Source organism: Mesorhizobium sp. M0991, assembly GCF_040318915.1.
Lineage (GTDB): Bacteria > Pseudomonadota > Alphaproteobacteria > Rhizobiales > Rhizobiaceae > Mesorhizobium.
This window is the reverse complement of sequence record NZ_JAMYNE010000008.1, coordinates 55804-111876: the sequence shown is the minus strand read 5'-3', so window position 1 is coordinate 111876 and position 56073 is coordinate 55804. Positions and strand designations below refer to the sequence as shown.

The following is a 56073-nucleotide window of genomic DNA, read 5'->3' as shown; positions in this document are numbered from 1 at the left end:
CAGGAGATGGTGCGCGAAGCGATGGAGGCGGTGACCGGCGCTGCCCATGACGCCGATCACCGCGGCACCGACGGCTGCTCGATTCCGACCTATGCCGTGCCGTTGCGCAGCTTTGCCCTTAGCTTTGCCCGCATGGCGACAGGTGCCGGCTTCGAGCCGGTGCGCGCCCGGGCGGCGAAGCGGCTGCTTTCTGCCTGCATGGCCGAGCCGTTTTTCGTCGCCGGCACGGGCAGGTCCGACGTCGCGATGATGGAGGCCGCCCCGGGTCGGATTTTCGTCAAGGGAGGCGCCGAAGGTGTTTTTTGCGCCGCCGTTCCGGAGCTTGGCCTTGGCATCGCGCTGAAATGCGACGATGGCGCCGGCCGCGCCGCTGAAGTGATGGTCGCGGCTGTGCTGGCAAAGCTTTTGCACGCCGACCACGCGCTCGCTGCGAAACTGATCGAACAGGCAAATCCGCCTATCGAAAGCCGGATCGGCGCCAAAGTCGGCGCGCTCCGGCCGACGGCCACCCTCAACTGACGTGGTTGCGCTCGACGGTCAGATGCGCATAGCCGGCATTGCCTGACGCGGCGAGGTCGCCGGTCACCGGCTCGGCCCAGCGCTGGCCGACGATCGCGCCGTTCTGGACCCCGTCGATGACATTGTCGGAAATGATTGCCGTTCCGGCACCTTCGACCACGGTGACGACGATACCGGTCCCCGCCTTGCGGATGATGTTTCCCATGGCGACCACATTGCGCATGAACGGTCCCCAGCCGATCTGCATGCCGTAGAGCGGCGCATTCTCGACGACATTACCGGAAACGGTGCTGTCTGCCTCGACGCTGATGCCGACGCCGAAGCCGGGCGCGTCGGCAGGGTAGGGACCGCTGGTCGACAGATTGCGGACGATGTTGCCGGAGCAGACGCCCATGCGGCCGCCTTCGTTGAAATTGACGATCGAAATACCGTTCGCAGCGCCATCGACGATGTTATTGCCGATGACGGCACCTTCAAAGGAGAATTCGGAATACACGGCCGTTTCGCCCGAGCGCGAGCAGGTATTGCCGGTGATCTGCAAATTGCTGGCACTGTTGGCGCGGATCGCCGAAAACGCGCAGTCCGAAACAATATTGCCGGAGATGATGACATTGCCGGCGCGGAAGGCATTGATGCCATTGCCGTTCTGGCCGGTTCCGCCGCCGCGCGCCTGGATGCGTTCGATCCGGTTGCCGCTGACGATGGTGTTGTCTTCAGCCGCCTGCCAGCGGTGCACGAGGATGCCGCCATTGGCGCAGTCGGAGACGCTATTGCCTGATATTTCCAGGCCATCGGCCTCGACCGAATAGATGCCGGCATCGGCCGCACCGGATATCTCCGAGCGCTCGATGCGGCCCGAGGCGTGTTCGAGCGCCAGACCGTTCTTGCCGCTGTCGGTAAGCTGGCAGTTGTCGACGACCAGATGGGCGATGCGGCGCAGATCGAGCAGGCCATGCGTGTAGTCGCCCATCCAGCGGTTGCTGCCGTCGAACACCAGCCCGCTGAGTTCGATATGCTCGGCCTGTTCGGCCATGATGAGATGGCCATTGCCGCCGTAGACGATCCGCGATGCGCCCGGCACGCCGGACAGGCGCACGCGGCCGGGCAGCGACAGGTTGGAAACGATATAGATCCCCGGCGGCAGGAACACCGGCATGTCGCGGTCGTGCGCGTCGCGCAGCAGCTTGGTGAAGGCCTTGCTCTGGTCGTCAAGCGCGCCGGGCCGGACGCCGAGCTCGCTTGCGTTGATCGCGCTACGCATCGCGGCTTTCTCGATGCCGGGCAGGTTTTTCGCCGCTGCCTTGCCGAGCGAAAGCCCCATGACGGCAAAGCCGGCGGTCTGCGCAAGCAGCGTTCGTCTGTTCAACATCGGCACAGATTCCTTGCGTTCAACGGTCGCGCCGCAGGATTCGTGCCAGACAGGATCGGCCGGATCGGCCCCGACGTCGGTTCGCCGGCTACGGCTTGTGGAGTCGTCGCGTCAGGCATAAGTTCGATAAATGAGCAGGGCCTTCACCCGCGAGGAAGACAGCGAAAACGCCATCGCCGGCATCGGCGAGCGGCCGATCAGCCATCACCGCAATCTGGTGACGGAACGCGGCCTGGCGCTGATCGATGCGGAGGTGGCCGCTCTGCGCGACGAACTGGGCAGAGCCGAAAAGAGGGCCGACCGCGAGCGGATCGCGCTGGTGTCGCGCGATCTTCGCTATTGGACGGCAAGGCGGGAAAGCGCCGAGCTCTCCGTGCCGGAACCGGGTAGCGACCTGGTTCGTTTCGGCATGGGTGTCACCCTGGAAAGCGACGACGGCAAGAAGGTGCACTGGAAGATCGTCGGCGAGGATGAGGCAAATCCCGCCAAGGGGACAATTTCCCATATGTCGCCGATGGCGATGGCGCTGTTCGGCAAGAAGGTCGGCGAAATTGCCGCAGTCAACGGCAAGGAATGGGAGATCGTCAAGCTTTCCGACAGTTAGTCTTCGAGCTTCACCACATGATCGCGGAAGAACGCCGCGGCACCAGCCTCGTCGATTTCGCCGGCGGCGACCATCATGACCAGTTGAATAATGTCCGCCTGCTCGGCTTCGATGCTCAAGCCATTGAAATAAAGGAACAGATCGGCCGCCGCGAAAGCAGTACGCTTATTGCCGTCGACGAATGGATGGTTTTTGGCAATACCGAAAAGGTAGCCGGACGCCAACTCACAGAGATCGGGCTCGCCATAGATTTCCCTCTGCTGCGGCCTGTAGAGCGCCGACTCCAGCATTCCTTCGTCGCGGATGCCCGCTGCGCCGCCGTGGAGGCGCAACTGCTCGGCATGAAGCGCCTCCACGAACTCCCGCGAATGATGCTCGGTCATTTTGCGAGCGCGCGGTAAGCAACCTCGTACTTTTTCATCCGCTCGCGCGCGATCTTCATCTTGCGCTCGAATTCTTCGGCAGTGTCCTCGGTGCGGCGCAGGCGAAGCTCATCGCCTTCCTGAACGATGACGATGCTGTCGCCCGCCTTCAGATTCATGCGATCGAGAATTTCCTTCGGCAGGATCACGCCTTCGGAATTGCCGATCTTGCGAATGGTCGTGTTCATGGTGACATCCTGTTGCAACGCCGATTATAACTCAGCGTGTTTTCGTTGCAACAGACATTATAACAAAGCGTCAGCCCCCTGCAGCAGCCGGTCCATCAGCCGGTCCGCCGCTTCCGGGATGACCGTGCCGGGTGGGAATATTTCAGTGGCGCCTGCCTGCCGGACTGCATCGTAATCCTGCGGCGGGATGACGCCGCCGGCGACGATCAGCATGTCGTCGCGGCCGAGCTTCTTCAGTGCAAGCTTGAGTTCGGGAATGAGCGTCAAATGGCCTGCTGCCAGCGACGACGCGCCGACGACGTGCACGTCATGCTCGACCGCCAGCCTGGCGATCTCGTCCGGCGTCTGGAACATCGGCCCGACGGTGACGTCGAAGCCGAGGTCGGCAAAGGCGGTGGCGATCACTTTCTGGCCGCGATCATGGCCGTCTTGCCCCATCTTGGCGACCAGAATGCGCGGCTTGCCGCCGGACTTCTCCTCGAACGCTACGATCTTGTCCTGCAGCCGGTCGACCACTGGATTGTCGCCGAGCGCGTTGCGGTAGACGCCGGAGATCGTCTGCACCGAGGCGACATGGCGGCCGAAAACCTTTTCCAGCGCCAGCGAAATCTCGCCGACCGTGGCGTTGGCGCGTGCGGCCCGGATGGCGAATTCCAGCAGGTTTTCGTTACTCCCGGCAGCACGGGTCAGCGCATCGAGCGCGCTCTCGACGGCGGCGACGTCACGCGTGCCTTTCAGCCGCTGCAGCTTCGACAATTGCCGTGCCCTGACTTCGGCATTGTCGATCCTTAGTACGTCGACATCGATATCCGTCCCAGGCCGGTGGGCATTGACACCGACCACGATCTGTTCGCCTGAATCGATGCGCGCCTGGGTGCGCGCGGCAGCCTCTTCGATGCGCAGCTTCGGTAGGCCCTTTTCGATCGCCGCGGCCATGCCGCCGAGGCTCTCGACCTCCTCGATATGCGCAAGCGCACGCGCCGCCAGATCATGCGTCAGCCGTTCGAGATAGGCGGAGCCGCCCCACGGATCGATGATGCGCGTCGTGCCGGATTCCTTCTGCAGGATGAGCTGTGTGTTGCGGGCGATGCGGGCCGAATGGTCGGTCGGCAGCGCCATTGCCTCGTCGAAGGAATTGGTGTGCAGCGACTGCGTATGCCCTTGAGTCGCCGCCATCGCCTCGATCATGGTGCGGATGATGTTGTTGTAGGGATCCTGCGCCGTCAGCGACCAGCCCGAAGTCTGGCAATGGGTGCGCAGTGACAGCGAGCGCTCGTCCTTCGGCGAAAAGTTCTTCAGCATCAGGCTGGCCCACAAAAGGCGCGCTGCTCTCAGCTTCGCGACTTCCATGAAGAAATTCATGCCGATCGCCCAGAAGAAGGAAAGGCGCGGCGCGAAACGGTCGATGTCGAGGCCGGCCGCGACGCCGGCGCGGGCATATTCGATACCGTCGGCAATCGTGTAGGCGAGTTCAAGGTCCGCCGTCGCTCCCGCCTCCTGCATGTGGTAGCCGGAGATCGAGATCGAATTGAACTTCGGCATGTGCTTCGACGTGTAGGAAAAAATGTCCGACACGATCCGCATCGAAGGTTTTGGCGGATAGATGTAGGTGTTGCGCACCATGAACTCTTTCAGGATGTCGTTCTGAATGGTCCCAGTGAGGTCCTTCTGCGCAACGCCCTGTTCCTCCGCCGCGACGATATAGAGCGCCATGATCGGCAGCACCGCGCCGTTCATCGTCATCGATACCGTCATCTCGTTAAGCGGGATGCCATCGAACAGCTGGCGCATGTCGAGAATGGAATCGATGGCGACGCCGGCCATGCCGACATCGCCGGCGACGCGCGGATGGTCGCTGTCGTAGCCGCGATGCGTGGCGAGATCGAAGGCGACCGACAGGCCTTTCTGGCCGGCGGCAAGGTTGCGCCGGTAGAAGGCGTTGGATTCCTCTGCCGTCGAGAAGCCGGCATATTGCCGGATCGTCCAGGGTTGCTGGACATACATCGTCGGATAGGGGCCGCGCACGAAGGGCGGCAGGCCCGGATAGGTATCGAGATGCGGCAAGCCCTTGAGATCGCCCTGGTTGTAGAGATGCTTGACGGCGATGCCTTCCGGCGTCATCCGCTGACCTTTGACCTCGACCGGCACCCGCCGCGGCGGCGACCAGCCGATCTGGCTGAAATCCGGGATCATGGTACGGCTCCGATCGACTGATCGATGCGGATCGGAAACAGCGGCTCGCACACCGCAACGCCTTCGGTGAAGGCAGGCCGCCGCTCCGCCGCCAGCGTCTCGACAGGACGCTCGGTTTTCGAGGGGTGCAGCGTCGTGCCGACGATCGCCCGTTCGCCCGCCTGGTAGGCTGCGTTGCGGCGGGCGGAAGCTGCCTGGACGCGTCTCTGGATGTGGCCTTGTTCGAGGCTGGACAGCACGCCGCCTTCCGCCTCGATCTGCTGGAACTCCTGCCAGGCCGCCGCGCAGAGCTCCGCAGTCAGCGCTTCGACGGCGCCCGAACCGCAAGCCGGATCGGCGACGTGGTCGATGTGGCCCTCATTGGCCATGATCAGTTGCGCGTTGCGGGCAACGCGGCGGGCAAAACTCGCAGGCAGGCCGTGCGCGATCGTGTGCGGCAGGATGGCGATCGAATCCGCGCCGCCGGCGGCAGCCGCAAAAGCGGCAATGGTGGTGCGCAGGATGTTGGTTTCCGGGTCGGCCGCCGTCATCATCTGGAAGGAAGTTTCGGCATGGATGCTGGCGGTGGAGGGCGGTATCGAGCAGGCCTCCTGGACACGCGCCCACAGCCTGCGCAACGCCCTGACCTTGGCCATCGACACGAACTGGTCCTGGTCGACGCTCAGCGCAAAGCCGATATGCGGCGCCGCATAGACAAGCGGCTGGCGCGCCTTCTCGAACAGCCTCAGATAGGAGACGGCCGACGCGAGCATGGTGCCAAGCTCCTGCGCCTCGGTGGCGCCGGCATTGTGGAATACCCGCCCGTCCGCTTCCAGCAGGACACCGGGCACACCCATCGAAAAGAAATGCGCCAGCGACTGCGGCATCGAAGCCTGCAAAGCCTCGATCGACATGCGCAGCCTACCGGTCCCGGCAAAGATCGCCGCCGGATCGATGCCGAAGGAGAGATTGAGCTTTGCCGGGTCGGAGCGGCGCTTGGTCAAAAACGCCACCAGCCAGTCGGCCACGGCGCGGCTCCAGGGATGGGCGTCGATGCGGATCTGGATGCGGTTGAGCGGCACGCCGTCGAGTACACCCTCCAGCGCCTCCGCCGTCCTCGGCAAGCCGTAGCCGAAGGCGTTCGGCGCACCTTCGAAGACAAGCGACAGTCCGGTAGCACCCTGCGCGACGTCTTCCAGCGCCTGCGCACTGGCGCGGCCTATGTCCGGATCGTCGATACGCTGGCTGACGATCCACGGTGATTCCGGGTTGGCGCGCACGACAGGCTCGGCGGTTACCGAACGCTCGTAGAGCGGCTCGATGCGGATGGCGTCGTCCGTATGCGAGACGAGCTTTTCCTCGAAGGACCCGCCGGCCAGCGCCTTCTCTGCCAGCGCCAGCCATCGTTGCCGGTCGACGTTCGGAAGTTCGGCATCCTGGGTCAAGGCACCGGCGCCCATCGGTTCTCCTCGTTCTAGCGGCCGCAGCGGCCGACTATGTCAGTCTACGGTCCCCGGCCCGATATCACAATGCAGCACACATGCCGTGCAACACGCCTTCCGTGATGGTGACCGTCAACCGATTGCCAAACATGGGCAGGTTCCGCAAGCTCCAAAAGCCATTTTCGACGACGCCCATTGTCGCTGTGCAATGGCCTCACTATACCTGCGGCGGGGCTCCCTTTTCTTCAAGGGATCAGGGCATTCAACCCTATAGGTTTGCGGAGACCGGACACATAGCCGACGACACCAGTATCTTCATAGGAGCCAGCCGCAAGCCGGACGACAGCTATCAGCGGCCCGAACGGCTTTTGCTGCAATATGGAAATCGTCACGGCCTGGTCACCGGCGCGACCGGCACCGGCAAGACGGTGACCCTGCAAATATTGGCCGAGGGTTTCTCCAATGCCGGCGTGCCGGTATTCTGCGCCGACATCAAGGGCGACCTGTCGGGTATCGCCATGATGGGCACAGCGCAGGATTTCCTGGTCAAGCGGGCCGAGCAGGTCAAGCTCGATCCCTATGAGTTCCAGGAATTCCCGGTCATCTTCTGGGATCTGTTCGGCGAGCAGGGCCACCCGATCCGCGCCACCATCTCGGAGATGGGGCCGCTGCTTCTGTCGCGGCTGATGAACCTTTCCGAGGCACAGGAAGGCATTATGAACATCGTCTTCCGCATCGCCGACGAGGAAGGCCTTTTGCTGCTCGACTTGAAGGACCTGCAGTCACTGCTTGCCAACATCGCCGACCGCGCCGAAGAGATCGGCGCCCGCTACGGCAATGTGACGAAACCTTCGGTCGGCGCCATCCAGCGCACGCTGCTGGTCCTGGAGCAGCAGGGCGCTGCCAATTTCTTCGGCGAGCCGGCATTGCGGATCGCCGACATCATGCGCACCACGCGCGATGGACGCGGCGCCATCAGCGTGCTCGCCGCCGACAAGCTGATGATGAATCCGCGGCTCTATGCGACGTTCCTTCTGTGGCTGATGTCGGAACTGTTCGAGGAACTGCCCGAGGTCGGCGACCCGGACAAGCCGAAGCTGGTCTTTTTCTTCGACGAGGCGCACCTTCTGTTCGACGACGCGCCGAAGGTGCTGGTCGACCGGGTCGAACAGGTGGTCCGGCTGATCCGCTCGAAGGGCGTCGGCGTTTATTTCGTCACGCAAAATCCGCTGGATATCCCTGAAACGGTGCTGGCCCAGTTGGGCAACCGCGTGCAGCACGCACTTCGTGCCTATACGCCGCGCGAACAGAAGGCCGTCAAGACAGCGGCCGAGACGTTCAGGCCCAATCCCGATTTCGACTGCGCAACCGTGATCACGCAGCTCGGCACCGGCGAGGCGCTGGTCTCGACGCTGGAAGCCAAGGGCGTGCCGTCCATGGTACAGCGGACGCTGATCCGCCCGCCATCGTCGCGCCTTGGCCCGATCACGCCCGAAGAGCGCCGCAAGCTGATCACTGAGAGCCCGGTTGCGGGACAATACGACCAGACCGTCGACCGCGAATCGGCTTTCGAGATGCTGCAGAAAAAGGCCAAGGACGCCCAGGAGGCGCAAGCGCAGCAGCAGGAGAGCGGCCGTTCGCGCTGGACCATTCCCGGCTTCGGCAACGACGATCCCCAGCCGACCGGCGGCCGCCGCGCGCCGCGGCCCTCCAACCGCCAGACGGTGGCGGAGGCGGCGATCAAATCCGTCGTGCGCTCGGTCGGCTCGTCGGTCGGACGAGCGATCGTGCGGGGTATTCTGGGGAGTTTGGCCAGGGGGCGATGAGGCAGGGCGAAGGTCAGCTTCGCGCCAGGAGCGGTCATTGCCGCGCAGATCACTCTAAATTCGCATTTGGGGCGAGACCAAAATGGCAGCTTTACATAAAAAAGGGAGAAGCAGACGCACGTCCATCATCTCACCATGACTTCCCGTACAAGAGCCCGGCGCGGTAGAAATGATTTGTTTGGTAGCAGGTCGCCTTCGACCTATCGCTGCCGCGCCGGAAGGCAGAAGCTCAGCTAGACAATCTGGTTGACCTTCCATCCGACGAGATAGAGAATGTCGAACGTCCCCTTGATCGCCTGCTGTCCGCCGACAACGACCTTGGCCGCCATTTTCAGAGTAGCCGAGATGCCGAGGCTGACCAGCTTCTCCAGTTCGGCCGAGCCCTTGAGTTCGCGCGCCAGATCGCCGGAAAGCTCGCCGCTTTCATTGACCTGGAGCGTGATCTCGATCGATTTCTTCTCGATCTCGGCGATCCCGCGAAGGCGGATGACGCTCGACCCTTGCGGGAATTTGAGGTCGTCCACATTCGAGTCCAGCTCCACGGGGAAATTGTTCGCAACCGAGCGCAGCGGGAGCTGGTAGGTCTTTTCCTTGAGCGCGAAGCCGTCGATGTCGAGTCCGGGGATGTTGACGGAAAATTGATCGGTGAACGGCTCGATCTCCGTCGCGATCATCGAGATGCCGACCGTTCGGCCCTGAGCACGATATTGTCCCATTTGACGATCTGGTTCGACGCGAACGGGGTTGGGTTGAGCAGCGTCGACTCCTCGCCCGCCACGAAGACCTCGCCCACATAGGACGCCTTCATCGGCTTCTTGGTGATCTCTTTGCCCTGCCATTCGGAGTTAAGCGATACGGTCCATTTCTTGCCCTTGGCCCAGTCATTCTCGATGACCTGCTTGCGGACGATGGCCTGCTGTGCCGGCGGCAGGAAGCCGGTCGCGGCCTTGAGCTTCTTGGTGCCGTTATCGATCTGATCGCTCTCCACTTGCTGGGGGGTGCGCGCGGGGGGTTCAGGACGAGGGGTAGGCTGGCTGGGCGGTGGCGCCGGCGGACCCGAAGGCGTCGCGCCCGCGCCCTGGCGCTGCCCCGCCACCGCCTGGACCGCCTCCGCCCCCGACCGCCGCCTTTTGCGCCTGCACCGCCACCTCGGCGATCTTCACGCTGTTGTCGGACAGGGTCTTGAGGAGGTCGGCGACCTGCGCCTGGCCAGACATGTCGCGGAAGATGTTGGCGGTGGCGAGCACGCCCAGCGCCGCGCCGAGGCCGGCCGGATCGGGCGCAGGCGACGGATTGACGATGTTGACGAGCGACTGTGGAAAGGCGGTCGGCACCACGCCCGCGTCCTGCGGGCTTGGCGTGACGGGGGTGACCGGCGCTATCTCCGGCGCCTGGATCGGGATCGGGTGCTCGTCCCATTTCCAGAAGCGGGTGTTGTCGATCTCTTCCGAGACGTTGCAATGGCCCAGCTTGCCTTCGGCGAAGACTCCGCGGGTCGGCAGGGTGATCAGCCGCTCCGACTTGGCTGTGGCGAGCGGCAATCGCTCGATCACCGAAGCCCGGTCGGCATCGCTCATCGCGGCCAGCTGGTCCGCGGCGCGCTGGCGCTGCGCGGGGTCGGTGCCGTTCAGCGCCGCGGCGATATCGACCACCAGAGTGTCGTCGATGCCCGACAGGGGCTTGACCAGCGGATAGGCGACATAGCTGCCGAACACTTCGAGCGGGATCGGCTCGACGTGATCGTCCATCGTCGTGGGGGCCCAGGGCACGGCTTCGAACTGGCGGGCTATCGCGTTCACGTCGGTGCCGAGCTGCACGGCCGAGGCGTAGTGGTCGAGGTGCCCCACGACATGGTCCTTGAGCCGCTTGATCTGGTACGATTCCTCCAGCGACAAGCTGCGGTCGGGTGACAGGACGGGACCGATCGGCGGGGGCGGTGGACCTGGGCGCTTGATATCGGAAAAGGCCTGGGACCCGGGTTCGGAATCGTCGATGAACAGGTTTACATCGTTCTTCCCGGGGGGCGTCAGGTCCACGACAAAGCCGAAGCGGTCCCATGCCCTGATCGAGAGGGCGTCAATCCGCCATGAACTGTCATCTCCCCACTTCTCGAATTGAAAACCGATCACCTGCGCCCACGGGATTCGAAGCGAAGGCCCGTCCACGGCCTGGCCGGCCAGCTTGAGGAACGTGAACTGTTCCTGGTCGGTGTCCATACGCTCGCCGCTGTTGATGTTGTGCGCGGCATAGTCCGGCCCGGCGTCGCTCGATCCCTTGTAGACGTAGTGCAGCTCGTGCAGCTTGCTGCGCGCATGGTCGTCGGCCGTGATCACGTAGACGGTGATGTTCTCGGTAGCTTGTTCGCTGGACCAGATGCCGATCTGGAACAGCTCCAGCTCGACGTTCCCCTCCCACCACGGATCGGGCGGATCGAAGTTGGGATCGATCTTCTGGACGACTTGGTGGTTGGCGATCGCATCGCGTTTCTCGATCGCGTCGAACCCGGCCTTCAGGGTCGGATCGAGCAGCGCCGGTTCGAGCAGGTGGCGATGCTTGACCAGGGCCGCCTCGTCCAGCGCCGCCAACCGCTCGGGAAGCTTGGCCAGCACGGCCGGACGCCGCCGCACCCATTCCACTGTCACCCGGTAGTGTCGGAGCACTTCGTAGTAGAGCACGGTCAGCGTGTGGCTGTGGTTGTAATTGGAGAAGGTGCGGGTCTGGATGCTCTCCTTCTCCTCCTGCCGCGCCTGGATCACCACGGTCGAATTGAGCTCGCGTTGGGCCGAGCTGGCCTGGGTGAAACTGTCATTGACCCGCTGGACGTTCTCCGCGGCCAGATCGCGGCTGCCCGAGCTGGTCGCGGTCGATCCGCCCAGACTCCAGGTATTACCCACCGCCGCGCCAAGCCCCAGCCCGCCGGTGCCCGCGCCACCGCTGGCGCCCGAGGACCCCGCCGCGCCGCCCATGAAGGAGGAGCCTTTCTGGAGTTCCTTCAGCCCGGCCTTGACCGTTTCCGTGATTGTTCGGTCGCGGTGCGTCTGGTGTAGCACTTCTTCGGTGAGGCTGGTGGTCTCGTCGCGCTTGGCGAGGCTGTCCCATGACCAGTCGAGAACCGCGAGCCGGACCGTCTCGCCCGGCGCCAGTGGCAGGCTGTAGAGAATCTCGCCGAGCGAATGGCCGAGCGCGTACCAGGAGACCTTATACTCATCGACATAAGCGGCCCGATACCCCGCCTGGGCCGGCAGTCCGAACCCGGCCGGCGCGTCGGTGAGGCGCACCACCTGGCGCAGCACGAATTGCTGGAGCGCGAGGCTGGCCGGAAACAACTCCTCGCATCCGCCTTCGCCGACCAGCGACTTGGGGCTGGCAGCGAACGAAGCGGGCGACAGCCGCCAATCTGTCAGACCCGGATTCTGGAGCGCGCGCGGGCCCATATTGGCGATGGCAGGCGGGAGCGTGTGCCACACCATGGTGATGCGGGCGACGATCGCGTCGAGAGCGAACCGCGCCTGCGCCAGCACTTCGTGGCGGCCGGACTCGCCATAGGGGTAGACCCAGACTGCGAGCTTGAGGACCGCATCGGGATCGTCCCGCCGCGCCGCGATCGCCTCGGCCAGCAGCAGCTTCACTTGGGGCCGCAGCCGGGTGAGGTCGAACGAAGCATAGCCGACATGATCGGTGGTGAGCACGCCGAGCGGCTCGGCCCAGATCGGGGCGGTTTCTTTGGGACTATCTGCCAGCGCGAGATCGAAGCGCGGCGCGAACTCGCGGATCGATGCGAGCAGCAGCCCGGGCAACCGCGCCGGATCGATAGCGGCCATGTTCGCGGCGCTGTCATCGCGCAGCACGTCCTTGAAGACCTGCTCGAACAGCTCCCGGGTCTTTTCGAGGTCGAATAGAGACGCCAGGCTGGCATCGGTTAGCGCCTGGCCGAGCGCGGAGAGGGCGGCGGCCTCGACCCGGTCCCGGACCGCGCCGGTCGCGCTCGGATCGGTAGCGTTCAGGGCCGCGCGGATCGGTTCCCGCAGCCTTTCGTCGGCTGGCGCGCGCGGCGGCAAGATACGTGGCACCGCGATCTCGGCATAGAGAGGCAGTCGCTGGACTGGATTCCCGTTCTCCGGGTCAGTGACGAAAATGGCGAGATGGGTCGGTGGTAACGGCGCAAGCGACGGCATCGGATAATCCCCCTCAGTGATTTCCGCTCGCGAGACGTACCACATCTGGCGACGTGCTCACATTGCAAAAAGACGCAGTGCAGCAAATAAATCAGCCCTGAAAATAGTTATATCGGTCGCCGTATTCTAAAACTGGGGATGGGTTCTCTACTTGGTATTCGTGCCATTCCGATGGTCGCGCCAGTAACGAGCCGCCCTAGACGCGTGGCTGGTCGTGTGTAAGGTACGTTCCTGTCGGAGTGTTTCTTGAATCGAAGGCGGTCCGCGACCGAATCTTTGAAACCGCGAACGAGACCGGCCGCTTTCCGGCAATCGCCTTTGGCCCCTATGTCGGAGCGATTGCGGCGCAGATCTGCCGTTGGCACGCTGACGGTGGACGTCGCGTTCGGTCATAGATTACCGCATAGCGCAAAAGGTTCTTGGTTAGGCAGCTATCTGACCGGAAGCCAGCCAGAGCGGCGAAAGCCCGCCGCCCCTGCGCTTTCGACCAGCTCAGAAGATCGAATTTGTGATCGATTTTATCGGGCCGAGCAGGATCGATCCTTCCGGCACGCCGGCGTCGATCGGAATGGCTTTGCGGTTTGCTGTCGCCACCATCGGCTGGCCGATATCGGCCGTCACCACGACCGGGGTCTTGTTCGGCACACGATCGTAGAGATCGATAATGTCCTGGTTCATCAGGCGAACACAGCCGGACGACACCGACTTGCCGATCGACCTCCATTCCGGCGAACCATGCAAGCGGTAGAGCGTGTCCTGGTTGCCCTGGAAGAGATAGAGCGCCCGCGCGCCTAGCGGGTTCTTGAGCCCCCCCGGCATGCCGCCATTATCGGCGCTGTACGGCTTCAACTCCGGCTGCCGCGCTATCATTTCGTCTGGCGGCGTCCATTTCGGCCATTTCTGCTTCCATTGGACCACGGCATCGCCCGACCATTCGAAGCCGGCGCGGCCGAGCCCAACGCCATAGCGGATCGCCTGGCCGCCCGGGCGCACCAGATAGAGGAAGTGATTGGTCGTGTCGACGACGATGGTGCCCGGCTGCTGGCCGGTCGGATCGTCAACGATCTGGCGCAGGAACTGCGGGTCGATCTTGTCGACCGGTATGGCCGGCAGCTCGAAGCCGCCATCCGACATCGGCCCATACATCGTCAGATAGTCGCCGAGCGCCGGCTCGACATAGGTCGGCGGCGGTGGCTCGGCCGGCTGTTGCGACAGCGTAGTGCAACTGGAGACCGCGACCGAGGCGGCGCCAAGGGCTGCGGCGTTGAGGAAACCGCGACGGCTCAGGCGCAGAGAGGACGATGGGGGTGTGAACATGATTGCCTTTTTTAAGTCTCAAATCGCAACAAAGCATAAATGCGTCCGGTTGCGCGCAGGTGCTCGAGCACTGCCCGGCGCGATAGGCGGTTCCAATTCTGGCCGCAGGGTGGACAAACAAAGGCAAAGCTGTGACTGGATCGTCACTGTTGCGCCGAGGCAACATGTCCGGCATCAAACCCCGGAGATCAGACCTTCGAGTGACGGCAGGATCAGGGCCGGTGGAAAATCCCGGTATTCCTCTGGCTGGTTCGTGCGGTTGATCCACACCGTCCGGAAGCCGAATTTGGTGGCGCCGGCGACGTCCCAGCGGTTGGAGGACTGGAAAGAGACAGCGCCTGGATAGAGGCGCCAGCCCGTGGTGACCATATCGTAGACCGACGGATCGGTCTTGAAGCGCCTGACGCTGTCGACGGAAAAGACGTCGTCCAGGACCTGGTCGAGCGCGGCGGACTTGACGGCCGCCTCCAGCATTTCAGGCGAACCGTTGGATAGGATCGCCAGCCTTGCTCCCGATGCCTTGAGCGCTTTGAGCACGGCCGGCACCTCCGGATAGCAGTCCAGCCGCCAATAGGCTTCGAGCAGCTTCGCCTTCAGCCCGGCATCCGCGGATGGAACCTTGCGCAGGGCGAAATCGAGAGCCTGCTCGGTGAGCTGCCAAAAATCGGCATAGGCTCCCATCAGCGTCCTGACCCAGGAATATTCCAGCTGCTTGGCGCGCCATATCTCGGACAGTAACTGGCCGTCCGGCCCGATCTGGTCGGCGTGACGGCGCACGGCCGCGTGCACGTCGAACAGGGTGCCATAGGCATCGAAAACGTAAGCCGCATGGTGCATGCAACAGTTTTGAGGCTGCGCAAGGCAAGGCGCAAGCGCTGATTGCAGTCCGCCAGCCCGCTGGCCTCAACAAATCTCAGCCAAGCCGGTTGACGGCGGCCGCCAAAGCATCTTCCAATGCGCCGCAACAAGCATCGAACGGAACCTGGCAATGACACTGGCGACTGCGGCGCAATCCGCGACATGGACCTTCGTCGACGGCGACTGGTACGAGGGCAACGTTGCCATCCTAGGGCCGCGCAGCCACGCCATGTGGCTCGGCACCAGCGTATTCGACGGCGCCCGCTGGTTCGAGGGCGTCGCCCCCGATCTCGATCGCCATGCAGCAAGGGTGAACGCCTCGGCGATCGCGCTCGGCCTGAAGCCGACGATGAGCACCGACAAGATCGTCGGCCTGACCTGGGATGGGCTGAAGAAGTTCGACGGCAAGACGGCGGTCTACATCAGGCCAATGTATTGGGCCGAGCATGGCGGCTATATGGGCGTGCCGGCCGACCCGGCCTCGACGCGTTTCTGCCTTTGCCTCTACGAATCGCCGATGATCTCGCCGGCGGGGTTTTCGGTGACGGTGTCGCCGTTCCGGCGCCCGACCATCGAAACCATGCCGACCAACGCCAAGGCCGGCTGCCTTTATCCCAACAACGGCCGGGCCATCCTCGAAGCCAAGATGCGCGGCTTCGACAATGCGCTCGTGCTCGATATGCTGGGCAATGTCGCCGAGACCGGCACCTCGAATATTTTCCTGGTCAAGGACGGCCATGTCCTGACGCCGGCGCCGAACGGCACCTTCCTGTCCGGCATTACCCGCGCGCGCACCATGGCCCTGCTTGGCGAATATGGGTTCACGACGACGGAAAAGACGCTGTCGATCCGCGATTTCCTGGAGGCGGACGAAATCTTCTCGACCGGAAACCACTCGAAAGTGGTGCCGGTCACCCGTATCGAGGATCGCAATCTGCAGCCCGGACCGGTGGCCAAGAAGGCGCGCGAACTCTATTGGGAATGGGCGCATTCGACTTCGCCCGGCTGACCCGCTAAAAAGCGGCCGACGCTTCGTTTCCGGAGTTGTTCCAGACCAATCCAGTCCTATGTTAGTCCGGTATCGACACCGGATTTTTTCACGAGGGAGTACGACCGATGGCTTTTGAATTGCCCGCTTTGCCCTATGACTACGAGGCCTTGCAGCCTTACATGTCCAAGGAAACGCTGGAATATCACCACGACAAGCACCACAAGGCCTATGTCGACAACGGCAACAAGCTGGCCGCCGAAGCGGGCATGGGCGATTTGTCGGTCGAAGAGGCAGTCAAACAGTCCTTCGGCAAGAATGCGGGCCTCTTCAACAATGCCGCCCAGCACTACAATCACATCCATTTCTGGAAATGGATGAAGAAGGGCGGCGGCGGCAACAAGCTGCCGGGCGCCTTGCAAAAGGCGATCGACAGCGATCTTGGCGGCTACGACAAGTTCAAGGCCGACTTCATCGCCGCCGGCACCACCCAGTTCGGTTCGGGCTGGGCCTGGGTCTCGGTCAAGGACGGCAAGCTGGCGATCTCGAAGACGCCGAATGGCGAGAACCCGCTCGTCCATGGCGCGACGCCGATCCTCGGCGTCGATGTCTGGGAACATTCCTACTACATTGATTATCGCAACGCCCGGCCGAAATATCTCGAAGCCTTCGTCGACAGTCTCATCAACTGGGACTATGTGCTCGAACTCTACGAAAAGGCCTGATCCGTTCCAGAAAGCCCCGGCAGAACCGGGGCTTTTCTTTTTCAGCATCAGAACGACAGCTGCAAAAATTTCACGCAAGCGTGAGGCGAAGCGTCGGAATTTTTTAGCCATCCTTGCCGTTTGTCATCGGGGTGGGACCGCATCCTGAATTGCCTTCAACATGGAGCCAAGTGAATGAGAAAGCTTATCCTCGCCATCTCGATGCTCGCCTTCGCCGGTTCGGCGGCATTTGCCGACCCGGTCGCTGACCGGCAGGCCCTGATGAAGGAACGTGGCAAGATCGCCGCCGGCTTGTCGAAAGTGGTCAAGGGCGAGACGCCCTACGACGCAGCTTCGGTGCTGACGGCGTTGCAGGCACTGCAGGCCAATGCCGAGAAATTCCATGCCGGCGTCGACACGCTTTTCCCGGCCGGCAGCAACACCGGCGACACCACGGCGTCCCCAAAAATCTGGCAGGACATGGCCGGTTTCAAGACGGCTGAAGGCAAGTACCTCGCCGACGTCAAGGCGGCGGTCGCCGCAGCACCGGCGGATGCCGAGGCGTTGAAGGCACAGTTCAACACCATCGGCGGCGACTGCGGCACCTGCCATAAGGGCTACAGGGTGAAAAAAGGCTAATCCCGGCCGATGCCCTTGCTGAAGGAGCTCGTCGGCGCCGCCCTCGTTCTGGGCGGCGTCGCCGCGATTGCCGGCTGGTTCCTGTCGGCTCCGGTCAGGCTCGATGCCGCAACGCTGGCTGAGCTTGGTCCTGGCGACGCCACCAGGGGCAAGCGCATCTTCTACGCCGGCGGCTGCACATCATGTCATGCCAAGCCCGCCTCGCAAGGTGACGCCCGCCTTCAGCTGGTCGGCGGCCTTGAACTCAAGACGCCATTCGGCACCTTCGTTCCGCCGAACATCTCGCAAGATACCAGGGATGGCATCGGCGCCTGGTCGGTCGAGGACTTTGCCAACGCCATGCTGAAGGGCGTGTCACCGTCGGGCGAGCATCTCTATCCGGCATTTCCCTATACTTCCTACGCGCGCATGAAGCCGGCCGACATTGCCGATCTCTATGCATTCCTGAAGACGTTACCCGCGGTCGCCGGCAAGGCGCCCGCCAATTCGCTGGGATTTCCGTTCAATGTCCGACGCGGTCTTGGCTTGTGGAAGCTGCTCTATCTGAGCGACCAGCCGGTCGTTTCCTTTCCCGACGGCACATCGGATCCGGTGTTGACAGGCCGCTACCTAGTCGAAGGCCCCGGCCATTGCGGCGAATGCCACACGCCGCGGGACCTTACCGGCGGCACCAGGAAGAGCCAATGGCTGGCAGGTGCCGCCGCCGCCGAAGGCAGCGGCATCGTGCCGAACGTCACGTCGGGCGAGGGCGGCATCGCCGACTGGTCCGAAGCCGACATCGCCAACTATCTCGAAACCGGCTTCACGCCGGACTTCGATACGGTCGGCGGCGCAATGGTCGATGTGCAACGGAACATGGCCGTGCTGACCCCGGAGGACCGCTCGGCGATCGCCGCCTATCTGAAAGCCGTGCCGCCGCATCCCAACGGCTATCCGGCTCGCAAGAAGCCGTCGAGCTGATCCGGGAACCCTGGGAGTCACGAGGCGCATTGCAAACGTCTGCGTATTAGTTGACTTGAATACTCAAGTATCATAGGCGCTTCGGCTGGTTTTCTGGTGGTCCGAAGCTTCTCATGCCCTCTATCGACCTTGTGCCCGAAATCGCCCGTGGCGAGAGTCGCACGGCGCTTCTGTTTGCCGACGGGCGAGCGCTCTCTTATGCGGAACTCAACAGCCGTACGCTGCGCTTCGCCACGCAGCTGGGACAAGGAGAAAAGCTGCTCGTTGCCATCTCGGCCGAAGCCTCGGAGCATGTGGTTGTCGCTTATCTCGGGGCCCTGCGGGCGGGCCACGCGGTGGCCATGATGCCGCCTTGCGACGAGAGGCTGTGGAATGATTTTCTAGCGGCCTTCCAGCCGGATTTCACTTTCCGGCCAGCCGATGGCCGCTGGCGTCTCATCAAAGAGACTCGTCCCAGGAGGGACGCGCAGCCGTTGCACCCCGATCTCGCGCTGCTGCTTATGACATCCGGTAGCTCGGGCGCTGCCAAGGCGGTACGGCTTTCCTACGGCAATCTCGAAGCCAATGCGCGCTCGATCGCAGCCTATCTCGAACTATCGTCCGCCGACCGGGCCGCTTTGGTCCTGCCACTCCATTATTCCTATGGGCTGTCGGTCCTCAATTCCCATCTGATTGCCGGCGGCAGCGTGCTCTTTCCTGGCGTGTCGGTCATGAACGGCGATTTCCTCGGGGTGATCGGCGACGCCGGCTGCACAAATTTTTCCGGCGTACCGTACTCCTACGAACTCCTGGAGAGGGCGCGCTTCCGCGCCGCCGAGCTCAAGGCGCTACGCATGATGACAGTGGCGGGCGGACAACTCAGATCCGACCTTGTCCGCCTCTACCGAGACCACATGCACGCCAAGAGCGGCCGCTTCTTCGTCATGTATGGCCAGACCGAGGCGACGGCGCGCATTGCTTTCGTCCCGCCGGAAAGCCTTTCCGACAGCGAGGAGCGGATCGGCATAGCCATCCCCGGAGGCAGCCTTGGCCTTGTCGATGCCGAAGGAAAGCCGATTAGCCAATCGGGCACTCCTGGGGAACTTGTCTATCGCGGCCCAAACGTGATGATGGGGTATGGCGATCGGCGCTGTGACCTCGCACGCGGCGCCGAGCTCGAGGCACTGAATACTGGCGATATTGCCATGCGGGACGAACAGGGTTTCTTCCGCATCGTCGGGCGCAAGAGCCGCTTCGCCAAGGTTGCAGGCCTCAGGATCGGCTTCGACATCATGGAGCAGGCGCTGGGGCGGGCGGGTATTGCTGCCGCGGTCCTCGGTGACGATGATGGGCTGCAGGCCTATGTGATCGACGTAGACACGACCGGAAGGGCGCAGTGCATCCTCGCCGAGGCCAGTCGTCTCCCGGCCAACCTGGTTTGCGTTGCTGCGCGCGAGAACTTTCCCAGGCTTGCTTCGGGCAAGATTGACTATGCATGCCTTGAGCAGGAGAGGCTGAAAAGGCGGACGGAGGTCCGCTCAGAGACGGGCAGCGTGCTTGGTGCTTATAGCCGCGTATTCTATCCACTGACCGTTGGCTGCAACGACAGTTTCGTCACGCTCGGCGGGGATTCCCTCCGCTTCCTGCAGTTGATCATGGAACTCGAACGCCTTGATGTTCACTTGCCGGACGGCTGGGAACACCTGAGCATCGCCGAACTTGGCAACCGCAGTGGGAGATGGCCCTTCAAGCGCAAAGAGGCACGCGGATTGCCGACCGAGTTGGTGCTAAGGGTGATGGCAATCCTGCTGGTGGTGGTACATCACGAGACGCTCTGGCCTATTCCCGGCGGCTCCGGCGTTATGATGCTGCTCGCCGGCTTCAGCCTGGCCCGCTTCCAGTCAACCCATTTCCTAACCGGTCGATTCCGACACGCGCTAAGGCCTGCGATCGACGTCCTGATCCCCTATTTCCTCATTGTCGCGGCCTATGCAGTCGCCTGGCAGGCGGTTCCTTGGGCCTCGATGACGCTTACAGGTAATTTCGGCTATGCCGAGCCGGAGCGCCACGAGATGATTCCCTATCTTTACTGGTTCATCGAGGCCTATGCGCAGACCCTTCTCGTCTTCTCCCTCATCTTCGCCGTGCCGGCCGCGCGCAGGTTGGCGCAGGTGCGACCCTTCGCCTTCTCGCTCGGCCTGCTGGGGCTTGCCGTCGCTGCGCGTTTTTCCATCCCCCCGTTCGTCGACATCGGCAACCGCCAGATCTTTACGATCTACTGGGTCTTCCACCTCGCCGTCTTCGGTTGGTGTGCCGGTTTTGCCGACAATCCGGCAAGAAGGCTCATTTTGACGGCGTTCGCCGCGGCAGTGCTGGGCTATCTCGCTCTCTGGGAGACAGTTTGGCTCGGCACAACGGTCAAGTATCTAACCATTTTCGCGGCGCTTCTGGCTGTTCTTTACGTGCCGCGTGTTCGCTTGCCGGGCGGGGTGGGCCGTGTGGTGACGCTGATTGCTGTCTCTGCCTTTCCTATCTATCTGTCGCACCGCTTCGTGCTGGCGCCCGTGGCAAGCACGCTACCCGCTCCGTTCTTTCATCTGCTGGCGATTACGGGCGGCATTGGCATCGGTATCGTCGCCGGCAAGGCCTGGGCAAGTCTTCGTAACCTGCTCAGCAGATCTGCGATGGGACGCCAGCCGGAATTGCACTCGGTCTAGCGGTCGCCGAGGAAGTCGAAGCCGGTTTCGAAGAAGTGATTGTAATCGCAGGTCATTTCCTCGCCGGGCGCAATGTCGCGCAAGGCATAGGTCTCCTCCGGCTGCGAGACGTCGCAATTCGGGTCGTCGGCATGGTTCATGTAGCGCGCATCGTCGGCCTCGAAGACGATGTAGTTCGGGTCGCGCCGGTCCGGGTAGGCGTAGCGGTCGAGATAGGTTTTCACCGGCCCGGTTTCCCGTTCGTAGGCCGCCACCTCGATGCGGCGGTCGTATTTCGGGTCGAGCTTCCAGACCAGCGTGCCGCGGAGAATATGGTTCTTGGCAAAGACGCCGATGCCCTGGATGGGCGATTTGTCGAGATAGACATCGACGAGCAACATAGCAGATCCCTGGGTGATTGAGTGTTGGCGGCGGCTTTGAACAGGCCGCGCACTGGGTAGCGCGCGGCCTTTGCAATTGCGAGCGGAAAATCAGGCGTCGGGCCGGGCTGCAGCGGCAAGCTCGGCCTTGCCTGTCACCTTGAGCGCGAAGGCGTAGGTGAAGGCGATTTCCTCCAGCCTGGAAAACCGGCCGGAGGCGCCGGCATGGCCCGAATCCATGTTGATCTTGAACAGCACCGGATTCTCACCTGTCTTGCGGTCGCGCAACCGTGCCACCCATTTGGCCGGCTCCCAGTAGGTGACGCGCGGGTCGGTCAGGCCAGCCAGCGCCAGGATCGGCGGATAGTCGAGTGCGGCGACATTGTCGTAGGGCGAATAGGCGGCGATGGTCCGGTAATCCTCCGCCGAGGCGATCGGATTGCCCCATTCCGGCCATTCCGGCGGCGTCAGCGGCAGGCTGGCGTCGAGCATGGTGGTGAGCACGTCGACGAAGGGAACCTCGGCGACGATGCCGCCGAAGCATTGCGGCGCCATGTTGGCGACCGCGCCCATCAGCATGCCGCCGGCCGAACCGCCTTGCGCGACGATGCGATCATGCGCGGTGTAGCGTTCAACGACGAGGTGCTGGGCGACCGCGATGAAATCGGTGAACGTGTTCATCTTGTTCGCCCGCTTGCCGTCGTCGTACCAGCCATAGCCCTTGTCCTTGCCGCCGCGAACATGGGCTATCGCGTAGACAAAGCCGCGGTCGACCAGCGAAAACAGATTGGTGTTGAACGCGGCCGGCACGGTGATGCCATACGAGCCGTAGCCGTAAAGCAGGCAAGGTGCCGACCCGTCGAGCGGTGTGTCGCGGTGGTGGAGGAGCGAGATCGGCACCAGTTCGCCGTCGGCGGCAGGCGCCATCAGCCGGCGCGTGACATAGTGCTCGGGGTCGTGGCCGGACGGCACTTCCTGGGTCTTGAGCAGCACCCGCTCGCGGGTGCGCATGTTGTAATCGAAGACCTGCGCCGGGGTCGTCATCGACGAATAGGAAAAGCGCATGATCTCGGTGTCGTATTCGTAGGAGCCGGACAGGCCGAGCGAGAAGGCTTCTTCGTCGAAGGAGATCAGGTGCTCCTCGCCGCTCTTGCGGTCGCGTACGACGATGCGTGGCAGGCCTTCCTTGCGCTCGAGCCGGACCATGTGGTCCTTGAAGCCGATCACCGAAAGGATCAGCCGGCCCGCTTCGTGCGGCACCAGTTCCTGCCAGTTGGCGCGCACCGGATCATGGGCCGGCGCCGTCATGATCTTGAAGTCCTTGGCGCCGTCGGCATTGGTGAGGATGAAGAAGATGTCGCCGCCTTCCTCGAGCTCGTACTGCAGGCCGGTCTGGCGCGCCGCAACCAGCTTCGGCTCTGCGAACGGGTCGTTGGCGTTCATGATGCGGTATTCCGACGTCTCATGGTCGTTGATGCCGATCATGATCCACTCGTTGGAGCGTGTGCCGCCGACATCCATGAAGAAGCCCGGATCGGTTTCCTCGTAGATCAGCCGGTCGTTTTCAGGACTGTCGCCAAGCGCATGGAACAGCACTTTGGAAGGACGGTGGTTGGGGTCGAGGCGGGTGTAGAAAAAGCCGTCATTGCCGGCATCCCACACACCGCCGCCGCCGGTGTCCGGGACCCTGTCCGCCAGATCGTTGCCGCCGGCGAGATCGCGGACGCGCAGCGTGTAGAATTCGGAACCCTTGTCGTCGAAGGCCCAGAGCAGCTTGCTGTGGTCGTCCGAATGATCGACGCCGCCCAGGCGGAAATAGGGCTTGCCCTCGGCCTCGGCATCGCCGTCGAGCAAGATCTGCTTGTCGCCGCCGTCGCGCGCCGTGCGGAAATAACGCGGCTGCTGGCCGCCAAGCTTGAAGGAGGAGCCGTAGGCGTAGGGCCCATCCGTCATCGGCACGGAAGAATCGTCTTCCTTGATGCGTCCCTTCATTTCCGCGAAAAGCTGCTTCTGCATTTGGACCGTATCGGCCATCAGCGCCGCCTGGTAAGCATTCTCGGCTTCGAGGTGGGCGCGGATTTGGCCGTCGAGCAGGGACGGATCCCTGAACATCTCTTGCCAATTGGTGGCCCTCAGCCAGGCATAATCGTCCGTCCGCGTCATGCCGTGATGCGTGTCGAAGATCGGCCGCTTCTCCGGCTGCGGTGGGGTGGCGGTCGGAAACACTGGGGTTTTGGTCATTACGTCTCGCTATGGAAGTTACTTGAATGGCGAATGAACACGCCGATCAGCGCGGGTTCAAGGGCTACGATCTATTGTCGTGGTGCCTTCAGAAGATGGGCGGAGGAGAGGACAATGAATATTTTTTCTCGGACTGCCGCAGCCCTCGCCGTCGCTGCGATGACCCTGGCCAATGCCGGTCAATCACATGCAACTGCCTTTGCGGCTTGGCAAGTGGCCAATGTGCCGTTCGGCGACACGCTCAACGTGCGCAAATATCCTTCAGGAACCTCGCAGAAGCAGGCCGCCTATCCCAACGGGACGGTGCTGCAGATGACCGGCAAATGCACCGGTGGGATAAACCTGCTCGATCTCGCCCACCATTCGTACTGGCAGCAGAAACAGAAGATCCGCCATCACTGGTGCCAAGTCTGGCACGATCCGGCACAGAACGGCCAGTTCGTCACCGGCTGGGTCTACGGGAAATACATCACCCCGTTTCAGTGACGCAGCACGCCGCTCCGGCCGAAGGCTCACGAGCAACAGTAACGCTTCTCAACCTATGATTTTACTGAATCCGCCGATTGGCCAGGCTGTAATGCTGCCGGCAGGATCAAGCATTGAGCTCTATTTACCTGCTGCCGTCTGTGTAATGGCTGCTTGCCGCGGCGTCAGTCGATGCTGGTCTGACCAGAAAAAACGGCAAAGTTACACTCTGCACGAAAGAGTGAAGCTGAATATGAAAGATTTGACTTGCATCGCTGAATAGACCGCAAGAAGCGAATTGACTTACTTGGCGCCCAGGCCCATTAAGATACCGCGACGCGAATCGCGGAGGCTTTTTCCTGCACAAGTTCGCGCGATGCCCAGCCTATCAGAACGGGCGCAAACAGAAACAATTCTCGTTGGGGCCTGAACGCCATGGATATTACCGAAACACCTTCCAGAAACAGTGACGCGCTGATCGAGCTCACCGCCGACGTGGTGGCCGCCTATGTCAGCAATAATCCCGTGCCGGTCGGCGAATTGCCGAACCTCATCGCCGATGTCCATGCCGCTCTCGGGCGCGTCGGCGGGGCCGCCGAGCAGCCGCCTGCTGACAAGCAGAAGCCGGCGGTAAATCCGAAGCGTTCGGTGCATGACGACTACATTATCTGTCTCGAAGACGGCAAGAAGTTCAAGTCGCTCAAGCGTCACTTGATGACCCACTATGATCTGACGCCGGACCAGTATCGCGAAAAGTGGAACCTGGACCCGAGCTATCCGATGGTTGCGCCCAATTATGCGGCCGCCCGTTCGCAGCTCGCCAAGAAGATGGGTCTCGGCCGCAAGCGCAAGGGACGCTGACAAGCGGCTCTTCCGGTTTGACACTCAAACGGCGCCCGCGGGCGCCGTTTTGTATTATGGGGTCAAGGTCGAACCCGCCACGCTGCCGGCAACTGCCGTCCGGTCAGGCGGTCTGCTTCAGCGCTGCCTCGGCGTCACGCTTGATGCGCTTGACCATCGAGCGAAGACCATTGGCGCGCTGCGGCGACAGGTGCTCGTCAAGTCCGAGCGCCTTTAGCGTTGCCTCTGCGTCAGTCCTCTGGATTTCGCTGGCCGGCCGTCTCGAAAACAGCGCCAGCATGATGGCGACCAGGCCGCGCACGATATGGGCGTCGGAATCCCCCTTGAAGGTGATAACGGGATCGCCGCCTTCGCCCTGTTCGGTGGTCAACCAGACCTGGCTGACGCAGCCGGGCACCTTGTTGGCCGGTATGCGTTGCTCGTCGGGAAACGGCGGCAGCGCTTCACCCAGTTCAATCACATAGCGATAGCGGTCTTCCCACTCGTCGAGCAGGGAAAAGTCGTCGCGGATGGTCTGGATCGTCGTCGTCATTCCCCGGATATAGTCATCCGGCGCTGCCACGTCACGGAAAAAGAGGAGAAACGCCGCAGGTGCCGGGCGCGGGGAGCTTTACGGTTTGGCGATGAATTCGGCCGAAACAGTCTCAGTTCTTTGCCGGCAAGTGCACTTTCAGCGGCAAATCGACTTTCGCCGGCAAGACGATTTCCTCGGGCACGCTGCCGGTGGTCGTCACCGTATCGGGTTCAGCGGCCTTGTCGTCCAGCATGGCGGCCGCGATCTTGGCGGTCTCCTTTGCCCGGGCGGTGATGGTGTGCATTGCCGATTTGCCGGTCTCGCAAACGTCCGGCTTGCGCTCGCAGATGCCGGCGATGTCGCCGACGGCTTCGCGCGCGGCAAACAGCGCCTGGAGCGGCCCGACGCTTTCGCGGCCCGCATCATCGGAGCCGACACCCAGCGGCAGCGCCAAAAGCACCAGCGAAAACCAGAAAGCAGCTCTTATCAGAAAGCCCATCTGTCTGTCCTTTATGACGGTCATGCATTCGAACCGCACGACCCTTGTACCGCGATATTGGCACAGACGCGCAAAGGACGGCTTGTCTCGAAAGCAACAGTTTTCCTCAAATTTTAGGCAGATTCGAAACGAAGCGTTTTGAAGTTCATTAGCCTCGAAAGGCTCAGATTTTATTCAGCAAATGATAACCATCCAACCGCTTGTTTTTCCTCGTTATTTTTTGCATTGGTGACAGTTTGATGCCATCGGCCGCAACGTCAGGCGCGGGCGGTCCGGATAACGCTCCGTTTACTATGGCGGCAATTGCCCCGGTTTTTCCCCGCCGGTATCCCGATATTTGCAGCCTGCCGGGGGACGATCGGCCCAGCCTTATCCATTCCTTAAACGCTGGATGCGAGTTTCGGATCGACAAAAGCCGCCTGCAAAGCAGGGCCGTTCACGACCGGGTGCGTTGAGTTGAGTGCGATCAAGGCCAGATACGCCGAGTTGCCAGGCGCGATAGCCGCCGGTTGCGAACGGATGGTTCATCCGTCCGTCCTCGGTCAGAGCGATCGTCGCCACCACAGCCGGTTCATTGGCGTCATGCTGGCGGCTCCTTTCTTCAGCGCGGGTGCAGCGGTGACGCTGGTCACGTCGGGCATGGGGGCGGCCGTTACTGTTGCTGCGATCTTTGCGGCGTTCGGCCTTTGCTGGTTCGCCGCCCTGCTGGTGGCTGCATCGGGCAAGATGACCCTGGCCGGCCAACTCGCCGTGGTCGTCGGCAGCGTTGCGCTCGGTGCCCTTATCGCTGCTGCCGGCGGTCTGGCATCGCCGGTTGCCGTGCTCGCGGTGGCGCTGCCGTTTGAAGCCTGGTGGATCGGCCAGTCGCGCCGGGCCGTGATCTGGGGTGCCATATCGGCCCTTGTCGCAGTCCTGCTGCAGCCTTTCGCCGGTTCCGTCTTGCCGCTCGGCCAGACCGAAATCGCCGTATGGCACTGGCTGGTACCACTGGCCTGGGCGCTGACGCTCATTCCGCGTATCGCTCCGCTTCGTGGCGCTGCCAACGCACAGCTCGATCCGGCCGGCAGCGACCGGCTCGAAGACCTGATCGATGCCGTCGTGCTGCGAATCGCGGCGCATGGCGAGGTTCTGGACGCCTCGGCCAAGGCACGCACTATGCTGAGGCTGCCGCCGGAGCTGCTTTTCGGCACCGGACTTTTCGATCGCGTCCATCTGTCTGATCGCGTCCCGTACCTCAGTGCGCTGGCCGATATGCGCGATGGCGCCCTGTCGCGCCGGCTCGACCTTCGCGTCCGGCTGCCGCAGAACAGCGGCGTGACAGCCGACAATTACCAGCCATTCTCGCTCGAGATGATGCGCGCGCCGGGGCAGGAGACTGTCTTCACGCTCGTTCTGCGCGAAAACGATGAAGTGGCCGGACTGCGCCAGGAGCTTGCCGCAGCCAATGAGGCGGCTGCCTCCGCCGAGGTGGCGAAAGGACGCTTCCTTGCCGTCGTCAGCCACGAGCTGCGCACCCCGCTCAATGCCATTATCGGTTTTTCCGACATGCTGCTGCACGAGATGTTCGGCAGCTTCAAGGATCCTCGCCAGAAGGAATATGTCGGCTTGGTCAGGGATTCGGGCCAGCACCTGCTTGCCGTCGTCACCTCGATACTCGACGTATCGCGGATCGAATCGGGCGCCTACGCGACCGAACCGGAACCGTTCCGCTTCCGCGAAGCAGTCGAGATGTGCCAGTCGATGATGCGCCTGCAAGCCGAGGCAAAGACCATCGATCTGCAGGCCCAGATTGCGCCGGACGCAGGCGAAATAAATGCCGACCGGCGCGCAGTGCAGCAGATCCTGATCAATCTCGTCTCCAACGCGATCAAGTTCACGCCCGAAGGCGGCAATGTCGTCATCGGCGCCAAGCGGATCGGCTCGCGGCTGCATTTCTGGGTCCGGGACACCGGCATCGGCATCGCCGAGGAAGATTTCGCCAATCTCGGCAAGCCGTTCATGCAGATCCAGAACGACTATACCCGCCGTTTCGAAGGCACAGGGCTCGGGCTTTCGCTGGTGAAGGGGCTGGTGGCGCTGCACGAGGGCACCATGTCGATCGAAAGCATGCCGGGCGAGGGCACCACGGTGACGATCAGCCTTCCCGTGAGCGGCCCGACGGGCCGCTCGACGGAGAAGACTGGCGTGGTGCCGATGTCGGCAGCCAAAGCCAGAGCGGACGGTGGCAAAGGGGAGAGCAATGGGTCGCTCCGCAAAACAGCCTAAGGCGGTCAAACGCCGCGGCAATGCCTTCGAGCACGGAGCGATGGCGCTGGGCAGCCTGATCTCGCGCAATCCTGTTGTGGTCGGCGGCTCCACCGCATTCCTGGTGACGCTGTTCTACGTCTCGGCGAACGCTCTTTGGTACCAGCCCTTTCCCCATGCCGGCGCGTTTTTCGTCACCAGGAGCATCGAGCGCTTTCCCCGGGCGGAGAGCGACGAGCCCGAAACAACCATCAATATCGTGCGTCCGGCCGCTGCGCCGATCAAGAGCGACCCGGTCGTCGAACAGGTCCAGGGCATCTTGAAGGATCTCGATTTCTATTCCGGCACCGTCGACGGCATTCCCGGACCGAATACGCGCAAGGCCATCCAGGCCTATCAGCAGAAGGTCGGATTGAATGCCTCCGGCGAGATCGACGGCGTCCTGCTGGATCAACTGGGCGCCACGCCAAAGACCGCGGCCGTGGTTCCGCGTCCGGTGCCGCGGCCGGTCGAAACGGCCGCTGCTCCGGCCGCCATTCCGGTATCCGCACCGGCAAATGCGGCAGCGCAAACGCCTGATCCCCGCATCGTCAAGATCCAGGCCGGACTGAAAGCGTTCGGCAATGACGACATGCAATTGGATGGCGTCGTAGGCGCGCGCACCAAGGCCGCGATCAAGGAATTCCAGGCGCTGTTCGGCCTGCCCGAGACCGGCGAGCCCGACGAGATCGTCTACGTCAAGATGCGCGAGATCGGCCTGACCAACTGAGGGTCTGACGGCCGCTTGGCGGTCGGCTCGGCAAAGACCGTTTACGGTCTTCCGGCCGATGCTGTAAGGACCGCCGCATGTCCAGGAATTTTTTATGCGCGTAACCACCGATCTGTGGGTGTCGGCGCTGTTGCGCCGGGTTTTCAGTGCCGGCGGCTTTGCCGCCGTGGTCAAGCGCGGCGCGACGGAAGCCGGCGCGGTTTTCGTGCTGGCGCGTGGCAGGCTGGGGGAGATGGCGCTGTTCGGGCCGGCGCCGCAGACGAGCTACGATTCGGCCAGGCCGGACGACCGCTTTTTCAGCCTGCTCGGCGAAGGCGACGATGCCGCCATCTTCGACGCGCGGCTGGAGCGCGAGAATAGATTCGATCCGGATATCTGGGTGGTCGAAATCGAGGCGGGCGCCATTCCCGTTGAGGAGCTTATCTCGGTCAAGACGTCGTAACGGCAAGCCTTCAGACGCGACGCGCCTTTGGGGTGGCGGTTATATCGGCGCTGTTCGGCTTGCGCAGGTCGGCATTTGCGGCGACGCGCCCAGGCTTGCGAACTATTTTCGACACGGTGTCGGCCTTCCAGCCGCGGAGCCTGTCCAACGCCGCGTCGCGGTGCAGCAGGCGGTAGCGGTCGAGGAAGATGCGGATCGCCTGCGGGTGCGGAAACTCGGTCGGATAGATGGCCGCCGTGATCAGGAACGCCTTGTCTTCACTAAGGTCGAGCGCGCGCAAGGCGGCCAGCAGCGGCGTGTAGTTGTGACTCGCAGTGAGCGTTCGCGCCGTTGAGAAATCGACTTCGAGCGCATCGGCGAGCGCTGTCTGGAAGAACGCCGCATTGCCGGTCAGCGCGGTCTCGCGCAGCTTGACGTAGGTTTGCGGCTCGACGAACGAACCGATGGCGGTGCCGCTCTCGGCGCGCATCATGGATCGCAGCCGGCGGCGTACAGTTTCGGCGGCGGCATCGGAAGCCTCCTGCCTGCTGGCATCGGCCGCAACCACTTCGGCATTTTCAGACGCGGCGTTGGCAGTCGCCTCGGGCTGTTGCGACCGTACCAGCGTCGGCCTTTCGAGCACTTTGATGAGATCCGCGATCGTTTGATTGAGATCCTTGCGGCGGGCAATGGCACGGGCATGCGGCAGGCCGTGACGCCCGATCAGCGCGATCAGGTCGACGTCGCTGAGGGCGCGCGAGCGGATGAGCAGCGGAGCGGCGATGTCGACCCGCTCCTGGCAAAGCCGCCGCACCAGCGCGGCGGGTGCATATTCGCATTCGGAAAGGGCTGCCGCGACGTAGCGGCGCGATTCAACCGAGACATTGTCGAAAAGCGGCAGCGTCAGGTCTTCGAGCTGCGCGATCTCCCGGCGCGAAGGGCGGGTGAGCGAACAGAATGCCGACACGGCGGCGCGGAACAGCCTTTCGGCCTTTCCCGATTCAGCTCCTGCTGCGATTTGCCTGAAATCCGAAGCTGACACGAAGGATACGCCCGACACTCGACACGATCTGGAGGGCGCTCTGCCGGGCTGTACCGGTTTCGCGTTTCCCAAGAACAAAGATCAATTTAGCGGCGATCCGTTAGCGCTCCGTTAACCTACTGCCTTCTTAATCGACTGTGGAGGCGTTGCGTTGTGCTCCGGGGCAACCGAGAGGAATACGCGAACCATGGGCATGGTACTGTCTTTCGTGCCGCGAACGGCGGCAACCAATCGAGCACAACAAACCGCGCCGGCGGCAGTGATCATCTTTCCCGGGGTGCGCTACGAGCAGCGGCCGCTGACGGGCGAAACGCGGCCGGCCGGCCCCGACAAGCCGGGACCTTCGGGGACATTGCCGGTACCGCATCACTGAGCATCGGAACCGGCTTAAAAATCCTGCAGCTCGCAGGAACTCTGTTCGAGAAACCGCGAGACGATCGGCTTCCAGCTGTCGTCGGGCACGAACGAACGGATGACGAACACGCCTTCCTCTATCGGCGCCTCGACGAAGATGGCCCCTTGCAGTTCCTCGGGAAGATCCTTGCGGACCTCGATCATCTGGGCCGGCGTCAGCACAACGGTGTCGAGCACGCCTGCGGTCGCGCTGTGGTCGTTGAACGAGTAGATGTTGTGGCCGCCGCGGTCATAGACCGATATTGACCAGAACGGCACCTTTCCCGGCGCCTTGACCCGCACCATCCCCTCGGCAAGGTCGAAGCGGCAAGCCGCCGCATAAAACAGCGGATCGACCGATTTCACCACCGGCGCGCCGCCGGCTTCCGCGTCGAGCCTGGTCATCTTGTAGAGATCCGAAGCCATGGCCAATCGCGACCAGGCGTCGCGTTCGGAAAACTCGGGGACGAGCAGCAGCACGATGATGTGCACGATGCCGGCGCCGAGCAGGCCGAGCAGCACGGCATGCAGCAGGCTACGCATTGCAGCCGACCTTTTGGATCTGCGGCAGCGTGACGTCCGAGAGACCGGTGCTGCTGGCGATCGGCGTGTCGTAGAACGTAAGCACCAAGTACATCTTGCCGGCGCCGCTGGTCAGCAGCCAGTTGCCGGGCGCAGGGCGGCTGCCGACGGAAATGACCACCGAATTGTCGGCCTGGCGCAGCACTTGATAGGACTGCAGCGCAGCCGGCCTCGGCTTGCCGGTCTCGACCACGCCAAGCGACTGGTCGGCGGCATAAAGCGTCCAGAACCGGGCGGTGGGAAAGCCGCCCGCAATCTTGTAGGCACATTGCCGCTTGAGCTGTTCGCCGCCGGAATCGCGCTCGGCTATGAAGGACAGTCCTTCCGCCTGTCCGAGCGCCAGCACGCCTTCGCGAGCCACGCGGGCCTTCGAATAGGGATCCGCCGTCGGCGTGCCGATATCGGGGAAGGCGGTCCATTGGCCGATCCTGATCGCGCCGACGCCGTCCTGCAGCTTCAGTGCATACCAGACGCTGCCGCCACCGCCGACGACGGCGATGGCAAGCGAAAGCAGTGTCAGGAAGGCGTTCTTGAGCATGAGGAGGCAGGGAACCGAAGGCCGGGGACTGAAAGATTGCCGCCCGGGGATATCTCGGCGCAGGGCCTTGTGGCAAGCGGCCCCGCGGAATTGGCCGTCACAGCGCCGACAGGGTCTCCGGTGCAGCGGGCGCATCGAGCACGGGTGCCGCCTGGAACAGCTTGGTCAATTCCTTCAGGGTCTGGGTGGTCCGGCTGGACAGCACCGGCGGACGCTCGGCGGCGGCATCGGCTGCTGCCTGATCGGCGTTCTTCTTTTCCGCTTCCTCGGCCTTGGCGGCAATTTCGGCATCAAAGAAGGGGTGATCGAGGCCGGGGATCGGTCTGAGGTCGATATTCTGGTGCGCATAGAGCATCAGGCGCTGCCACACCATGGCCGGCAGCGTGCCGCCGGTCATCTTGTTGGTCGCGGTGAAGTCGTCATTGCCGAGCCAGACGGCGGCCGTGTAGTTGCCGGTAAAGCCGACAAACCAGGCATCGCGGTAGGACTGGGTCGTGCCGGTCTTGCCGGCGACGACGATGTTTGGAAGGGCTGCGCGCCGGGCAGTGCCGATCACCGGCACCGCCGCCAGCATGGTGTTCATGTATTTGAGCGCCTGCTCCGACAGCACCCGGTGCGGCGGCGGCGCATCCTTGGCGAAGTCGTAGACCACCTCGCCGGTACGGGTGAAGAGTTGGCTGACGCCGTGCCGGGTTCCGGCAAAGCCGTTCTGGGCGAACACGCTGTAGCCCGTCGCCTGGTCCATTACGGTCATGCCCGACGTGCCGAGCACCATGGTCTTGTGCGATTCCAGCGGCGACTCGACGCCCATCGCCTCGGCCATCGCCTTGATCGGCTTGATGCCGAGATAATCCTTGGCCAGCCGCACCGGCACCGTGTTGATCGATTTGGCCATCGCCGTGATCAGCGTCACCTTGCCGGCCGACCCGCCATTGTAATTGTGGGGCGACCAGCTGCCCCAGGAGATCGGTCCGCCGGAAACCACCGAATCCGGCGTGAAGCCATGCTCCATCGCCGTCGCATAGACATAGGGCTTGAACGAGGAGCCGGTCTGGCGAAGTGCCTTGGTGGCGCGGTTGAACTGGCTGGCGCCGTAGTCGCGGCCGCCGACGATCGCCCTGACCGCGCCATTGGTCTCGATGACGACGATGGCGCCCTCGGTGACGTTGTATTCCTTGCCGAACTGGCGGAGGTGGAACTCCATCGATTCTTCGGCCGCCTTCTGGATGTTGGCGTCGAAGGTGGTGTGGGCGACGAGCGAGTGCGGGCCGCCTTTGGCGGCGATCTTCTTGACCTCGTCGAAGGCCCAGTCGAGGTAATAGTCGGGGCTCTTCTGCTCGCCGCGGTCGACGATTTCGGCCGGGTGCAATCTTGCCTGCAGCACCTGGCCTTCGGTCATGAAGCCGGAATCGACCAGGTTGGACAGCACCACATTGGCCCGCGCCCGGGCGGCGGGCAGGTTTATGTGCGGCGCATATTTGGTCGGCGCCTTGAACAGGCCGGCCAGCATCGCCGCCTCGGCGAGGTTCAGGTCCTTGACGCTCTTGCCGAAATAGAAATCGGCTGCCGCCTCGATGCCGAAGGTGCCGCCGCCCATATAGGCGCGGTCGAGGTAAAGCTGCAGGATTTCCTTCTTCGACAGATTGGCTTCGAGCCACAGCGACAGGAAGGCTTCCTTGATCTTGCGCTCGAACGTCCGTTCATTGGTCAGGAACAGGTTCTTGGCCAGCTGCTGGGTGATGCTCGAGCCACCCTGGACGACGGAATTGGCCCGCACATTCTCGAATATGGCGCGCGACAGGCCGAGCACATCGATGCCGTAATGGTCGAAGAAACGGCGGTCCTCGGTGGCCAGCACCGCCTTGATGACATGGTCGGGCATCTCGTCGACCGGCACCGAATCGCGCTGGATGATGCCGCGTTGGCCGATCTCGTTGCCGTAGCGGTCGAGGAAGGTGACGGCGAAGTCGCCTTGCGTGCGCCAGTCGCCGGCGGTTATCTGGAAGGCCGGCAAGGCCAGCGCCAAAAGCACGACGATGCCGCCGGCACCGAGCGTAAAGCCTTCACTCAACAGTTCGATCAGGCCGCGGCGCCAGCCGCCGACGCGGAAACGCCGCGAGAAGATGGTCGCCGTCTCCCAGAACTGGCGTGCCCTGAAGCCGATTTCGTAGACCGAGGAATCGATCCACGCATCCACCGCCAGCAGCCTTGCGGCGATCGGACCTCTTCTCTTGCGTGGTTGCAAAGGACTGGCCATTCCAGGATCCGGCTGCGGCGATGCCGCCAACTGAGAAACCGCATGCCGGCAATTTCACGGCGGCGCGCCGCTATGACTATTCGTCCATTTTGGCGCTGCCTACAAGGGCGATGAAGATAAGGGCGATGAAGATACAGCGGGAGGTTTGTCGAGGGGAAGACGGCTCCCGCGAGGCGTCAGCGAAGGATGCTGACCGCCCTGCGCGAGTAGGTGGTGTCGTTAATCTGGGCGAGCATGAAGGCCGCTACGTCGGCCCGCGCCAGTGTCGGCAGCAGCGACGCCGCCCGGATGCCATTGCCATGGCGGAATTCACCCGTTGCCGCTCCATTGCTCAGCTTGGGCGGCCGCACGATGGTCCAGTCGAGACTGGATTGAACGATCAGGCTTTCCTTCATCTCATGGTCCTTCACCTCATTGCGCAGCACCAATGGCACGATGATGTTGCCGAACAGGGGGCCTTGTTGCCACCGGCCGTCGCGAACCCCCAGGAATGAAAGATAGATCAGCCGTTCTGGGCCGGCCTGCTGCATGGCCGCGACGATGAAGCCGATGCCCGCAACCACGGCCGGGTCGCGTCTCAGCGGCACGCCGCCCCCGAGGCAGCTGAAGACCGCATCATGTCCGACAACGGTGCGTTCGACCGCCTGTCGATCGGCGACATTTCCGACAATCACCCTCAGATTTTCGTGGCTGATGGCAAGCTTGCCGGGCGTGCGGACGAAGGCGGTCACCGCATGGTCCTTTGCCAACGCCGCTGAGACGAGCTCACGACCTGTCGCGCCGGAAGCACCAAAGATCAGCAGCTTCATTGTCCGCTCCCTGCAAACCGTTAGCCTGGCTTGCGCCCGGCGACGAAGGCGACCGGCGCTCCGGTTGGACCGGACAGCAGCCGGCTATCGGCATAGCCGCTCTGATCGACCAGCTCCTGGGCTGCGCCTTTTTCGAAGACCGTGCCGCCCCACATTGTGGTGCGGAAGCGGGCGAGGGCGTCCCCCAGTGCGTCGGGTCCGGGATTGATCATTGCCAGCAGCAGCCAGCCGCCGGGCCGCAATGCGGCGTGGCTGCGCCTGACGATGAGCCTGACATCCGGCTCGGGGATGAAGGCGCTTGGCACGAAGACCAGATCGAACGCGTTCATGTCCGCGATATCCTGCCCGAGGCCGGTGCGCAGTTCGATGCGATGTTCGAGCGCGGCCGCCCGGACGTTGGCGGCGGCCTGTGCGATGGCTTCGGGCAGGGGATCGATGCCAACCGCCTTCAGGCCGGGCCATTGCCGAAGCATCGACACCGACAATGCGCCGACGCCGACGCCGATATCCAGGAACGCTGCGCCCGGTGCAGCGAGCCTCTCCGGCAAATCGGCAAGTTGTGGCGCGATCATCCGCTTCAGCAGCGCCGGGAAGCCAGACGAAACATCGCCGAAGGCCTGCCGCAAACCGGCTTCCAGGCCCTCCGCGCTTTCGGAGGAGCCCGACAGCAGCTTGCCACCTGAAAGCAGGTCGACCCGGATGCTGGCCAGCACCGGCGCAAGTTCGATGACGCCAGCACTTGCCACGACATCGGCGGCGCCGAGTTCGGCGAGCACGGCTTCTGTGCGCCGGGCGGCACTGCCATCGAGTGGCGTGCCGGAAATACGCGCCTCCATCGCCAAACCGAGCGCCACCAGCGCATTGGCCGACGTCGCGAGCCGCGCCACCATCGTTCGCAAACCTTCGATGTCCATCGATCGCTTCCCTGAATTGGATCTGGCCTATTCTCGCGCGGACGACATATTCGGGGACATTTGCAATTTCCGGACATCTTTGTGCAAAACTGCACAGGTGCGCGGCTGGGAATTGATCTAGAATGGGTTCGTGATCAGAACCGGCGAACCGGACTGGAATGATTTGCGCTATTTTCTCGCTGCCGCCCGCGCGGGAACGTTGTCGGGAGCGGCGCGCGCACTCGGCGTGCGTCACACGACGATCAGCCGGCGCCTCGCTGCTCTTGAAGGAGCGCTCGGGGTTTCGCTTGTCGTGCGAACGCGGCAGGGCATCGAGATCACGCCGCTTGGCCGGACATTGCTGCCGCTCGGCGATGATCTTGAACGTATCATGGAAGCACTGACGACCCTCGTGCGTTCGGGCAAGAATAGCGTTCGGCTTGCACTGCCGTCCGGGTTCAGCCCTCTTTTTGCAGAGCGTATAGCTGCATTCCACAAGGGCCATCCGGATATCAATCTTGAACTGACGAGCGGCAGCAGGCCTGTGGACCTGCAGCACGGCGAGGCCGATCTCGCGGTCAGGATCGGCACCGTGGCCGACGACGATTTGATTGCGCAGAAGCTTTGCGTTGCGGGCTGGTCAATTTATGCGTCCCAGCGCTATCTCGATCGCCATCCAATGCCCATCGATCCTCGCAATCTGGCTGGACACGAGATCATTGGATTTCACGCAAGCCTCGCCGGCGTACCCGGCGCCAAGTGGATAGAGGCGCACGGCGCCGGCGCGACAATAGTCTTTCGTGTCGCCGAAATGACCGAAATGCTGGCAGCGGCTCTGAGTGGCGCCGGTCTGGCGGTAATGCCCTGCATGTTGGCCGAAGCCGAACCGCGGATGGTGCGCCTTGCCCCCGACATTCTCGGCAACCATCCGGTGTCGCTCGTCTATCGCCGCGAAATCGGGGCGGAGGCGCCGGTGCGCGCCGTCATCCGCTTCGTTGCTACGGTCATCAAGGACCATGCCGTGCTGATCAGCGGCGAGACGCGGTAGGGGTCTGGTTCCGCGCTTGCGCGAGGTGCCGAGGATTGGCAGTCGTCACATGGGACGCTTGTCCGCGATCTTTTTCGGGTCGCGGCCTATCGTGCCGGCGTCGGCTTTCCTGTGCTTGTCGGCAAGCCTGCGAATGCGATCGAAGCGGCTTTCCTCGGCCACTTTGGTCTTCGCCGCCGCATTTGGCTTCGGGACGAATGCGATCATGGATCGATCTCCTTGCCGATGGTGCGCGCCGGGGAAGATACCCCGGCGGCTGTCTTTCAGGCTTGTTTCCGGCAGCGGCTGGTCAATAGCCCATGGCGCCGGTCGAAGCAGCGGCTTCCTTGGCCGAAACGTCGGTGATCATGGCTTCAGCAGTGATCAGGAGCGCGGCAATGGAGCCCGCGTCCTGCAGCGCCGTCCGCACCACCTTAGCGGGGTCGACGATGCCGGCCTTGATCATGTCGACATAGACCTCGTTCTGGGCATCGAAGCCCTGATTGTGGTCCTTGCTGCCGGCGAGCTTGCCGACGACGATCGAACCTTCGACGCCGGAATTCTCGGCAATCTGCCGGATCGGCGCTTCGAGCGCCCTCGACACGATCGAAATGCCCGCCGTCACATCGGCATTGGCTCCGGTCAGCCCGTTCAGCACAGCCTTGGCGCGCAGCAACGCGACGCCGCCGCCGGGAACGATGCCTTCTTCCACGGCGGCGCGCGTGGCATTCAGCGCATCGTCGATGCGGTCCTTCTTTTCCTTGACCTCGGATTCGGTGGCGCCGCCGACGCGAATGACGGCAACGCCGCCCGCCAGCTTGGCGAGACGTTCCTGCAGCTTCTCCTTGTCATAGTCGGAAGTGGTTTCCTCGATTTGCCCCTTGATCTGCTGGACGCGCGCCTGAATGGTGGTCTTCTCGCCGGCGCCGTCGATGATCGTGGTGGTGTCCTTCTCGATCAGCACGCGCTTGGCGCGGCCGAGCATGTCTATGGTGATGTTCTCCAGCTTGATGCCGAGATCCTCGGAAATCATCTGTCCGGCGGTGAGCACGGCGATGTCTTCCAGCATCGCCTTGCGGCGGTCACCGAAGCCAGGAGCCTTGACGGCCGCGACCTTGAGGCCGCCGCGCAGCTTGTTGACGACCAGCGTCGCCAGCGCTTCGCCCTCGACGTCCTCGGAGATGATCAACAGCGGCCTTCCGCTTTGCACCACGGCTTCGAGGATGGGCAGCAGCGCCTGCAGATTGCCGAGCTTCTTTTCGTGGATGAGCACGTAGGGGTCTTCCAGCTCGGCGCGCATTTTTTCGGCATTGGTGACGAAATAGGGCGAGAGATAGCCTCGGTCGAACTGCATGCCTTCGACGACGTCGAGTTCGGTTTCGGCGGTCTTGGCTTCCTCAACGGTGATGACGCCGTCATTGCCGACCTTGTCCATCGCCTTGGCGATCATGGCACCGACGCTGGTGTCGCCATTGGCGGCAATGGTGCCGACCTGCGCGATCTCGCCTGAGGACTTGACCTTCTTGGCGCGGGCCTGGATTTCCTTGACGACGGCGCTGACGGCAAGGTCGATGCCGCGCTTGAGGTCCATCGGGTTCATGCCGGCGGCGACGAATTTGGCGCCCTCGCGCAGGATGGAAGCGGCAAGCACTGTGGCGGTGGTGGTGCCGTCGCCGGCGAGGTCGTTGGTCTTCGAGGCCACTTCGCGCACCATCTGTGCGCCCATGTTCTCGAACTTGTCGGAAAGTTCGATTTCCTTGGCCACCGTCACCCCGTCCTTGGTGATGCGCGGCGCGCCATAGGCCTTGTCGATGATGACGTTGCGGCCTTTGGGGCCGAGTGTCACCTTGACGGCGTTGTTGAGGATTTCGACACCGCGCAGCATGCGGTCACGCGCGTCGGTGGAGAATTTGATTTCCTTGGCAGACATGATTTTTTTCCAGTTCGGTTGGTCGTGGCAAGACGCTTGCAGCGCGCCTGAATCAAAGCTTGGAGCATCCTTTGCGCGCCCGGCAGGGCGCGCGGCATTCCAATCAGGCGGCCTTCTTGGCAGCCACGGTCTTGTCGATGCCCATCTCGCTCTTGTCGATGATGCCCATGATGTCGGCCTCCTTCATGATCAGAAGGTCCTCGCCGTCTATCTTGACCTCGGTGCCGGACCATTTGCCGAACAGGATGAGGTCGCCGGCCTTGACGTCGAGCGCCATCAGCACGCCGCTTTCGTCCCGCGCGCCCGGCCCGACGGCGATCACTTCGCCTTCCTGCGGTTTCTCCTTGGCATTGTCGGGGATGATGATGCCGCCCTTGGATTTGGTGTCGCTTTCGGCGCGCCGAATGACGACGCGATCGTGGAGTGGCCGGAATTTCATGGGGACTCTTTCTGGGGCCGGCTTAGGCGGCCGCCCCTCTCTATAGGCGCTCTGGCACTCGATTGATAGGAGTGCCAAAAAATATTCATACGGCATGTCAAATATTGAATGTATTATTTTGCTAGGCCATCCCCCGGTGTTCGGGGCCTTGCCGAATATTAATGAAATTGAATTTCTGTCCTTGAACACCTATTTTACGGTGAAGCTCACATTCACGACTTTCGCTGCAAGGGAGATTTTACCGATGGCCGAAGGCAATCAGAACATCATGGAAAAAGCTCAGGCTCGCTTCATGGAAAATCAAAAGAAAACAGCGGAGCGGAACAAAGCAACTGCCGAATATCTCTCGGAGGCGAAGGCCAGGATGATCAAGACGGCGAAGCTGAGGGAATTGCGACTGGCCAAGGAAGAGGCGGATCGCGCGGCGGCAGCTCTGAATCCGGTCGCCCCAAAGAAGAAGCGGGCGGCGCGGACAGTCAAGCAGGCCGTATCCGCATCGACGGAGGCCAAATCATGAGCCTGACATTTCCCAATCCCAGCCGCAGCTACGACGAGGCAAGCAAACGCATCCGCTTCGTCGGCCATGACGGCATGTTCCAGATTTCGTTCTCTGTCGCAACCGATGCCATCTCCAAAGTGCAGCCGGGAACGGCGGCCTCGGAAGCTACCTATCTGGCGGCCTTCGACACGGCTTCCAGCTCAATCCACGATGTCGCCAGGAATGCCTATGCCCGCACCCGCAGGAGCATATATGTGCTGACTGCGGCCGATTTTCGCTAGATCCGTAGCGATCCGTTCACAAGACGCTTTCTTGGGGCTTCCGGTCCGCCTTCGCCCGCCGCGATGTCACGACTGTTCAGCCGATCGACCATCGCGCCCGCATCGCGCGTGTTCATGCCGACCATGGGTTGCTGCTTGAGCTCGACCCGCTGGCCGGTGAAGACGTCGAAGACGGTCCAGCTGTGAGGACGTTCCATACGCAGCGCGTAGCGGTTTGCCATCTTGGCGTCCTTTAGTTTCCGCCCGATCGATGAATGTCGCTCGGTCAGGCTTGGGCGACGAAGAATACTGCCGCCAGGACAAGCACCGTCCACAAAACGACGGACAGCTTCAGGGCCAGGCTACCGTGCGCCGAGAGCAGCTCCCGAGTGCGGTTGACCAAATTCTTGATGGTCATCGACATGGTCGGCGCCGCGATCGCGACCGGCCGCGCCCTGGCTCCAAGCTTTCCGAAAACAGGCAGCAGCGATGGCTCGCGCACGAAAACGACCTCGAATGTTTGGAAACCAGACATCTTCATAGCATCGTTCTTCGAACTCCCTGCATGCCAAATGAATTCGCCAGTTGGCATTGCCCTCAAGGGCGTTCGTGACGCGAAACGTCGCGGGTTGCAGGAGCAGGGCTTATTTCCGAGATCATGAAGGTTCATAATCCGCATGAGACGCGCTGATTCGCGCTTTGCCGGGATGCCGTCATGCAACGCAGCTACGCAGCCGGGAGGTCGACGCGACGGGCGAGGGGCAAGACAATGACCGCGCCGGCCGTCGAATTGCAGAGGGCCATATTCGAGGCAGTGAACGGCGATCCCGACCTGTCGGCGGCACTGGGCGATGCAAGATTGTTCGACCATGCGCCGGAAAATGTTGCGTTCCCCCACATGACCTTCGGTCGCACCAGCGTCTACGACTGGGCGACGGGGATGGAGAACGACGCCGAACAGTTGCTGACGTTGCATGTCTGGTCGAAATCCGAGGCCAGCAACGAAACCAACGACATCATGGACCTGGTCAGCACCCGCCTACGAGATGCGGCGCTCTCGCTTGGCGAGCATCGCCGCGTCCATCTCAAGCTCGAATTCGCCGAAGCCCGCTACGACGAGGACCTTTCGGCCCATCACGGGCTGCTGCGCTTCCGCGCCGAGATCAAGGACGAGGGCTGACCACCGGGCACTTTCCGCAAAATCGGGCAATTTTGTTCTTGCTTTGTGCCGGCAGCTATGCTACTAATTTGGATATGGTGCTGATTGGCCCCAGCGACCCGCCCCGAGGCGGGTTTTTTGTTTTCAGGTTCGGTTCGCCTGAACTGCCATCGGTTGCCTTGGGCCGGATGCTTCGTCCTCCCAAATGATCCTGCCCGCCAGATGATGCCGGTTGTCGGCGAAGGATTGGAGGGCTAGGTTAAACATTGGCGATTTCGCGGGCCGGGCGGCGAAATGGCAATCCGGTAATCTCGCGCTTCAGGGGTGTGGCGGGCATGCATTCAAGCGTTCACCGTTCATATCACGTTCAGCACCGGCGCGTTAGAACGCTGGCCATGAAAACCCTTCGCTCCCACTTCCGGACCGCGGCACTGGCGCTCTCAGTCGCCGGTCTGCTTGCGTCGCAAGCGATGGCGATCCCCGCTGTCGCGCCCGAGCAGCCCCAGCCGGTCGTCCTCGCCGCGTCCGACTGCTACGCGATCGGCCAGCAGGTGGCAGAGCAGAATGGCGGCACCTTGGCCAAGGCCTCGCAGTCGACACGCGGCGGCCAGCCGGTCTGCGTCATCGTCGTGCTCGTTCCGGGCAAGGACGGGCAGCGTCCCCGTCGCTCGGAGATCGTCGTTCCGCTGAACTGAACCGTGCCGTTTCCCAGTCTGCCGGAATCGGCCTATATCTGAACAGCTTCAACAGGCCTTCCGCATGCGCGTACTCGTCGTCGAAGATGACAAGGATCTCAACCGGCAGATCGGCGACGCGCTGGTCGATGCCGGCTATGTCGTCGACCGCGCTTTCGACGGCGAGGAAGGGCACTTTCTCGGCGACACCGAGCCCTACGATGCCGTAGTGCTCGACATCGGCCTGCCGCAGATGGACGGCATCAGCGTGGTCGAGCGCTGGCGGCGCGGCGGCCGCAAGATGCCGGTACTGATCCTGACGGCACGCGACCGCTGGAGCGACAAGGTTGCCGGCATCGACGCCGGCGCCGACGACTACGTCACCAAACCTTTCCACATCGAGGAAATCCTGGCCAGAGTACGGGCCTTGATCCGGCGTGCCGCCGGGCATGCCTCGTCCGAGCTGACCTGCGGGCCGCTGCGTCTCGACACCAAGGCCTCCAAGGCCGACGTCGACGGCGTGCCGCTGAAGCTGACCTCGCACGAATTCCGCTTGCTTGCCTACCTCATGCACCATATGGGCGAGGTGGTGTCCCGGACCGAACTGGTCGAGCATCTCTACGACCAGGATTTCGACCGCGATTCCAACACGATCGAGGTCTTTGTCGGACGGCTTCGCAAGAAGATGGGCATCGACATGATCGAAACCGTTCGCGGCATGGGCTACCGCATGCGTAAGCCGGAGGCGTAACGCGGAACCGCTGCCTACAAAACCCGCCGTCTCGAACACGCCGTCGCTGCGGTCATGGCCGCGTTCGGTGGCGTTTCGCGTCATCGCCTTTTCCACGGTCTGGGCGATCCTCACTCTGGTCGTCATCTTCACCTTGATCACCACGCTCTATCGCCAGGCCAGCGAGCGCGGTTTCGACAGCCTGCTTTCGGCGCATCTGTTCAACCTGATCGGCTCGGTCGGCGTTTCCGAAAGCGGCCAGTTGACGGGCGCCCCCGACCTTGGCGATTTGCGGTTCTCGGAGCCGAATTCCGGCTGGTACTGGTCGGTCGAGCCTGCCTCGGAAGGCGTGCACGGCGATCTCCATTCGTCGTCGATGACCAAGGTGATCCCGTCGCCAAGCGTTGCCGAGGTGCCCTTCAATGCCAGCTTCCAGCGTAGCTATTCAGCGGACGGCATCGAAGGCGAACAACTCGAGGTGTTCGAGAGCGAGTTCGTCCTCGATGCGAAAAACCGCGCCGCGCGCTTCCGCGTCATGGGCAACCAGACCGAGCTCGAGCAGGAAATCGCCACCTTCCAGCGGCGCCTTTTGACCTATCTGTCGCTGTTCGGCGTCGGCATGATCGCCATCAATGCGATTGCCATCCTGCTCGGCCTGCAGCCATTGCGCCGGGTCAGGAATGCGCTTGCCATGGTGCGCGAAGGAACCGCGCAACGCCTCGACGGCCGTTTCCCGGCCGAGATCGAACCGCTCGCCAACGAGACCAATGCGCTGATCGAGAACAACAGGCGTATCGTCGAGCGGTCGCGCACGCAGGTCGGCAACCTGGCGCACTCGCTGAAGACGCCGCTTGCCGTGCTGCTCAACGAGGGGCGGGCGCTGGGTGGCGCCAAAGGCCAGCTGATCGCCGAGCAGGCCGCTTCCATGCAGAAGCAGGTGGATCACTATCTGCAACGTGCCCGCGTCGCTGCGCAGCGCGACAGCGTCGTCTACCGTACGCCGGTGACACCGCTGGTCCAGCGCATGGTGCGGGTGCTGCAGAAGCTCAACCCGCAGACGACGCTTTCGCTCTCACTGCCGGCCACCGACATCGTTTTTGCCGGCGAACGCGAGGATCTGGAGGAGCTGCTCGGCAATCTGCTCGACAATGCGATGAAATGGGCAAGGAGCGCGGTCGCCGTTTCCGTCAAGCCCGTTGCCGGCGAGGAAGGTGCGGCCAGTCTGTTCGAGATTAGCATCGAGGATGACGGCCCCGGCATTCCCGACGACAAGGCGCGCGAGGTATTGCAGCGCGGACGGCGTCTCGACGAGACAAAACCGGGCAGCGGGCTCGGACTTGCCATTGTCGCCGACCTTATCAACGAGTATGGAGGCGTTCTGGCGCTGGAACGATCCGTCATGGGTGGATTGAAGGCGATGGTTCGGTTGCGGAGCCTTCAGTAATGCTTCTCCAGGTGGCCGGCTGCGGCCAAATTTCCGACAAACATCGACATTATGGCCGCGTCAGCCTGCTGACAGCGCGGCGGTCCAGCTCAAGAAAGCCGGTATTGGCATGAAGATTCGCGTCGCGCTCGTTTCCGCCCTGCTCGCCGTTTCCGGCTGTACGACGCTCGGCAAGGGCCAGGCCGTTACGGTGACGCCGGCCGCCACGCCTCCCAGCGGCGCCAAGGTGGCGACGACGATCATCTCCGCCATGGGCGGCGGCCTCGTCGGCGGCTCTATCGGCGCCGGCCTGAGCGAGACCGAGAAGCGCAGCGCGCTCGAGGCGGAATACAAGGCGCTTGAATACACGGCGAGCGGCCAGAAAGTGGCTTGGAAGAGCGACAGTTCGGCCCATCGCGGCGAAGTGGTCGCCGCCCAGCCCTATCGCGTCGGCTCACAGGACTGCCGGCAATACACCCATACGGTGTTTACCGGCACCGCCGGCGCCACCGCGCGCGGGACGGCCTGCCGCAATGCCGACGGCAGCTGGACGCCGCTGACGTAGCTGGCCCGGCCGTCGATCCGCCGATTCCGGTCCGGCACTAAAGCGCGTCGCGTTCGACCGGCCTCATGCGACGCGCTTTAGGTTCTTGTTTTGATGCATGGTCGTTATCGCAAAACCGCTGCACACTTTTGCGCGACATGCATTATCGATCGGAGCGGCCCCGCCAAAGCGTCGCAGCACGCTTGTGTTGGCAGGGCAAGGGTCTCGTTCTATTGGAAGAGCCATGCTGTTCTGGGTCATAGCCGCAATCCTGACGCTGGGCGCAAGCCTGGCGGTGCTGCTGCCGTTGGCCGGCGGCTCGAAGAACGCGTCCGCTGCTAGCGATCACGACCTTGAAGTCTATCGCGACCAGCTGGCCGAGCTTGACCGCGATATGGCGCGTGGCCTGATCCAGCCAATGGAGGCCGAAGAGGCGCGCGCCGAAATCGCCCGCCGCATCCTTCGCCTGAGCGATGCCGGCCAGGCCGACGAGACGGCGACGCAGCCGTCGCGGTCGACAAGGCTGGTGGCGACGGCTGCCGTGCTGGTTGTTCCGCTGGTCAGCTGGGGCCTCTATGGCCAGCTCGGGTCACCCGACCTGCCGTCGCAGCCACTCAGCGAACGCCTGGCCAAGAACCCCGCCGACAGCTCGGTCGACGAGCTGATAGCCCGCGCCGAAGCGCACCTGGCGGCCAACCCATCCGATGGCCGTGGCTGGGACGTGCTGGCGCCGGTCTATCAGCGCATGCAGCGATACGCCGATGCGGTGACCGCTTATCGCAACGCCATCCGCCTCGACGGCGACAGCGCTGCCCGTCAGGCGGGTCTTGGCGAGGCGATCGCCAATGCGGCCGGCGGCATTGTCTCGGCCGAAGCGCAGGCGGCTTTCGAGGCGGCGTTGAAGCTTGATCCGGCCAATCCGAAGGCCTCGTTCTATCTCGCCATGGGCATGGCACAGGAAGGCCGCATAGCTGAAGCCACGGCGGCCTGGCAAAAGATGCTTGCCGCCTTGCAGCAGGGCTCGCCGTGGCGCGGCGCCGTCGAGCAGGCGCTGGCCGAATCCGCCGCCCGCAGCGTCGCTTCGGAAACGCCTGCGAAAGGGCCGAGCGCCGAGGATATCGATGCTGCTTCCTCGATGTCGCCGCAGGACCGGCAAGCCATGATCAGCACCATGGTTGCCGGCCTCGACGAAAAGCTTCGGCAAAATCCGCGCGACGAGGAAGGGTGGATGCAGCTCGTTCGTTCCTATGCCGTGCTGGGCAAGACAGATCAGGCGCGTGACGCGCTCAATCGCGGTATCGCCGTCTTTGGCGCGGACAGTGACCAGGCCAGGAAATTCACCGCCTTTGCTGCCTCGCTCGGCGTGACGGCGACGGAGTAGACGATGACGCGCAAGCAGAAACGACTGTCGGTGATCGCCGCAGGGCTGGCGTTTCTCGGTGTTGCAACCGGGCTGACGTTCTATGCGCTTGGCCAGAAGGCCTCCTATTTCTACATGCCGGCCGATCTGGCCACCGCCAGCCTTCAGCCGGGCCAGCGCATCAGGCTCGGCGGACTCGTCGAAAAAGGCACAGTAGAGCGTAGCCAAGGCGCCACCGTCGCCTTTTCGGTGACCGACAACCAGGAGGACGTCAAGGTTACCTATACCGGCATTCTTCCCGACCTTTTCCGGGAAGGGCAGGGCGTGATCACCGAAGGCTCGTTCGGCCCTGACGGGGTCTTTGTCGCCGACAGCGTGCTGGCCAAGCATGACGAGACCTATATGCCCAAGGAAGTGGCCGACGGCCTCAAGGCCAAGGGCGTATGGAAGGAGAGCAAGAGTGAGTAGAAAGGTTCCGCAAAAGTGTTCCACGGTTTTGCGGCAAGAACCTGCGGCAAAACCTAGCGAGCGCGGCTACAATGGTTGAAACCGGACATTTCGCCCTGGTCCTGGCGTTTGCGCTGGCCCTGGTGCAGACGATGGTGCCGCTGTTTGGTGCGCGCACCGGCAACCATAAGATGATGGCCGTCGGCGCACCGGCCGCGCTGACCGGCTTTGCCTTGACGGCGCTGTCTTTCGTGGCGCTGGCAACCGCCTATGCAGGCTCCGATTTTTCGGTTGAGAGCGTCTGGGAGAACTCGCATTCGCTGCAGCCGCTGATCTACAAGATCACAGGAACCTGGGGCAATCATGAAGGCTCGATGCTGCTCTGGGTGCTGATCCTGACCTTCTTCGGCGCGCTCGTCGCCGTCTTCGGCGGCAATCTTCCGGCGACGCTCCGGGCCAATGTGCTTGCCGTGCAGGGAGCGATCGGCGCCACTTTCTTCCTGTTCATCCTGACGACGTCGAACCCGTTCGTCAGGCTCAATCCGGCGCCTATCGAGGGACGCGACCTCAACCCGATCCTGCAGGACCTCGGCCTCGCCATCCATCCGCCGCTGCTCTATCTCGGCTATGTCGGTTTCTCGATCTGCTTTTCCTTCTCGGTCGCTGCCCTCATCGAGGGCCGCATCGACGCTTCGTGGGCGCGCTGGGTAAGGCCGTGGACATTGGTTGCCTGGATGTTCCTCACCGGCGGCATCGCCATGGGCTCCTACTGGGCCTACTACGAGCTCGGCTGGGGCGGCTTCTGGTTCTGGGACCCGGTCGAGAACGCATCCTTCATGCCGTGGCTGGCGGGCACGGCGCTGCTGCATTCGGCGATCGTCATGGAAAAGCGTTCGGCGCTGAAGATCTGGACGCTGCTTCTGGCGATCCTGACGTTCTCGCTGTCGCTGCTCGGCACCTTCCTGGTGCGTTCCGGCGTGCTGACCTCGGTGCACGCATTCGCCACCGATCCGACGCGTGGCGTTTTCATCCTCTGCATCCTGACGCTGTTCATCGGCGGCTCGCTGGCGCTGTTTGCCTTGCGCGCCTCCCGGCTGACGGCCGGCGGCCTGTTTCACCCGATCTCGCGCGAAGGCGCGCTGGTCCTCAACAATCTGTTCCTGACCACCGCCACTGCCACCGTGCTGGTCGGCACGCTCTACCCGCTCGTCGTTGAAGCCCTGTCTGCCGACAAGATCTCGGTCGGCGCGCCGTTCTTCAACCTGACATTCGGCCCGCTGATGGTGCCGCTGCTGGTCGTCGTGCCGTTCGGGCCGCTGCTCGCCTGGAAGCGCGGCGACATTTTCGCGGTCGCCCAGCGCCTGATGGCGGCTTTCGCGGCGGCGCTGCTCGTCGTGCTGGTGACGGCCCTGTTCATCGATGGCGCTTCGGTGTTGGCGGCACTCGGTGTCGGCCTTGCCTTCTGGCTGATCTGCGGCGCGCTCACCGATCTCGCCGTCAAATCCGGCTTCGGCACTGTCGCGCCCGCCACCATGCTCAGGCGCTTCGCCGGCCTGCCGCGCTCGGTCTTCGGCACAGCACTTGCGCATCTCGGCCTCGGCCTGACGACGCTCGGCATTGTCGGCACGCTTTGCTTCGGCACCGAAAAAATCCTGTCGATGCAGGCCGGCGAGACCGTCGAACTGTCCGGCCACAAGCTGCGCTTCGAGGGGCTCTACCCGGCCCAGGGGCCTAACTACAGCGAGGATCGCGGCCGCTTCGCCCTGCTTGGCGCCGACGGCAGCGTCGACGGCGAGATCACCTCGGCCAAGCGCTCATATCCGGTGCGCCAGATGACCACGACCGAATCCGGCATCAGGACGATCGGCTTCAGCCAGCTCTATCTCTCGCTTGGCGACGAGGGCAGCGATGGCTCCGTCGTCGTTCGTCTGTGGTGGAAGCCGCTGGTTACGCTGATCTGGGGCGGCGGACTGGTGATGATGGCGGGGGCGGCGATGTCGCTGCTCGACCGCCGCCTGCGCGTCGGCGCGCCGTCACGCCGCAAGCCGGCGGCCGCCGTGCCATCGGCGAGCCCGCCATGAGCCAAAGGGTCACGCTGGCCTCGCTGGTCCTGCTGCTGGCACTGGTGTTCGCCGGCGCCGCGCAGGCGGTCAAGCCCGACGAGGTGCTCGCCGACCCGGCGCTCGAGGCACGGGCGCGCGCTTTGTCGGAAGGCCTGCGCTGTATGGTCTGCCAGAACCAGTCGATCGACGAGTCCGATGCCGACCTCGCCCGTGACCTGCGCATCCTTGTGCGCCAGCGCCTCGTCGCCGGCGACACCGACCGGCAGGTGATGGACTATGTCGTTTCGCGCTACGGCGAATTTGTGCTGCTGAAGCCACGCTTCAATCTGCGCAATGTCTTGCTCTGGGGGACGCCAGTTCTTCTACTGCTCGTTGGCGGGACATTCATCCTGCTGGCCGCCCGCTCGCGCCGCTCGACCGCGACCGCTGCATTAACTGCCGAGGAACAGGCGGCGCTGGACAAGATGCTCCGCCGCGATTGATCGATACATTACGAAAGTTTCATGTACCGGAAATGGCGCCGTAATGTGCGGCTCTCTATTTCCTTTGTCGAGGATGCCAATCAAGGGGCGTCCCTTGAAAAGAGGATACGAGAACCATGAATGTTGCCCCCAATTCATATCTTCGCACGCGCAAACGCCTGCTGGCCGCGGCCGCATCCCTGGCCATTGCCGGCGCGATCGGCTTCGGTGCTGTTGCCACCGGGACAGCCCCGGTTCTGGCCGACGCCGTGCGTGTCGAGGCACCGCAGGTCCCGAGCTTCGCCGATGTGGTCGAGCGTGTTTCGCCGGCGGTCGTCAGCGTGCGCGTCAAGGCCAAGATCCAGTCGACGGCCGATGACGGTTCCGGCCAGATGGACGACGAGGACGGCCTAGGCAATCTTCCCGACAATCCGCAGCTGCGCCGGTTCTTCCGCGAATTCCGCGGCTTTGGCGATCAGGGCGGCGATCAGGGTCCGAACGGAATGCGCCGTTTTGGACACCGTGACCGCAACAACGACCAGCCGCGGCCGGTGGCGCAAGGGTCGGGCTTCTTCATCTCCGATGACGGCTATCTCGTCACCAACAACCATGTCGTCGAGGAGGGCACCGCCTTCACTGTGGTGACCAATGACGGCAAGGAACTCGACGCCAAGCTGATCGGCACCGATCCGCGCACCGATCTTGCCGTGCTCAAGGTCGATGACGGCAGCAAGTTCACCTATGTCGACTTCGCCGATGATTCCAAGGTTCGCGTCGGCGACTGGGTGGTGGCTGTCGGCAATCCGTTCGGCCTCGGCGGCACGGTTACCGCAGGCATCGTTTCGGCCCGCGGCCGCGATATCGGCGCCGGTCCCTATGACGACTTCATCCAGATCGATGCCTCGGTGAACCGCGGCAATTCGGGCGGCCCGACCTTCAACCTCAACGGCCAGGTCGTCGGCATCAACACCGCGATCTTCTCGCCGTCGGGCGGCAGCGTCGGCATTGCCTTCGACATTCCCGCTTCGACCGCCAAGCAGGTCGTACAGGATCTGATGAAGAACGGCACCGTGCAACGCGGCTGGCTCGGCGTCGAAATCCAGCCGGTCACCTCCGAAATCGCCGAATCGCTTGGCCTTGGATCCGGCAAGGGCGCGCTCGTTGCCAGCGCGCAGGACAACGGTCCCGGCAAGAAGGCCGGCATTACCGCCGGTGACGTGATCACCCAGGTGGACGGCAAGGACGTTGCTTCGCCGAAGGAGCTCGCCCGTCTGATCGGCGCTTACCCGCCCGGCAAATCGGTCGACGTCACGGTGTGGCGCAACGGCAAGAGCGAGGCGGTCAAGGTCGATCTCGGCAAGCTGCCGTCGAGCGACAACCAGGCCTCGGCCGACCAGCAGCCTGCCCCCGCGCCGAAGACCGACACGCTCGCCGATCTCGGCCTGACCGTCACCAAGTCCGACAATGGCAAGGGCCTTGTGGTGACCGATGTCGACCCCGACAGCGATGCCGCCGATCGCGGCATCCAGCCCGGCGACGTCATCACCTCCGTCAATTCGACGGAAGTGAGCGGCACCGGCGACGTCGACAAGGCGATGGCCGACGCGGTGAAGTCCGGCCGCAAGGCGGTGCTGATGCAGATCACCCGCGACGACAGCAACCGCTTCGTCGCACTGCCTGTCGCCAAGGGCTGACGACCGCTTCGACTTTTCCGGTGCGGCGGTTTTCAATACCCCCGAGCCGCCGCACGGGAAAGCACGGGGCCTGAATACGTTAGTCAGTCATCGTGTTCCGCCCCAGCGGCAGCGGGCTTCCCATCGCCCGCTGCCGCTCGAACATGCCGCTCAAAGCGTGAAGCGGCTTTAGGCTACGGCATGCTAAAACAAAGACTTAGCGGGTATCCCTGAATCACTTTGTTCGCGATACGTCATGGAGAAGGCCACGATGCATATGCCGGCCACTCAATCTTCCAGCGAAATCGCGTATAACGGTTCTATGAAGATTCTCGTCATAGAAGACGATCGCGAGGCAGCCGACTACCTGCAGAAGGCGTTCGCCGAGGCCGGCCATACCGCCCATGTCGCCGGCGACGGCGAAACCGGCTTCGCGCTCGCCGATTCCGGCGACTATGACGTCATGGTCGTCGACCGCATGATGCCGCGCCGCGACGGCCTGTCCGTCATTGCCGGGCTCAGGTCCCGGGGCAATACGACGCCCGTGCTGATCCTGTCGGCGCTCGGCGAAGTCGACGACCGGGTCACCGGTCTGCGCGCCGGCGGCGACGACTATCTGACCAAACCCTACGCCTTTTCCGAACTGCTCGCCCGCGTCGAGGTGCTGAACCGCCGCGCCAGCGCCAGGGAGGCCGAAACCGTCTACCGGGTCGGCGATCTCGAACTCGACCGGCTGTCGCACTCGGTGCGGCGCGCCGGGCGTGAGATAACGCTGCAGCCGCGTGAGTTCCGCCTGCTCGAATATTTGATGCGCCATGCCGGCCAGGTGGTGACGCGCACCATGCTGCTCGAGAACGTCTGGGACTACCATTTCGATCCGCAGACCAACGTCATCGACGTTCATATCTCGCGGCTGCGAGGCAAGATCGAGAAGGGCTTCGACAAGCCGATCCTGCACACGGTTCGCGGCGCCGGCTATATGCTGAAAAGCGGCTAGAACCCCATGGCTCTTTCCGTGCCGGCCATCATGAGGACGACGGCAGCGCGGCTTTCAGCGCTTTATCTTCTGCTTTTTGCGCTGTGTGCGGTGTTGCTGGTCTTGTACATGACCTCGCTCTCGGCGCGCATGCTGACTGCCCAGACGCAGGAGACGATCAACGACGAGGTGCTCGGCCTGGCCCGAGCCTATCAGCGCGGCGGCCTGCCGGTGCTCGTCCGCGTCGTCGAGCAGCGCTCCCGCCAGCCCGGCGCCAATCTCTATCTGATCGCCGATGCCAACGGCCAGATCCTGACCGGCAACGTGCAGAGCCTCCAGCCGGGCGTGATCGAGGCCGAGGGCTGGACCACCGAACCGTTCTCCTACCGCCGCTTCGGCGAGGGCGAGCTCGAGCGGCAGCGCAACCCGGTCTCCGACCCGAACGAGCCCGCCCAGAGCGAAGTACAGGCCGAAGGCGAGAAGGGCCATAACGCCATTGCCCTGGTGCTGCGCCTGCCCAACCAGATGATCATGCTGGTCGGCCGCGACCTCGGCGAGCCGGAGCGCTTCCGCGCCGTCATTCGCCGCGCTCTGATGCTGGCGCTCGGCATGATGGGCGTCGGCGGGCTGCTGATCTGGTTCTTCGTCGGGCGCGCGGCGCTGAAGCGCATCGACAGCGTGTCGGAGGCGAGCCGCCGCATCATGGGTGGCGATCTTTCCGGCCGGCTGCCGGTCACCGGCGCCGGCGACGAGTTCGACCGGCTATCGGAAAACCTCAATTCCATGCTGGCCCGGATCGCCACGCTGAACGAGGGCCTGAAGCAGGTCTCCGACAACATCGCCCACGACCTGAAAACGCCGCTGACCAGGCTGCGCAATCGCGCCGAGGCGACGCTTTCCGGCAAGCACAATACCAGCGACTACGGGCAGGCGCTGGAAGGAACGATCGCCGAATCCGATCAGCTGATAAAGACCTTCAACGCCATCCTGATGATCTCGCGGCTGGAGGCCGGCTATTCCTCCGAAAGCACCACCAGGGTCGATCTGGCCGCTGCCGTGCACGACGTTGTCGAACTCTACGAGCCGGTGGCGGAGGAGGCGGGCGTGACGCTCGAAACTTCGGTGCAAGGTTCCTTCGTCGTCAACGGCAATCGCGAGCTGATCGGCCAGGCGTTGTCCAACATCGTCGACAACGCGATCAAATATTCGACCGACTCGACCTCCAGGCCTACGGTTCGCGTGACGCTGGAGCGTGTCGGTAGCGAGATCAGGCTTGCCGTGTCCGACAACGGCCAGGGTATTCCCGACGATGTCGACCGCGCCAGGGTGACCGAGCGTTTCGTGCGGCTGGAAAAGAGCCGCTCGCAGCCGGGTTCCGGCCTTGGCTTGAGCCTCACCAAGGCGATCATGACATTCCACAATGGACGGCTTGAGCTTCTGCCCGGCAATCCCGGATTGTCGGTCGTCATGAGTTTTCCCGGGCGGGAGGATCGCTGATGGTAGCGAGGATGGCAGTGCGACGCCTCGAAACGGACTGGTTGTTGAAGCCGGCGATAAAGCTCGTTCCGCTGGATGCAAGCCGCGCCAGGCAGGAATTGTCGGAGATCGCCGACGCCGCGCGGCAAAAAGAACTGCCGCGACTGGCGAAATTTCTCGCCGGCAAGGGGGTCGTCCAGGATTTCCTCGCCGCCGTGTTCGACCTATCGCCGTTCCTGCGCGATACCGCGCGCCGCCGGCCGCGGATACTCGATGCGCTTTTCGACGGGACCATCGAGGCGCGGCTGTCATCGATCGGCGCCGCGGTCGACAAGGCAGCACGCGTAGAGGCCGTCTCCGAAAGCAGCCTGATGATGGAGCTGCGCCAATGCAAGGCGGAGGCGCATTTCCTGATCGCCTTGGCCGATCTCGCCGGCGAGGCCGAGACCTCGCTGACGGTGAGGCGACTGAGCGACCTTGCCGACGCCTGCACGCGTGCGGCCGTCGATTTCCTGCTCCGCGACGCGCATGAGCAAGGCAAGCTCCGATTGCCGGATGCCAAAAATCCGGCGCGACGCTCGGGCTGGATCCTGCTCGGCATGGGCAAGCTCGGCGCGCATGAGCTGAACTTTTCCTCCGACATCGACCTCGTCGTCTTCTTCGACCCCGATGCGCCAGCTCTCGTCGATCCGCTCGATGCAACCGAGCTGTTTTCGCGCCTGACCCGCCGGCTGGTCCGCATTCTCCAGGACCGCACCGAGCACGGTTACGTCTTCCGCACCGATCTCAGGCTTCGTCCCGACCCCGGCTCGACGCCGCTGGCGATCCCGGTCGAGGCGGCGCTGCGCTACTATGAGGCGCGCGGCCAGAACTGGGAGCGCGCCGCCATGATCAAGGCGCGCCCGGTGGCCGGCGATGTTGCCGCCGGCGCCGTGTTCCTAAAGGAACTGCAGCCCTATATCTGGCGCAAATACATGGACTATGCGGCGATTGCCGACGTCCATTCGATCAAGCGGCAGATCCACGCCCACAAGGGCCATGGCGAGGTCGCGGTCAAAGGCCACAACGTCAAGCTCGGTCGCGGCGGCATCCGCGAGATCGAGTTCTTCGTCCAGACCCAGCAGCTCATCGCCGGCGGCCGCTTTCCCGAACTGCGCGGCCGCGAGACCGTGCCGATGCTCGGCGAGCTCGCCGCGCGCGGCTGGATCACCGCCGACGCGCGCGATGCGCTCACCAGGCAATACTGGTTCCTGCGCCGCGTCGAACACGCCATCCAGATGGTTGCCGACCAGCAGACGCATATCCTGCCGGAGGACGAAGAGGGGCTGGAGCGCGTCGCCCGCATGCTAGGCTTTGCCGATGCGGTAGGCTTTGCCGAAACGTTCCGCGCGGCGCTGCACCAGGTCGAGCGCCACTATGCAGCGCTGTTCGAGACCGCGCCGGAGCTTTCGGCCGGCATCGGCAATCTGGTCTTTACCGGCGACGTCGACGATCCCGATACCCTGCAGACCTTGCAGCGGCTCGGCTTCCAGCGGCCGAGCGACATCTGCCGGGTTATCCGCGGCTGGCACTTCGGCCGCTACCGCGTCACCCGGTCGGCGGAGGCGCGCGAGCGGCTGACGGAACTGACGCCGGCGCTGCTGCAAGCCTTCGGCCAGACGCGGCGGGCGGACGAGGCGGTGATCCGCTTCGACGAATTCCTTGCCGGCCTGCCTGCCGGCATCCAGCTGTTTTCGCTGCTGCAGTCGAATCCGGCTTTGCTGAAGCTGATGGCGACTATCATGGGCGCGGCACCGCGGCTGGCCGCCATCATCACGCGCCGGCCGCATGTCTTCGATGGGCTGCTCGATCCGGCGCTGCTGAGCGAACTGCCAAACCGCGCCTATCTGTCGGCGCGCCTTGCCGCCTTCCTCGAAGGCGACAGAGCCTATGAAGACGTGCTCGACCGGCTGCGCATCTTTGCTTCGGAGCAAAAATTCCTGATCGGCGTCAGGCTGCTTGCCGGGTCGATCGACCCGCCGCGCGCCGGCCGCGCTTTTTCCGATCTCGCCGATCTGACCATCGAGGCGGCATTGCAGGCGGTGATGGCGGAATTCGCTTTGCGTCATGGCTATATTGCCGGCGGCCGGGTCGCGCTGCTCGGCATGGGCAAGCTCGGCAGCCGCGAACTGACGGCGGGCTCCGACGTCGACCTCATCCTGCTCTACGATCACGACGCCGATGCGGAGGAGTCCGACGGCGACAAGCCGCTTGCCCCGTCGCATTACTACAGCCGGCTGACGCAGCGGCTGATCGCCGCCGTTTCCGCGCCGACCGCCGAGGGCGTGCTCTACGAGCTCGACCTTCGCCTGCGGCCGTCCGGCAACAAGGGGCCGGTGGCCACGCATGTCGACGCCTTCAAGAAGTATCAGCGCCAGGACGCCTGGACATGGGAGCACATGGCGCTGGCGCGCGCCCGCACGATCGGCGGCGATGCCGAGCTCTGCCGCGAGGTCGAGGGAGAGGTTGCCGCAGTGCTCGCTCTGCCGCGCGATCCAGCCAAGGTGATGGCCGAGGCATCCGAGATGCGCGCCATGGTCGACAAGGAGAAGCCGCCGCGCGATCCCTGGGACATCAAGCTGATCCCGGGCGGCCTCATCGATCTCGAATTCATTGCCCAGGTTGCTCTGATCACGGGAAAGATCGAGGCAGGCCGCAGGGCCACCGGCACGGCTGAGGTCCTGTCGCGCCTGGCGCCGGATTTCGCCAGCGCCCAGGTCAGGCAGGAATTGGTGGATGCCTATTCGCTCTATCTGGCGCTGACCCAGATGATACGGCTTTGCCTCACCGGCGCGTTCGAACGCGACGACGTTCCGCCAGGGCTTTCGGATCTGCTTCTGGCGGTCACCGACCTGCCGGATTTCGGGGTCCTTGAAGCGCATCTCAACGAGACGTCGCAGAAGGCCAGAAAGGATTTCGACCTTCTGCTTCGTGCCAAACAACCGTGACGGCAACCAGCCGTACGGGCGAGAGCATCGGACCCCAAATTGCGACCTGTTTTTGGGAGGTTCCGATGTTCAATCAAAGAGGTAGAGCGGGGGATTGAAGGTCCGCCGCTCTAGCATCGGGGTGACGATGCAACAGGAGAAGACCATGAGAAAGACAACCAGACTTGCACTCGTATTCG

General features: G+C 63.3%; 56 protein-coding genes (2 of these 56 cut by a window edge). 31 read left to right on the top strand and 25 right to left on the bottom strand.

The window, feature by feature from the left end:
- Positions 1–519, top strand: partial view of an asparaginase gene (locus NKH70_RS14480; RefSeq protein ID WP_352914479.1) — the 3' portion only. 486 nt of this gene lie to the left of the window's left edge; 519 of the gene's 1005 nt are visible here — the last part of the coding sequence; its start codon lies off the left edge, out of view; the stop codon is at positions 517–519.
- Here NKH70_RS14480 and NKH70_RS14475 read toward each other — a convergent pair.
- Entirely contained in the window at positions 512–1888 is a 1377-nt protein-coding gene (locus tag NKH70_RS14475; RefSeq protein WP_352914482.1) for a TIGR03808 family TAT-translocated repetitive protein, read from the bottom strand. The two genes, NKH70_RS14480 and NKH70_RS14475, sit on opposite strands and share 8 nt — an antisense overlap.
- A gap of 130 nt (positions 1889–2018) precedes the next feature.
- Here NKH70_RS14475 and NKH70_RS14470 point away from each other — a divergent pair, with 130 nt between their 5' ends.
- Positions 2019–2492, top strand: a complete 474-nt coding sequence (locus NKH70_RS14470; protein ID WP_352468520.1) for a GreA/GreB family elongation factor — start codon at positions 2019–2021, stop codon at positions 2490–2492.
- On the opposite strand, the gene NKH70_RS14465 is transcribed toward NKH70_RS14470, so the two are convergent.
- From NKH70_RS14465 to NKH70_RS14450, 4 genes are read right to left on the bottom strand one after another with little or no spacing between them, the layout of a single operon-like run.
- Positions 2489–2875: a type II toxin-antitoxin system death-on-curing family toxin gene (locus NKH70_RS14465; RefSeq protein WP_352914485.1), complete on the bottom strand. Its 387-nt coding sequence runs from the start codon at positions 2873–2875 to the stop codon at positions 2489–2491. The two genes, NKH70_RS14470 and NKH70_RS14465, sit on opposite strands and share 4 nt — an antisense overlap.
- A complete protein-coding gene (locus NKH70_RS14460; protein WP_352501761.1) occupies positions 2872–3102 on the bottom strand; it encodes an AbrB/MazE/SpoVT family DNA-binding domain-containing protein in 231 nt (76 codons plus the stop codon). The genes NKH70_RS14465 and NKH70_RS14460 overlap by 4 nt, the downstream gene beginning before the upstream one ends.
- A gap of 57 nt (positions 3103–3159) precedes the next feature.
- Positions 3160–5295: a methylmalonyl-CoA mutase gene (gene scpA, locus NKH70_RS14455; RefSeq protein ID WP_352914488.1), complete on the bottom strand. Its 2136-nt coding sequence runs from the start codon at positions 5293–5295 to the stop codon at positions 3160–3162.
- Entirely contained in the window at positions 5292–6734 is a 1443-nt protein-coding gene (locus NKH70_RS14450; protein ID WP_352914491.1) for a methylmalonyl-CoA mutase subunit beta, read from the bottom strand. Before NKH70_RS14450 ends, scpA begins: the two co-directional genes overlap by 4 nt.
- Before the next feature lie 275 nt (positions 6735–7009).
- Between NKH70_RS14450 and NKH70_RS14445 the strand changes: the two genes are divergently transcribed.
- Positions 7010–8542, top strand: coding sequence for a helicase HerA-like C-terminal domain-containing protein (locus NKH70_RS14445; RefSeq protein ID WP_352977618.1), 1533 nt, complete (start codon positions 7010–7012; stop codon positions 8540–8542).
- A gap of 233 nt (positions 8543–8775) precedes the next feature.
- Here the strand turns inward: NKH70_RS14445 and NKH70_RS14440 are convergent, their stop codons facing one another.
- From NKH70_RS14440 to NKH70_RS14420, 5 genes are all read right to left on the bottom strand, one after another.
- Positions 8776–9258 carry a hypothetical protein gene (locus tag NKH70_RS14440; RefSeq protein WP_352914496.1) on the bottom strand — a complete coding sequence of 161 codons (483 nt, stop codon included), beginning with the start codon at positions 9256–9258 and terminating at the stop codon, positions 8776–8778.
- Positions 9213–9530, bottom strand: a complete 318-nt coding sequence (locus NKH70_RS14435; RefSeq protein WP_353025490.1) for a hypothetical protein — start codon at positions 9528–9530, stop codon at positions 9213–9215. The genes NKH70_RS14440 and NKH70_RS14435 overlap by 46 nt, the downstream gene beginning before the upstream one ends.
- Positions 9531–9555: 25 nt before the next feature.
- Positions 9556–12717 carry a hypothetical protein gene (locus NKH70_RS14430; RefSeq protein WP_353025489.1) on the bottom strand — a complete coding sequence of 1054 codons (3162 nt, stop codon included), beginning with the start codon at positions 12715–12717 and terminating at the stop codon, positions 9556–9558.
- 492 nt (positions 12718–13209) lie between these two features.
- Entirely contained in the window at positions 13210–14034 is an 825-nt protein-coding gene (locus NKH70_RS14425) for a L,D-transpeptidase (RefSeq protein ID WP_352721255.1), read from the bottom strand.
- A gap of 174 nt (positions 14035–14208) precedes the next feature.
- Complete coding sequence (locus NKH70_RS14420) at positions 14209–14871, bottom strand: haloacid dehalogenase type II (RefSeq protein WP_292658470.1); 663 nt, start codon at positions 14869–14871, stop codon at positions 14209–14211.
- Between the two features lie 151 nt (positions 14872–15022).
- On the opposite strand from NKH70_RS14420, the gene NKH70_RS14415 reads away from it, so the two are divergent.
- The 5 genes from NKH70_RS14415 to NKH70_RS14395 all read left to right on the top strand — a co-directional run bounded on the left by NKH70_RS14415 (position 15023) and on the right by NKH70_RS14395 (position 20879).
- On the top strand, positions 15023–15901 hold the full coding sequence (locus NKH70_RS14415) for a branched-chain amino acid aminotransferase (RefSeq protein ID WP_292658468.1): 879 nt from the start codon (positions 15023–15025) through the stop codon (positions 15899–15901).
- A 107-nt stretch (positions 15902–16008) separates the two neighbouring features.
- Positions 16009–16605: a superoxide dismutase gene (locus NKH70_RS14410; RefSeq protein ID WP_292658465.1), complete on the top strand. Its 597-nt coding sequence runs from the start codon at positions 16009–16011 to the stop codon at positions 16603–16605.
- Positions 16606–16779: 174 nt separating this feature from the next.
- The gene (locus NKH70_RS14405; RefSeq protein WP_352914504.1) at positions 16780–17223 is read left to right on the top strand and encodes a c-type cytochrome; all 444 of its coding nucleotides are present in this window, start codon (positions 16780–16782) and stop codon (positions 17221–17223) included.
- 9 nt (positions 17224–17232) lie between these two features.
- Positions 17233–18183: a cytochrome c gene (locus tag NKH70_RS14400; RefSeq protein WP_352721260.1), complete on the top strand. Its 951-nt coding sequence runs from the start codon at positions 17233–17235 to the stop codon at positions 18181–18183.
- A gap of 113 nt (positions 18184–18296) precedes the next feature.
- Positions 18297–20879 carry an AMP-binding protein gene (locus tag NKH70_RS14395; protein WP_352914506.1) on the top strand — a complete coding sequence of 861 codons (2583 nt, stop codon included), beginning with the start codon at positions 18297–18299 and terminating at the stop codon, positions 20877–20879.
- On the opposite strand, the gene NKH70_RS14390 is transcribed toward NKH70_RS14395, so the two are convergent.
- Together NKH70_RS14390 and NKH70_RS14385 are read right to left on the bottom strand one after the other, a co-directional pair.
- Complete coding sequence (locus NKH70_RS14390) at positions 20876–21259, bottom strand: SET domain-containing protein (protein WP_352914508.1); 384 nt, start codon at positions 21257–21259, stop codon at positions 20876–20878. The genes NKH70_RS14395 and NKH70_RS14390 overlap by 4 nt on opposite strands.
- A gap of 90 nt (positions 21260–21349) precedes the next feature.
- The gene (locus tag NKH70_RS14385; RefSeq protein WP_352914510.1) at positions 21350–23479 is read right to left on the bottom strand and encodes a S9 family peptidase; all 2130 of its coding nucleotides are present in this window, start codon (positions 23477–23479) and stop codon (positions 21350–21352) included.
- Between the two features lie 114 nt (positions 23480–23593).
- Here NKH70_RS14385 and NKH70_RS14380 point away from each other — a divergent pair, with 114 nt between their 5' ends.
- On the top strand, positions 23594–23965 hold the full coding sequence (locus NKH70_RS14380; RefSeq protein ID WP_352914513.1) for an SH3 domain-containing protein: 372 nt from the start codon (positions 23594–23596) through the stop codon (positions 23963–23965).
- Positions 23966–24379: 414 nt separating this feature from the next.
- Complete coding sequence (locus NKH70_RS14375; RefSeq protein ID WP_023677844.1) at positions 24380–24805, top strand: Ros/MucR family transcriptional regulator; 426 nt, start codon at positions 24380–24382, stop codon at positions 24803–24805.
- Between the two features lie 103 nt (positions 24806–24908).
- On the opposite strand, the gene NKH70_RS14370 is transcribed toward NKH70_RS14375, so the two are convergent.
- Both NKH70_RS14370 and NKH70_RS14365 read right to left on the bottom strand, forming a co-directional pair.
- A complete protein-coding gene (locus tag NKH70_RS14370) occupies positions 24909–25337 on the bottom strand; it encodes a SufE family protein (protein ID WP_352468926.1) in 429 nt (142 codons plus the stop codon).
- 112 nt (positions 25338–25449) lie between these two features.
- On the bottom strand, positions 25450–25818 hold the full coding sequence (locus NKH70_RS14365) for a DUF5330 domain-containing protein (RefSeq protein WP_352914651.1): 369 nt from the start codon (positions 25816–25818) through the stop codon (positions 25450–25452).
- A gap of 519 nt (positions 25819–26337) precedes the next feature.
- On the opposite strand from NKH70_RS14365, the gene NKH70_RS14360 reads away from it, so the two are divergent.
- The 3 genes from NKH70_RS14360 (at position 26338) to NKH70_RS14350 (ending at position 29273) form a co-directional block, all read left to right on the top strand.
- Positions 26338–28083 (top strand): ATP-binding protein, encoded by a 1746-nt coding sequence (locus tag NKH70_RS14360; RefSeq protein WP_352914653.1) that lies wholly within the window; start codon positions 26338–26340, stop codon positions 28081–28083.
- Positions 28058–28831 (top strand): peptidoglycan-binding domain-containing protein, encoded by a 774-nt coding sequence (locus tag NKH70_RS14355; protein WP_352717386.1) that lies wholly within the window; start codon positions 28058–28060, stop codon positions 28829–28831. The genes NKH70_RS14360 and NKH70_RS14355 overlap by 26 nt, the downstream gene beginning before the upstream one ends.
- A 94-nt stretch (positions 28832–28925) precedes the next feature.
- Complete coding sequence (locus NKH70_RS14350; RefSeq protein WP_352914516.1) at positions 28926–29273, top strand: DUF1491 family protein; 348 nt, start codon at positions 28926–28928, stop codon at positions 29271–29273.
- Positions 29274–29283: 10 nt separating this feature from the next.
- Here NKH70_RS14350 and NKH70_RS14345 read toward each other — a convergent pair whose 3' ends face one another.
- Positions 29284–30294, bottom strand: a complete 1011-nt coding sequence (locus NKH70_RS14345; RefSeq protein ID WP_352914519.1) for a DUF2336 domain-containing protein — start codon at positions 30292–30294, stop codon at positions 29284–29286.
- Positions 30295–30481: 187 nt separating this feature from the next.
- On the opposite strand from NKH70_RS14345, the gene NKH70_RS14340 reads away from it, so the two are divergent.
- Entirely contained in the window at positions 30482–30667 is a 186-nt protein-coding gene (locus NKH70_RS14340; RefSeq protein WP_292658434.1) for a hypothetical protein, read from the top strand.
- 14 nt (positions 30668–30681) lie between these two features.
- On the opposite strand, the gene NKH70_RS14335 is transcribed toward NKH70_RS14340, so the two are convergent.
- From NKH70_RS14335 to NKH70_RS14315, 5 genes are all read right to left on the bottom strand, one after another.
- Positions 30682–31230, bottom strand: coding sequence for a DUF1254 domain-containing protein (locus tag NKH70_RS14335; protein ID WP_292658433.1), 549 nt, complete (start codon positions 31228–31230; stop codon positions 30682–30684).
- A complete protein-coding gene (locus tag NKH70_RS14330) occupies positions 31223–31807 on the bottom strand; it encodes a DUF1214 domain-containing protein (RefSeq protein WP_352449049.1) in 585 nt (194 codons plus the stop codon). Before NKH70_RS14330 ends, NKH70_RS14335 begins: the two co-directional genes overlap by 8 nt.
- 97 nt (positions 31808–31904) lie before the next feature.
- The gene (locus NKH70_RS14325) at positions 31905–34064 is read right to left on the bottom strand and encodes a transglycosylase domain-containing protein (RefSeq protein ID WP_352914523.1); all 2160 of its coding nucleotides are present in this window, start codon (positions 34062–34064) and stop codon (positions 31905–31907) included.
- A 176-nt stretch (positions 34065–34240) separates the two neighbouring features.
- Positions 34241–34873 carry an NAD(P)-dependent oxidoreductase gene (locus NKH70_RS14320; protein WP_352914526.1) on the bottom strand — a complete coding sequence of 211 codons (633 nt, stop codon included), beginning with the start codon at positions 34871–34873 and terminating at the stop codon, positions 34241–34243.
- Positions 34874–34893: 20 nt separating this feature from the next.
- Positions 34894–35787, bottom strand: a complete 894-nt coding sequence (locus tag NKH70_RS14315; protein ID WP_352914529.1) for a class I SAM-dependent methyltransferase — start codon at positions 35785–35787, stop codon at positions 34894–34896.
- Between the two features lie 130 nt (positions 35788–35917).
- On the opposite strand from NKH70_RS14315, the gene NKH70_RS14310 reads away from it, so the two are divergent.
- Complete coding sequence (locus NKH70_RS14310; RefSeq protein WP_352914532.1) at positions 35918–36814, top strand: LysR family transcriptional regulator; 897 nt, start codon at positions 35918–35920, stop codon at positions 36812–36814.
- Positions 36815–36859: 45 nt separating this feature from the next.
- Here NKH70_RS14310 and NKH70_RS14305 read toward each other — a convergent pair whose 3' ends face one another.
- From NKH70_RS14305 to NKH70_RS14295, 3 genes are all read right to left on the bottom strand, one after another.
- Positions 36860–37021, bottom strand: a complete 162-nt coding sequence (locus tag NKH70_RS14305; RefSeq protein ID WP_352525670.1) for a hypothetical protein — start codon at positions 37019–37021, stop codon at positions 36860–36862.
- An 82-nt stretch (positions 37022–37103) separates the two neighbouring features.
- Positions 37104–38723 (bottom strand): chaperonin GroEL, encoded by a 1620-nt coding sequence (gene groL / locus NKH70_RS14300; RefSeq protein WP_352914535.1) that lies wholly within the window; start codon positions 38721–38723, stop codon positions 37104–37106.
- Positions 38724–38826: 103 nt separating this feature from the next.
- Complete coding sequence (locus tag NKH70_RS14295; protein ID WP_352914538.1) at positions 38827–39162, bottom strand: co-chaperone GroES; 336 nt, start codon at positions 39160–39162, stop codon at positions 38827–38829.
- 244 nt (positions 39163–39406) lie between these two features.
- Between NKH70_RS14295 and NKH70_RS14290 the strand changes: the two genes are divergently transcribed.
- A complete protein-coding gene (locus NKH70_RS14290; RefSeq protein ID WP_352468936.1) occupies positions 39407–39679 on the top strand; it encodes a hypothetical protein in 273 nt (90 codons plus the stop codon).
- Positions 39676–39942, top strand: coding sequence for a DUF1488 family protein (locus NKH70_RS14285; RefSeq protein WP_023718394.1), 267 nt, complete (start codon positions 39676–39678; stop codon positions 39940–39942). Before NKH70_RS14290 ends, NKH70_RS14285 begins: the two co-directional genes overlap by 4 nt.
- Here the strand turns inward: NKH70_RS14285 and NKH70_RS14280 are convergent.
- On the bottom strand, positions 39939–40163 hold the full coding sequence (locus tag NKH70_RS14280) for a hypothetical protein (protein ID WP_352914540.1): 225 nt from the start codon (positions 40161–40163) through the stop codon (positions 39939–39941). The two genes, NKH70_RS14285 and NKH70_RS14280, sit on opposite strands and share 4 nt — an antisense overlap.
- A gap of 44 nt (positions 40164–40207) precedes the next feature.
- Positions 40208–40456: a hypothetical protein gene (locus NKH70_RS14275; RefSeq protein WP_352914543.1), complete on the bottom strand. Its 249-nt coding sequence runs from the start codon at positions 40454–40456 to the stop codon at positions 40208–40210.
- Between the two features lie 234 nt (positions 40457–40690).
- Between NKH70_RS14275 and NKH70_RS14270 the strand changes: the two genes are divergently transcribed.
- From NKH70_RS14270 to NKH70_RS14205, 14 genes are all read left to right on the top strand, one after another.
- Positions 40691–41101, top strand: coding sequence for a DUF3168 domain-containing protein (locus tag NKH70_RS14270; protein WP_352914546.1), 411 nt, complete (start codon positions 40691–40693; stop codon positions 41099–41101).
- A 374-nt stretch (positions 41102–41475) separates the two neighbouring features.
- Positions 41476–41775, top strand: coding sequence for a hypothetical protein (locus NKH70_RS14265; protein ID WP_352914549.1), 300 nt, complete (start codon positions 41476–41478; stop codon positions 41773–41775).
- 64 nt (positions 41776–41839) lie between these two features.
- Positions 41840–42505 carry a response regulator transcription factor gene (locus NKH70_RS14260; RefSeq protein WP_023718390.1) on the top strand — a complete coding sequence of 222 codons (666 nt, stop codon included), beginning with the start codon at positions 41840–41842 and terminating at the stop codon, positions 42503–42505.
- A gap of 10 nt (positions 42506–42515) precedes the next feature.
- The gene (locus NKH70_RS14255) at positions 42516–43928 is read left to right on the top strand and encodes an ATP-binding protein (RefSeq protein ID WP_352914655.1); all 1413 of its coding nucleotides are present in this window, start codon (positions 42516–42518) and stop codon (positions 43926–43928) included.
- Positions 43929–44037: 109 nt separating this feature from the next.
- A complete protein-coding gene (locus NKH70_RS14250) occupies positions 44038–44472 on the top strand; it encodes an RT0821/Lpp0805 family surface protein (protein ID WP_352914552.1) in 435 nt (144 codons plus the stop codon).
- A 223-nt stretch (positions 44473–44695) separates the two neighbouring features.
- Positions 44696–45832 (top strand): c-type cytochrome biogenesis protein CcmI, encoded by a 1137-nt coding sequence (gene ccmI, locus NKH70_RS14245; protein WP_352914555.1) that lies wholly within the window; start codon positions 44696–44698, stop codon positions 45830–45832.
- Between the two features lie 3 nt (positions 45833–45835).
- Positions 45836–46279, top strand: coding sequence for a cytochrome c maturation protein CcmE (gene ccmE / locus NKH70_RS14240; protein WP_352914558.1), 444 nt, complete (start codon positions 45836–45838; stop codon positions 46277–46279).
- 71 nt (positions 46280–46350) lie between these two features.
- Positions 46351–48339, top strand: coding sequence for a heme lyase CcmF/NrfE family subunit (locus tag NKH70_RS14235; RefSeq protein ID WP_352914561.1), 1989 nt, complete (start codon positions 46351–46353; stop codon positions 48337–48339).
- Positions 48336–48803 carry a cytochrome c-type biogenesis protein gene (locus NKH70_RS14230; RefSeq protein WP_352914563.1) on the top strand — a complete coding sequence of 156 codons (468 nt, stop codon included), beginning with the start codon at positions 48336–48338 and terminating at the stop codon, positions 48801–48803. The genes NKH70_RS14235 and NKH70_RS14230 overlap by 4 nt, the downstream gene beginning before the upstream one ends.
- A gap of 116 nt (positions 48804–48919) precedes the next feature.
- Complete coding sequence (locus tag NKH70_RS14225; RefSeq protein WP_352914566.1) at positions 48920–50476, top strand: Do family serine endopeptidase; 1557 nt, start codon at positions 48920–48922, stop codon at positions 50474–50476.
- Between the two features lie 301 nt (positions 50477–50777).
- Complete coding sequence (locus NKH70_RS14220; protein ID WP_254819962.1) at positions 50778–51452, top strand: response regulator transcription factor; 675 nt, start codon at positions 50778–50780, stop codon at positions 51450–51452.
- A gap of 6 nt (positions 51453–51458) precedes the next feature.
- The gene (locus NKH70_RS14215; protein WP_352914569.1) at positions 51459–52928 is read left to right on the top strand and encodes an ATP-binding protein; all 1470 of its coding nucleotides are present in this window, start codon (positions 51459–51461) and stop codon (positions 52926–52928) included.
- A complete protein-coding gene (locus tag NKH70_RS14210) occupies positions 52928–55894 on the top strand; it encodes a bifunctional [glutamine synthetase] adenylyltransferase/[glutamine synthetase]-adenylyl-L-tyrosine phosphorylase (RefSeq protein ID WP_353016341.1) in 2967 nt (988 codons plus the stop codon). The genes NKH70_RS14215 and NKH70_RS14210 overlap by 1 nt, the downstream gene beginning before the upstream one ends.
- A 145-nt stretch (positions 55895–56039) precedes the next feature.
- Positions 56040–56073: the beginning of an EF-hand domain-containing protein gene (locus tag NKH70_RS14205; protein ID WP_352914571.1), read on the top strand. 446 nt of this gene lie beyond the right edge of the window; 34 of the gene's 480 nt are visible here — the first part of the coding sequence; the start codon lies at positions 56040–56042; its stop codon lies beyond the right edge, outside the window.

Excerpts from the sequence above, each read along its gene's own strand:
- NKH70_RS14475 (WP_352914482.1), bottom strand. The coding sequence starts at position 1,888 with ATGTTGAACAGACGAACGCTGCTTGCGCAGACCGCCGGCTTTGCCGTC.
- NKH70_RS14470 (WP_352468520.1), top strand. The coding sequence starts at position 2,019 with ATGAGCAGGGCCTTCACCCGCGAGGAAGACAGCGAAAACGCCATCGCC.
- NKH70_RS14465 (WP_352914485.1), bottom strand. The coding sequence starts at position 2,875 with ATGACCGAGCATCATTCGCGGGAGTTCGTGGAGGCGCTTCATGCCGAG.
- NKH70_RS14460 (WP_352501761.1), bottom strand. The coding sequence starts at position 3,102 with ATGAACACGACCATTCGCAAGATCGGCAATTCCGAAGGCGTGATCCTG.
- scpA (WP_352914488.1), bottom strand. The coding sequence starts at position 5,295 with ATGATCCCGGATTTCAGCCAGATCGGCTGGTCGCCGCCGCGGCGGGTG.
- NKH70_RS14450 (WP_352914491.1), bottom strand. The coding sequence starts at position 6,734 with ATGGGCGCCGGTGCCTTGACCCAGGATGCCGAACTTCCGAACGTCGAC.
- NKH70_RS14440 (WP_352914496.1), bottom strand. The coding sequence starts at position 9,258 with ATGGGACAATATCGTGCTCAGGGCCGAACGGTCGGCATCTCGATGATC.
- NKH70_RS14430 (WP_353025489.1), bottom strand. The coding sequence starts at position 12,717 with ATGCCGTCGCTTGCGCCGTTACCACCGACCCATCTCGCCATTTTCGTC.
- NKH70_RS14425 (WP_352721255.1), bottom strand. The coding sequence starts at position 14,034 with ATGTTCACACCCCCATCGTCCTCTCTGCGCCTGAGCCGTCGCGGTTTC.
- NKH70_RS14420 (WP_292658470.1), bottom strand. The coding sequence starts at position 14,871 with ATGCACCATGCGGCTTACGTTTTCGATGCCTATGGCACCCTGTTCGAC.
- NKH70_RS14415 (WP_292658468.1), top strand. The coding sequence starts at position 15,023 with ATGACACTGGCGACTGCGGCGCAATCCGCGACATGGACCTTCGTCGAC.
- NKH70_RS14410 (WP_292658465.1), top strand. The coding sequence starts at position 16,009 with ATGGCTTTTGAATTGCCCGCTTTGCCCTATGACTACGAGGCCTTGCAG.
- NKH70_RS14405 (WP_352914504.1), top strand. The coding sequence starts at position 16,780 with ATGAGAAAGCTTATCCTCGCCATCTCGATGCTCGCCTTCGCCGGTTCG.
- NKH70_RS14400 (WP_352721260.1), top strand. The coding sequence starts at position 17,233 with ATGCCCTTGCTGAAGGAGCTCGTCGGCGCCGCCCTCGTTCTGGGCGGC.
- NKH70_RS14395 (WP_352914506.1), top strand. The coding sequence starts at position 18,297 with ATGCCCTCTATCGACCTTGTGCCCGAAATCGCCCGTGGCGAGAGTCGC.
- NKH70_RS14390 (WP_352914508.1), bottom strand. The coding sequence starts at position 21,259 with ATGTTGCTCGTCGATGTCTATCTCGACAAATCGCCCATCCAGGGCATC.
- NKH70_RS14385 (WP_352914510.1), bottom strand. The coding sequence starts at position 23,479 with ATGACCAAAACCCCAGTGTTTCCGACCGCCACCCCACCGCAGCCGGAG.
- NKH70_RS14380 (WP_352914513.1), top strand. The coding sequence starts at position 23,594 with ATGAATATTTTTTCTCGGACTGCCGCAGCCCTCGCCGTCGCTGCGATG.
- NKH70_RS14375 (WP_023677844.1), top strand. The coding sequence starts at position 24,380 with ATGGATATTACCGAAACACCTTCCAGAAACAGTGACGCGCTGATCGAG.
- NKH70_RS14370 (WP_352468926.1), bottom strand. The coding sequence starts at position 25,337 with ATGACGACGACGATCCAGACCATCCGCGACGACTTTTCCCTGCTCGAC.
- NKH70_RS14365 (WP_352914651.1), bottom strand. The coding sequence starts at position 25,818 with ATGGGCTTTCTGATAAGAGCTGCTTTCTGGTTTTCGCTGGTGCTTTTG.
- NKH70_RS14360 (WP_352914653.1), top strand. The coding sequence starts at position 26,338 with ATGGTTCATCCGTCCGTCCTCGGTCAGAGCGATCGTCGCCACCACAGC.
- NKH70_RS14355 (WP_352717386.1), top strand. The coding sequence starts at position 28,058 with ATGGGTCGCTCCGCAAAACAGCCTAAGGCGGTCAAACGCCGCGGCAAT.
- NKH70_RS14350 (WP_352914516.1), top strand. The coding sequence starts at position 28,926 with ATGCGCGTAACCACCGATCTGTGGGTGTCGGCGCTGTTGCGCCGGGTT.
- NKH70_RS14340 (WP_292658434.1), top strand. The coding sequence starts at position 30,482 with ATGGGCATGGTACTGTCTTTCGTGCCGCGAACGGCGGCAACCAATCGA.
- NKH70_RS14335 (WP_292658433.1), bottom strand. The coding sequence starts at position 31,230 with ATGCGTAGCCTGCTGCATGCCGTGCTGCTCGGCCTGCTCGGCGCCGGC.
- NKH70_RS14330 (WP_352449049.1), bottom strand. The coding sequence starts at position 31,807 with ATGCTCAAGAACGCCTTCCTGACACTGCTTTCGCTTGCCATCGCCGTC.
- NKH70_RS14325 (WP_352914523.1), bottom strand. The coding sequence starts at position 34,064 with ATGGCCAGTCCTTTGCAACCACGCAAGAGAAGAGGTCCGATCGCCGCA.
- NKH70_RS14320 (WP_352914526.1), bottom strand. The coding sequence starts at position 34,873 with ATGAAGCTGCTGATCTTTGGTGCTTCCGGCGCGACAGGTCGTGAGCTC.
- NKH70_RS14315 (WP_352914529.1), bottom strand. The coding sequence starts at position 35,787 with ATGGACATCGAAGGTTTGCGAACGATGGTGGCGCGGCTCGCGACGTCG.
- NKH70_RS14305 (WP_352525670.1), bottom strand. The coding sequence starts at position 37,021 with ATGATCGCATTCGTCCCGAAGCCAAATGCGGCGGCGAAGACCAAAGTG.
- groL (WP_352914535.1), bottom strand. The coding sequence starts at position 38,723 with ATGTCTGCCAAGGAAATCAAATTCTCCACCGACGCGCGTGACCGCATG.
- NKH70_RS14295 (WP_352914538.1), bottom strand. The coding sequence starts at position 39,162 with ATGAAATTCCGGCCACTCCACGATCGCGTCGTCATTCGGCGCGCCGAA.
- NKH70_RS14290 (WP_352468936.1), top strand. The coding sequence starts at position 39,407 with ATGGCCGAAGGCAATCAGAACATCATGGAAAAAGCTCAGGCTCGCTTC.
- NKH70_RS14285 (WP_023718394.1), top strand. The coding sequence starts at position 39,676 with ATGAGCCTGACATTTCCCAATCCCAGCCGCAGCTACGACGAGGCAAGC.
- NKH70_RS14280 (WP_352914540.1), bottom strand. The coding sequence starts at position 40,163 with ATGGCAAACCGCTACGCGCTGCGTATGGAACGTCCTCACAGCTGGACC.
- NKH70_RS14275 (WP_352914543.1), bottom strand. The coding sequence starts at position 40,456 with ATGTCTGGTTTCCAAACATTCGAGGTCGTTTTCGTGCGCGAGCCATCG.
- NKH70_RS14270 (WP_352914546.1), top strand. The coding sequence starts at position 40,691 with ATGACCGCGCCGGCCGTCGAATTGCAGAGGGCCATATTCGAGGCAGTG.
- NKH70_RS14265 (WP_352914549.1), top strand. The coding sequence starts at position 41,476 with ATGAAAACCCTTCGCTCCCACTTCCGGACCGCGGCACTGGCGCTCTCA.
- NKH70_RS14260 (WP_023718390.1), top strand. The coding sequence starts at position 41,840 with ATGCGCGTACTCGTCGTCGAAGATGACAAGGATCTCAACCGGCAGATC.
- NKH70_RS14250 (WP_352914552.1), top strand. The coding sequence starts at position 44,038 with ATGAAGATTCGCGTCGCGCTCGTTTCCGCCCTGCTCGCCGTTTCCGGC.
- ccmI (WP_352914555.1), top strand. The coding sequence starts at position 44,696 with ATGCTGTTCTGGGTCATAGCCGCAATCCTGACGCTGGGCGCAAGCCTG.
- ccmE (WP_352914558.1), top strand. The coding sequence starts at position 45,836 with ATGACGCGCAAGCAGAAACGACTGTCGGTGATCGCCGCAGGGCTGGCG.
- NKH70_RS14235 (WP_352914561.1), top strand. The coding sequence starts at position 46,351 with ATGGTTGAAACCGGACATTTCGCCCTGGTCCTGGCGTTTGCGCTGGCC.
- NKH70_RS14230 (WP_352914563.1), top strand. The coding sequence starts at position 48,336 with ATGAGCCAAAGGGTCACGCTGGCCTCGCTGGTCCTGCTGCTGGCACTG.
- NKH70_RS14225 (WP_352914566.1), top strand. The coding sequence starts at position 48,920 with ATGAATGTTGCCCCCAATTCATATCTTCGCACGCGCAAACGCCTGCTG.
- NKH70_RS14220 (WP_254819962.1), top strand. The coding sequence starts at position 50,778 with ATGAAGATTCTCGTCATAGAAGACGATCGCGAGGCAGCCGACTACCTG.
- NKH70_RS14215 (WP_352914569.1), top strand. The coding sequence starts at position 51,459 with ATGGCTCTTTCCGTGCCGGCCATCATGAGGACGACGGCAGCGCGGCTT.
- NKH70_RS14210 (WP_353016341.1), top strand. The coding sequence starts at position 52,928 with ATGGTAGCGAGGATGGCAGTGCGACGCCTCGAAACGGACTGGTTGTTG.